General features: G+C 35.8%; 39 protein-coding genes (1 of these 39 cut by a window edge). 31 read left to right on the forward strand and 8 right to left on the reverse strand.

Annotated features, from left to right (window positions below; translation table 11 throughout):
* From iadA to ACTB0X_RS17545, 4 genes are all read right to left on the reverse strand, one after another.
* A protein-coding gene (gene iadA, locus ACTB0X_RS17530; protein WP_463026356.1) for a beta-aspartyl-peptidase crosses the window boundary here: on the reverse strand, window positions 1-827 show its 5' portion. Its footprint begins 310 nt before the window's first position; 827 of the gene's 1,137 nt are visible here — the first part of the coding sequence; the start codon lies at window positions 825-827; the stop codon falls past the left edge of the window.
* 1 nt (window position 828) lies between these two features.
* Window positions 829-2,184: a C4-dicarboxylate transporter DcuC gene (dcuC, locus tag ACTB0X_RS17535; protein WP_463026357.1), complete on the reverse strand. Its 1,356-nt coding sequence runs from the start codon at window positions 2,182-2,184 to the stop codon at window positions 829-831.
* Between the two features lie 14 nt (window positions 2,185-2,198).
* Window positions 2,199-3,131: a lamin tail domain-containing protein gene (locus ACTB0X_RS17540; protein ID WP_463026358.1), complete on the reverse strand. Its 933-nt coding sequence runs from the start codon at window positions 3,129-3,131 to the stop codon at window positions 2,199-2,201.
* Between the two features lie 64 nt (window positions 3,132-3,195).
* Complete coding sequence (locus tag ACTB0X_RS17545; protein ID WP_463026359.1) at window positions 3,196-4,284, reverse strand: lamin tail domain-containing protein; 1,089 nt, start codon at window positions 4,282-4,284, stop codon at window positions 3,196-3,198.
* A gap of 89 nt (window positions 4,285-4,373) precedes the next feature.
* Here ACTB0X_RS17545 and pdxR point away from each other — a divergent pair, with 89 nt between their 5' ends.
* From pdxR to ACTB0X_RS17655, 22 genes are all read left to right on the forward strand, one after another.
* The gene (gene pdxR, locus ACTB0X_RS17550) at window positions 4,374-5,855 is read left to right on the forward strand and encodes a MocR-like pyridoxine biosynthesis transcription factor PdxR (protein WP_463026360.1); all 1,482 of its coding nucleotides are present in this window, start codon (window positions 4,374-4,376) and stop codon (window positions 5,853-5,855) included.
* 87 nt (window positions 5,856-5,942) lie between these two features.
* Window positions 5,943-6,875, forward strand: coding sequence for a hypothetical protein (locus ACTB0X_RS17555; protein ID WP_463026361.1), 933 nt, complete (start codon window positions 5,943-5,945; stop codon window positions 6,873-6,875).
* 15 nt (window positions 6,876-6,890) lie between these two features.
* Window positions 6,891-8,345, forward strand: a complete 1,455-nt coding sequence (locus tag ACTB0X_RS17560) for an SLC13 family permease (RefSeq protein ID WP_463026362.1) — start codon at window positions 6,891-6,893, stop codon at window positions 8,343-8,345.
* Window positions 8,346-8,441: 96 nt separating this feature from the next.
* Window positions 8,442-9,392: a LamG-like jellyroll fold domain-containing protein gene (locus tag ACTB0X_RS17565; RefSeq protein ID WP_463026363.1), complete on the forward strand. Its 951-nt coding sequence runs from the start codon at window positions 8,442-8,444 to the stop codon at window positions 9,390-9,392.
* A gap of 766 nt (window positions 9,393-10,158) precedes the next feature.
* On the forward strand, window positions 10,159-10,620 hold the full coding sequence (locus ACTB0X_RS17570) for a hypothetical protein (protein WP_463026364.1): 462 nt from the start codon (window positions 10,159-10,161) through the stop codon (window positions 10,618-10,620).
* Window positions 10,621-10,822: 202 nt separating this feature from the next.
* Complete coding sequence (locus tag ACTB0X_RS17575; RefSeq protein WP_463026365.1) at window positions 10,823-11,656, forward strand: hypothetical protein; 834 nt, start codon at window positions 10,823-10,825, stop codon at window positions 11,654-11,656.
* A 105-nt stretch (window positions 11,657-11,761) separates the two neighbouring features.
* The gene (locus ACTB0X_RS17580; RefSeq protein ID WP_463026366.1) at window positions 11,762-12,286 is read left to right on the forward strand and encodes a hypothetical protein; all 525 of its coding nucleotides are present in this window, start codon (window positions 11,762-11,764) and stop codon (window positions 12,284-12,286) included.
* A 937-nt stretch (window positions 12,287-13,223) separates the two neighbouring features.
* Complete coding sequence (locus ACTB0X_RS17585; protein ID WP_463026367.1) at window positions 13,224-13,430, forward strand: (4Fe-4S)-binding protein; 207 nt, start codon at window positions 13,224-13,226, stop codon at window positions 13,428-13,430.
* A 130-nt stretch (window positions 13,431-13,560) separates the two neighbouring features.
* Window positions 13,561-13,938, forward strand: coding sequence for a hypothetical protein (locus ACTB0X_RS17590; protein ID WP_463026368.1), 378 nt, complete (start codon window positions 13,561-13,563; stop codon window positions 13,936-13,938).
* A 127-nt stretch (window positions 13,939-14,065) separates the two neighbouring features.
* Complete coding sequence (locus ACTB0X_RS17595) at window positions 14,066-14,716, forward strand: spermidine synthase (protein ID WP_463026369.1); 651 nt, start codon at window positions 14,066-14,068, stop codon at window positions 14,714-14,716.
* A 47-nt stretch (window positions 14,717-14,763) separates the two neighbouring features.
* Window positions 14,764-15,081 (forward strand): T9SS type A sorting domain-containing protein, encoded by a 318-nt coding sequence (locus ACTB0X_RS17600; protein ID WP_463026370.1) that lies wholly within the window; start codon window positions 14,764-14,766, stop codon window positions 15,079-15,081.
* Between the two features lie 272 nt (window positions 15,082-15,353).
* Window positions 15,354-16,112: a matrixin family metalloprotease gene (locus ACTB0X_RS17605; RefSeq protein WP_463026371.1), complete on the forward strand. Its 759-nt coding sequence runs from the start codon at window positions 15,354-15,356 to the stop codon at window positions 16,110-16,112.
* 349 nt (window positions 16,113-16,461) lie between these two features.
* The gene (locus tag ACTB0X_RS17610) at window positions 16,462-17,103 is read left to right on the forward strand and encodes a hypothetical protein (protein WP_463026372.1); all 642 of its coding nucleotides are present in this window, start codon (window positions 16,462-16,464) and stop codon (window positions 17,101-17,103) included.
* A 43-nt stretch (window positions 17,104-17,146) separates the two neighbouring features.
* Window positions 17,147-17,848 carry a hypothetical protein gene (locus ACTB0X_RS17615; RefSeq protein WP_463026373.1) on the forward strand — a complete coding sequence of 234 codons (702 nt, stop codon included), beginning with the start codon at window positions 17,147-17,149 and terminating at the stop codon, window positions 17,846-17,848.
* Between the two features lie 198 nt (window positions 17,849-18,046).
* The gene (locus tag ACTB0X_RS17620; RefSeq protein WP_463026374.1) at window positions 18,047-18,229 is read left to right on the forward strand and encodes a hypothetical protein; all 183 of its coding nucleotides are present in this window, start codon (window positions 18,047-18,049) and stop codon (window positions 18,227-18,229) included.
* A gap of 5 nt (window positions 18,230-18,234) precedes the next feature.
* On the forward strand, window positions 18,235-18,828 hold the full coding sequence (locus tag ACTB0X_RS17625; RefSeq protein ID WP_463026375.1) for an ABC-three component system protein: 594 nt from the start codon (window positions 18,235-18,237) through the stop codon (window positions 18,826-18,828).
* A gap of 61 nt (window positions 18,829-18,889) precedes the next feature.
* Entirely contained in the window at window positions 18,890-19,333 is a 444-nt protein-coding gene (locus ACTB0X_RS17630; protein ID WP_463026376.1) for an ABC-three component system middle component 5, read from the forward strand.
* Window positions 19,320-21,233, forward strand: a complete 1,914-nt coding sequence (locus ACTB0X_RS17635; RefSeq protein ID WP_463026377.1) for an AAA family ATPase — start codon at window positions 19,320-19,322, stop codon at window positions 21,231-21,233. The genes ACTB0X_RS17630 and ACTB0X_RS17635 overlap by 14 nt, the downstream gene beginning before the upstream one ends.
* Window positions 21,234-21,454: 221 nt before the next feature.
* Window positions 21,455-21,880, forward strand: a complete 426-nt coding sequence (locus ACTB0X_RS17640; protein WP_463026378.1) for a hypothetical protein — start codon at window positions 21,455-21,457, stop codon at window positions 21,878-21,880.
* Window positions 21,881-21,922: 42 nt separating this feature from the next.
* Window positions 21,923-22,780: a YiiX family permuted papain-like enzyme gene (locus ACTB0X_RS17645; RefSeq protein WP_463026379.1), complete on the forward strand. Its 858-nt coding sequence runs from the start codon at window positions 21,923-21,925 to the stop codon at window positions 22,778-22,780.
* Between the two features lie 234 nt (window positions 22,781-23,014).
* Window positions 23,015-23,401 carry a hypothetical protein gene (locus ACTB0X_RS17650; protein WP_463026380.1) on the forward strand — a complete coding sequence of 129 codons (387 nt, stop codon included), beginning with the start codon at window positions 23,015-23,017 and terminating at the stop codon, window positions 23,399-23,401.
* A gap of 162 nt (window positions 23,402-23,563) precedes the next feature.
* Window positions 23,564-24,901 (forward strand): N,N-dimethylformamidase beta subunit family domain-containing protein, encoded by a 1,338-nt coding sequence (locus ACTB0X_RS17655; protein ID WP_463026381.1) that lies wholly within the window; start codon window positions 23,564-23,566, stop codon window positions 24,899-24,901.
* Between the two features lie 14 nt (window positions 24,902-24,915).
* Here the strand turns inward: ACTB0X_RS17655 and ACTB0X_RS17660 are convergent, their stop codons facing one another.
* Window positions 24,916-33,024, reverse strand: coding sequence for a hypothetical protein (locus tag ACTB0X_RS17660; protein ID WP_463026382.1), 8,109 nt, complete (start codon window positions 33,022-33,024; stop codon window positions 24,916-24,918).
* 457 nt (window positions 33,025-33,481) lie between these two features.
* Between ACTB0X_RS17660 and ACTB0X_RS17665 the strand changes: the two genes are divergently transcribed.
* On the forward strand, window positions 33,482-33,928 hold the full coding sequence (locus ACTB0X_RS17665; protein WP_463026383.1) for a hypothetical protein: 447 nt from the start codon (window positions 33,482-33,484) through the stop codon (window positions 33,926-33,928).
* Between the two features lie 97 nt (window positions 33,929-34,025).
* Window positions 34,026-34,409 (forward strand): diacylglycerol kinase family protein, encoded by a 384-nt coding sequence (locus ACTB0X_RS17670; protein ID WP_463026384.1) that lies wholly within the window; start codon window positions 34,026-34,028, stop codon window positions 34,407-34,409.
* Window positions 34,410-34,470: 61 nt separating this feature from the next.
* Here the strand turns inward: ACTB0X_RS17670 and ACTB0X_RS17675 are convergent, their stop codons facing one another.
* Both ACTB0X_RS17675 and ACTB0X_RS17680 read right to left on the reverse strand, forming a co-directional pair.
* Window positions 34,471-35,211, reverse strand: a complete 741-nt coding sequence (locus ACTB0X_RS17675) for a hypothetical protein (RefSeq protein WP_463026385.1) — start codon at window positions 35,209-35,211, stop codon at window positions 34,471-34,473.
* 51 nt (window positions 35,212-35,262) lie between these two features.
* Window positions 35,263-35,910 (reverse strand): protein-L-isoaspartate(D-aspartate) O-methyltransferase, encoded by a 648-nt coding sequence (locus ACTB0X_RS17680; RefSeq protein WP_463026386.1) that lies wholly within the window; start codon window positions 35,908-35,910, stop codon window positions 35,263-35,265.
* Between the two features lie 171 nt (window positions 35,911-36,081).
* Here ACTB0X_RS17680 and ACTB0X_RS17685 point away from each other — a divergent pair, with 171 nt between their 5' ends.
* From ACTB0X_RS17685 to ACTB0X_RS17705, 5 genes are all read left to right on the forward strand, one after another.
* Entirely contained in the window at window positions 36,082-37,071 is a 990-nt protein-coding gene (locus ACTB0X_RS17685; protein WP_463026387.1) for a Gfo/Idh/MocA family protein, read from the forward strand.
* A gap of 73 nt (window positions 37,072-37,144) precedes the next feature.
* Window positions 37,145-37,999, forward strand: a complete 855-nt coding sequence (locus tag ACTB0X_RS17690; RefSeq protein ID WP_463026388.1) for a hypothetical protein — start codon at window positions 37,145-37,147, stop codon at window positions 37,997-37,999.
* Entirely contained in the window at window positions 37,999-39,411 is a 1,413-nt protein-coding gene (locus tag ACTB0X_RS17695) for a sugar transferase (RefSeq protein WP_463026389.1), read from the forward strand. The genes ACTB0X_RS17690 and ACTB0X_RS17695 overlap by 1 nt, the downstream gene beginning before the upstream one ends.
* Before the next feature lie 68 nt (window positions 39,412-39,479).
* Entirely contained in the window at window positions 39,480-40,370 is an 891-nt protein-coding gene (locus ACTB0X_RS17700; protein ID WP_463026390.1) for a 3-hydroxybutyryl-CoA dehydrogenase, read from the forward strand.
* Window positions 40,371-40,452: 82 nt separating this feature from the next.
* On the forward strand, window positions 40,453-41,625 hold the full coding sequence (locus ACTB0X_RS17705; protein WP_463026391.1) for a THUMP domain-containing class I SAM-dependent RNA methyltransferase: 1,173 nt from the start codon (window positions 40,453-40,455) through the stop codon (window positions 41,623-41,625).
* On the opposite strand, the gene ACTB0X_RS17710 is transcribed toward ACTB0X_RS17705, so the two are convergent.
* Window positions 41,615-42,247 carry a DUF4294 domain-containing protein gene (locus ACTB0X_RS17710; protein WP_463026392.1) on the reverse strand — a complete coding sequence of 211 codons (633 nt, stop codon included), beginning with the start codon at window positions 42,245-42,247 and terminating at the stop codon, window positions 41,615-41,617. The two genes, ACTB0X_RS17705 and ACTB0X_RS17710, sit on opposite strands and share 11 nt — an antisense overlap.
* Before the next feature lie 78 nt (window positions 42,248-42,325).
* Here ACTB0X_RS17710 and ACTB0X_RS17715 point away from each other — a divergent pair, with 78 nt between their 5' ends.
* Together ACTB0X_RS17715 and ACTB0X_RS17720 are read left to right on the forward strand one after the other, a co-directional pair.
* Window positions 42,326-42,892: an L-threonylcarbamoyladenylate synthase gene (locus ACTB0X_RS17715; RefSeq protein WP_463026393.1), complete on the forward strand. Its 567-nt coding sequence runs from the start codon at window positions 42,326-42,328 to the stop codon at window positions 42,890-42,892.
* 21 nt (window positions 42,893-42,913) lie between these two features.
* A partial coding sequence (locus ACTB0X_RS17720) for a CCA tRNA nucleotidyltransferase (RefSeq protein WP_463026394.1) occupies window positions 42,914-44,040 on the forward strand: 1,127 nt, incomplete at its 3' end.

Below are 44,040 nucleotides of genomic sequence, written 5' to 3' on the forward strand. Positions count from 1 at the left end.
TCGCTACTGAAGGTCATGTTCTCAATAGAAACGCCTTGCTCCAATGCATAGCTCACCGATTGATAAGGTTCTGTATACTTTGAGGCACCAGTAGTAATGTCAATCATTCCACCCATCTTGGCAAATCGAATGGCTTCATCAAACAATTCCTTGGTTCTTCCTACATGTGTTGGAGAAATATTGGCGATTGGAAAATGATGCTCTTCTACCAAACGGAAAAGGATGTCCATTTTTTCAGGTAAATTGCCCAAATGTAGGTGGAGAATTCCCTTCTTCTCTCCGACCATACCACCCACTCTAACTTGTCGCAACAAGCGCAGTAATTCCAAGTCAGTCGGATAAGAAGATCGGATATCAGTTATGGCTATTTTACAACCCAATACCTTATCGATAAATATCATTTCATCTTGTACATTCTCTAAAATGTGAGTGGGTTCCAATCCATAGTAGCCCGTATACATATAAGCCGTTACACCTTCTGTATCTAAAGACTTCACTTTCGCATACAAGGTTTTGATGCTTCTTGTTGACCCATCAGTTCCCAGCAAACCAACTACTGTAGTCGTTCCTGTAGAAACCAACTCAGTCATTTTAATTTCTGGTGTCATCGAAGAAAAGCCATGTTTCCCTCCTGCTCCAATCACATGCAAATGCTGATCGATGAATCCCGGCAATAGAATTTTACCTTGTGCATCCCATGTCTCTAAATTAGGGGCATTACAGGTCAAACCTTTTCCAATGGATAGAATTTTACCTCCACCAACTAGAATGTCATTCACTCCTAAATCTTCTGGACTGTATATGTGTGCGTTTTGAATTAAAAGCATATTAAATAAGGTGATAAATTAAAAGAAATACTAATGCGACTATTAAAGGGATAAAGTTTCGTTTTACGATATCCATGGTGCTCACTCCGGCTATTTCAGAGGTAGCAATAATGACTCCTGCAACTGGTGAAACAGTTCGACCCATTGACGCCGCTAAATTCATGGGTAAAATCATTGTGGTGGTTTTAATTCCAAACTTCAAGGCGATTTTAGGAACCAGTGGCGCAAAAGCAAAAAATGCTGCATTTCCGCTTCCCATAAGCATGGACGCCAAGAAAATCATGACTACCATAACGATAGTCACTCCTGTAGCTCCTAGTCCAATACTTTGGGAAGAGGCAATCAATCCGTCAATAAAACCTAAAGCAATTAATCCTTTGGCGAATATATCAGCAGCGATAATCAAGGTCACTACTGTTTTAAAAATATTTCCCATCCCATTCCAAAACACACTTAAGGACTTCAACACCTCTTTGATGTTTCGAGTCCGAATTAACTCAAAAAAAACGGCCACAAACAAACTGATGAGCATAGCTGTGGTGGTATTTAAGACAATGGGAACGGCAAAAAATTGAAAAATTTCTGAAAACACAATCAATAATATCAACGGCATTAACGGGATAATGGCATAAAAAGCAGGTGCTTTGGTTGCTGATTCATCCTCATCAACAGCTATGAATGTTTTGTCATCTAACTTCTTATCGTAATAACGATTGACGAAATAATACGTCACCATCAGCACCAAGCACAATGGAATCACGACTGGGATTTGTTCTTTTAAAAAGTAAGTGATGGAGTCCTCTTGTTCGATTTGTGTAGCGCTTGCTGTAATAGCAGAAGCTGGACCAATTCCGAAAGCAGTACAGGCTGTGATTACTGAAACAGCCGACAAACGACTGACTCCTAATTTGATTAAAATTGGGAAGATGGAAGCCATCAATAACAAACTCATTCCTGCTGCAGAAGGGATGCAAACGAAAAGCAATTGCCCGATTGGCAACACTGCTACAGTCGTTACATGTGGATATTTTTTCAATAAAGACAATGGTTTCATCGCTAGATTCACCAATGCATCAGAAGCTCCAATCTTGTCGATATACGCTACAAACCCACCAATGGCCATGATCATTAGACCGACTCCTGCATTGGTTTTTGCAAATGATTCTTCCATTAAGCGGAATAAATCAAACCCTGACCAACCAGTAACTTCGTCGAGCACTGGCAGTTTAAAGTTCAATGCTTCTGCTGCAATTAACATCAACAATCCTGCTATTAACAAGACTGCATGTGGGTAATACTTCTTTAACAGAAGACTAGCCACAATGACTATAAAAACTAAGGATAATATGGGTCCCATCAATGTCATAGTTATTAAAATGAGCTGCCGTCTATTTTAGTTCCTGGTGAAAACAACAATGGAGTATTATCGCCATGCTGCTCAAACTCACCTGTAATATCAGGATTTCGAGTATAGGATTCATTTGGATCATTAGATAACTCATCTGAATTAAATGTAATCACCCAATCTCCGTTAGGATCTTTTATGCCAATAACCTCACCTGAATTGTTAAAATTAAATCCTGAGTTTGCATTTAGCACCACTGCTGCGCCAAAGCTTCCTGTAGGATTACCTCCACCAAAAATTACTAGCGCTTTACCTGCAGGAATTACTGAATTAGCAGGGAAAGTATATTGATTGGTACCAGAAGTGGTATCGTCCCAAATTTCATAACCGACCAAATCAAATGGATTTGTACTCAAATTAATCAACTCAATAAAGGAATCGTCATCCTGATTGTAAACACCATCTCCATTTGCGTCTCCATCTAAACCAGAATTTGAAGGATCGTATAAAATCTCGTTAATAATCAATCGAGCAGTTGGAGCTACATCATCGTCTTCTATGGTAATAGATACAGCAGAGGTTGCACCTACTTCAGCACCTGTCACAGACAAAATACTAAGGTCAATGGTTTCTAGCCCTTCTTTCAATGTATCCTGTATAGCAGTCAAAGAAATGCTTGCAGATAAGCTTCCACTTGGAATAGTAATGCTCGATGCACTCAAAATATAATCTACCGTATTGGTAGCAGAACCAGCTGCAAACAAATCCACAACTACGTTAGTTGTTGCCGTATTCCTTAAGGTTGCAATCACAGTAGTGATCCCGTTATCTTCCGAAATATTAATTTGATTGGTGGAAATAGAAACCAATGGTGTTGGATTGACATCATCCGTTTCACAAGCATTTAATCCTAGCAAAAGTCCAGCTGCTAAGAAACCAAACGAAAATTTATTTTTCATACATTCTATTTTAGATAAAAAAAACTAGGGCGTTACAACCCTAGTTTTACTATTTTTTAAAATCTTACTTTTTGATTAAACGACTTGTGCTCACTTTTGAACCCACCATCACTCTCACTAAATATACTCCAGATTCTACCTCTTGAATATTGATGGTATTCGTTTTTGGTTGAACTGACTTCACCAATTGACCGCTCAAGGTATACACGTCAATTTGAGTTGCTCTTTCTTTCAAGTTGATGTTTAACTGATCAGTTGCTGGATTTGGATAAATACTGAACTCAAAATCATTCGCAAATTCATTGATTCTAGTTGATTGATTGGTGATTGAAATGACAGTAGAATCCGAAGTTCCTAATGGATCGTTTGAAGTCGCTATTACCGTCACATCGCCGTCTGCTACTGCAGTTAATAATCCTGTTGCACTTATCGTAGCGAAAGTACTTCCCGTAGAAAGCGACCAAGTTACTGTAGTGTCTGCTGCAGAAGTTGGCAATGCTGTTGCCATCATCTGTAAAGTTCCTGCTAAGGTATTGATGCTATCAACACCTGCCATTCCTTGCACCATTAATGAAGTTACCACAATATTCGTGTCAAATGGAGTACCATCTACTCGAGTACCTGGAGAGAACAATATAGCGGTGCTATCTCCATGCTGCGTTAATATTCCTGTAACATCAGGATATAAAGTGTAAGACTCATTTGGATTGTTAGACAATGTATCTGAATCAAAAGTTAATACAGTTACTCCATTGGCATCTTTCAACGCAATCACTTCGCCTGAGTTATTTAAACTGATCCCATTGGTGTCTACCAAAACAATTGCTCCACCGAAGTTTCCAACTGGAGTTCCTCCTCCGAAAAGCACCAAAACTCCTCCTGGAGGAATTAATGTTCCTGCTGGGAATATATACTCTGGAACCGTTGCAGCGGTATCGTCAAACAGCTCGTAATTACTAATGTCGAAATTGGTATTGCTGTTGTTGTAAATTTCTATAAACTCGTCTTCTCCTTGATCGTAGACCCCATCACCATTGGTGTCACCATCCAAGTTGTTATTGGAAGGATCGTAACAAACCTCATTGAAAAGGATTTGTCCAAACATTAGGGTTGAACTTAGGATAAGAATTGAAAGTGTGTATAATTTTTTCATAATTGAATGTTTTATTTATTGTACTCCCAAAGTAATCAGTAAAAGGGGTACTTTTAGCATACCAATTATTAATATATTAAAATACCAATTTGGAAACCATTATCAATCGCATCTATAAACGATACATCCAAAAGCTACAACAAAAGAACAGAAATGAGAACCGACTCTACTTCTTATTGTACGAAGCGATTAAGCATTCCATCATAGAAACAGAAATTCCACAAGGTGCCAATTTACCGCCTAGCAGAGCAATGGTAAAATCGATTGGAGTTTCTAGAAGCACCATTCTAAAAGCCTATGACTTATTAGTATTGGAAGGTTACATTGAATCTAGATTGGGATCTGGATACTACATCAAACCCTTGCAAACACCTGCAACAACGGAAGGTTCAATAGATCCAAACATCACTTACCCAGAACTCTCTGATTTAGGTAAGTCCTTTTTAGAAAACGTTGGTTTAATCAACAGCACAGACGACCAAAGTGTGGCTTTTCGACCAGGTGTGCCGCCATTGGATATTTTCCCTGTCAATCAATGGAAAAACCTCTCCAACCTTTATTGGCGACACATTAAATCCTCGGCCTTGACCTATTCTCCTTCATCGGGAAATGAGCAGCTAAAAAAGAACATTGCCAATTACCTCAACTTAAGCAGAGGGTTAAAATGCGACAGTCGCCAAATCATTATTGTCTCAGGCTCTCTACAATCTTTGTATTTGGCAGGTAGTGTGGTGCTCAATCCCAAAGATACAGTAGTGATGGAAAATCCTACTTTCCCAAATGTTCATTCTATTTTTAAAAGTCTCAGAGCAAAAATTGAAGGAATCACAATAGATGAAGAAGGAATCAAAGTGGACAAGATTCAATCTTCCACCGCTAAAATCATTCATACTACTCCTTCCGGTCACTACCCCACCGGAATCAGAATGAGTTTAAAACGACGATCAGAATTATTGGAATGGGCAAGTGAAAACAATTCATACCTCATTGAAAATGACTTCGAACATGAAATCAGTAATTACAAAGATGCTTTACCTTCTCTATTTAGCCTAGACCGAGAAGGACGAACCATTTACATGGGAACTTTCAATCGATTGCTGCATCCCTCCATTCGTATTGGGTACATGGTTTTGCCGTTTCCGTTAATCGATCCAGTTGAGGCGCTACTCAAGCATTCACACCGCTTTGTCCCTCCTTCTATTCAGGTGGTTTTGAATCAGTTTATAGAAAACAAATTATTATATAGCCATATAAAGAACTTGATTAAAACCGCTCAACTTCGGAAGCAACTCTTTGTCAACTTATTTGAAGAACAGTTCTCCGACTCCATGACATTGGTGAATAAGTCGAGCAATAGTTTACACTTATTGGCCGTATTTAAAAAAGGGAAAGAAAACGAGTCTATTATTAAGGAGTTCGCCAAAAAGAACATTATAGTTCATGCGTATAGCAAGTGCTTTGTGGGCCACCAAAAAGAAGCTGGTTTTATCTTGGGTTATTCCTCTGTTAGAGAAACATTGATCCAAAGAAGGCTTATGCAAATGGCTGAAATTTACAGGCAACATCCCTAATACTTAATTGGTATGTTAAATAGTATACTTTTGGTATGTTCGATATTATTTAATTTTAAAATAATTTTAAGGTCTTGTTAAAACACTATGAAACAAAATAAATCCTTCCGTTTTTTAATTGCAGTGCTGACCATTTTGCTGTTCAATGCTTGTGATAAAAACGAAGTTATCCCATCGGAAACATCCGATATCGTGGGCACTTTGAAGGGAACGGGCTCTTTTGTATACACTGATTTTGCACCGATGAGCGACAAACCCACCAATGTGTATTATCACATTCCTGCCAATACTACCGCACAATCGAAAATCCTAATTGTTTTTCATGGAGCAAGTAGAGATGCATTAGAGAATAGAAATACACTCATAGACAAAGCCAACCAATACAATACCATCGTTGTTGTGCCAGACTTCTCAGAAATAAATTTCCCAGGAGGAGATGGTTATAATTTAGGGAATGTCTTCATTGACGGAGATCATCCTTCACTGAGCACATTAAATCCAGAAGACCAATGGGCATTTTCACTGATCGAACCTTTGTTTGATTACATTAAAAAGTTGAGCGGAAATAAATCTGCTGCTTATGATGTGTTTGGCTTTTCAGCAGGGGGCCAATTTGCCCACCGTTTTGCGTTTTTTAAACCCAATGCTCGTTTTGATAAATTGGTTTCCTCCTCTTCTGGATGGTTCACCATGCCTGACAGCCAAGTGGACTTTCCATACGGAATCAAAGAAAGCCCTGTGAGTGCTTCGGCAATTGAAAACGCATTTGGAAGAAACATAACCGTAATGATTGGAGAAAACGATAACAATCCAAATGAAGGAGGCTTGCGGAGAAATGCAGAAGCCGATGCTCAAGGAACCAATCGATTGGCACGAGCAAAGTATTTTTACAATCAAAGTAATGCCATCGCAACCGGACAAAATACCCCATTCAATTGGCAATATCAATCCATTCCGAATGTAGCTCATGAATTTGCAGCTACTTCAACTTTTGCCTTTGACCGCATTTTTAGTAAATAAGATTAATAGCAGAATATGATGACCAAGAAGAACTTAGGATTAATATTAGGCCCACTTCTGTTTATATTGATTCAATTTTTCTTTCAAGCAGATGGATTATCACCTCAAGCCACTGCAGTATTAGCCACGACCGTTTGGGTGGCCCTTTGGTGGATAACGGAAGCCATTCCGATTGAAGTGACAGCATTACTCCCGATTATCTTATTTCCACTCTCTGGCGCTTTAGGGCTTACAGAAACGGGTTCAGCTTACGGTCATAAATTCATTTTCTTATTCGTAGGCGGTTTCATTTTGGCCATCGCCATCGAAAAATGGCAACTCCACAAACGCATTGCTTTGCACATCATCCAAATAGTAGGAACTAGTTTGGTCAATATTATGTTGGGTTTTATGCTCAGTACCGCCCTACTTTCTATGTGGATTTCCAATACGGCCACTACGGTAATGATGTTGCCTATTGGAATGGCAGTCATTGCTCAAATGCGAAACAGCGAGTCCTCAGAACTTAGCAGCAATTTTGGAAAAGCATTGATGTTGTCCATTGCCTATAGTGCCTCTATTGGTGGAATGGCCACATTGATTGGCACACCTCCCAACTTAATTTTTGCAGGAGTTATTACTGAATTGTATGGCATTGAAATTTCCTTTTTGCAATGGTTTTCTTTTGGATTGCCCATTTCGATTATCTTATTGGCCGTTTGCTGGGTTTACTTGGGGAAATTTGCTTTCAACTTAAAAGGCAAACAATTTCCTGGTGGTAAAGCATTAATCGACCAACAGCTGAAAGAATTAGGCCCGGTGGGGAGGGAAGAGAAATCAATTTTAGTCGTGTTCCTACTGACCGCTATGGCATGGATTTGCAGAGGATTTTTATTGAACAAAATCATGCCCGCCATGGACGATACGATCATTGCATTAATCGCTGCAGTGATTTTATTCTTGATTCCTTCGAGCAAGAAAGGAGAAAAACTGATGACCTGGAAAGATGCGGTAGAATTGCCTTGGGGCGTTTTATTGTTGTTTGGCGGTGGAATTGCCCTGGCCATAGGTTTTGAAAGCAGTGGCTTGGCTGAATGGATTGGCAGCCAACTGACCAGTTTGCAAGGGCTTTCCATCTTTTTACTGTTGTTGATTATTGTAGCTGCAGTCAATTTCTTAACCGAGATTACCTCCAACTTGGCAACTACAGCGATTCTATTGCCCATATTGGCCGCTTTAGCACTAGTATTGGACATTCACCCATTTTTGCTTTTGGTAGCAGCTACCGTAGCCGCTTCATGCGCTTTTATGCTGCCAGTAGCCACACCACCCAATGCATTAGTTTTTGGAACTGGATATGTAAAAATGAACGACATGATTAAAACAGGAATCTGGTTAAACCTCATTTCAATTGTGATTTTAACGCTAATCGTCTATTTCTGTTTGCCGTTGATTTGGGATTTCGATGTAACTCCGTTTCCAGCATTTTAGGAGGAACTAACTGTTAGTTCATTAAAAAAAAGAAAGGTTGACGATCAAAACTCTATATTTGCAACCAACTTCCTTATCAACTATGATTTAAAAACTATGAACCTAAAAATTACCATTCCAGCATTTCTATTGGCCTTTATTTCGTTCCATTCGTTTAGTCAAAATTTATCCAATGGTTTAAAAGCCCACTTTAATTTTGAAAACAATCTATTGGATGTCAGTGGAAACAATGAGCACCTTACCAATTTAAACGGAAATCCTATTTATAATTTAAGAGATAGTAATAATTACTCTCTTTTTTTGGATGGATTTTCAACCATAACATCCATCACCTCATTCAATAATTCTTCTTATACTCAATCCGCTGTTTCACTATGGGTTAAAACCGTCAATAGTACATCCATTTTCCAAATTTGTTTACAAGGTGCAGGCATGGGATTTGGAGCATACATAGAAGGAAACACTGGAAAGTTTATGGGATTTTTTGATGCGTCGTCTTCTGGTGCAGCAAAAAGTGTAAACCCTATAAATGATAATCAATGGCACCACATTGTAATGCAAAATAATGGAACAGTTACTTTGCTTTATGTTGATGCCATCCTAGAAGGAACTGTACCTGATAATTTATCGGTAGGAAGTGGAACAACCAACAATAAACTTTACATCGGAAAATCTAATCAGGGTCAATATGTTTTTAAAGGAGCATTGGATGAACTTCGAATTTACAATAGATTGTTAACCCAAATAGAGATTGACTCTTTATACAATAAACACAAATTGGTTTCAATCGGAGAAATCAATGAAACATTAGATTTACCAGTTTCAATCTATCCCAACCCAACAAAAGAGCAAATCACAATTGATTTTAAAAAGAAGTACTCCAAAATTGAAATAGAGGTCACCGATATTTTAGGTCAATCCATCCTAAACACGACGCAGCAAAATGATCAATTCTCTCAAATCAATCTTCCGGGTGAACCGGGAATCTATTTCGTTAGAATGGTACTAGATGGAAAGGTTCGTACTCAAAAAGTTATTAAAAAGTAAGCGTATTGTAGATCAGATTCTATTCGTATTTTTCTAACGAATTCAGAATAGCGCTTAAACTACTTCACTTTCTGGCTAATAAAATTAGGTCTAAAGTCAAATTTCAATTGTGATTTTTAGGCTAATCGTCTTTCTCTGTTTGCCGTTGATTTGGGATTTCGATGCAATCCCATTTCCAGCATTTTAGGAAAGCAATAACTTTAAGATTTTACTAGTTCTATTTGATTTTCAATCAAATCTGTTAATTTTATTGAACCTGATTGTGGAATTAGTTCTTTTTTTCACTTATCTTCGAGTTTGAAAAATTTGGTTGTAAAATTTAAATAAAATGAATTATCCGTTTTTAAATGACAACGACTTGTCCGCCGTGGCGGAAACGACTAATACGTTTACTGCCGTGGAGGAAACGACATTACTTGTCAGACTATTGGCTGAAACGACTAATAACCGTTTTTCTGATTAATTTTTAGCTTAATAAATTGTAATTAATATATATAAAGTACATTCTGACATAAGGTGAATAAACGTACCATTCGCTTTATTCGGATGTTACCTTTCATTTCCCACATCGCAACTTCAGAACCAAATTGGAACGGAAGTTATCTATATCTCCAGTTTTTATTAATTTTTTGCAAATGTAAAATGGATTGCGAAAATGAATTAAAATTATGATAGATTTGAATAAGATATAAACAACTGAGTATAAATGACTAATTGTTATTTATTCGAGAATTAATTGTTAAATATTATTTTTTACTGTATAATTATGAAACATAGATTTTTATATAGGGCGCTTAGAAAGCTTGAAATTGAATCCGACTATACCTTGATTCCAAAGGAATTTTCAAATGAAGAATTTACCTCAGAACCAAGATTTGGAATAGATACCACTTTCCCCTTTAAATTTGGTAGTGTTGATAATAAAGTGAGACAGCATCAATGGAAACAAGATGGTTTGCCAACTCGTGGCATATCAACTACTCCGTTTTTTGAAAGAGCAGAGTTTTATGGTCAACGAAATAGAATTATCGCAAAGATTGATAGTCAATTGTTTGAAAAATATGGAATAGAAACATTTGATGTTAATGAAATCTTAGGTTTCAGACCTTCAGATATTGCGGTTAAGGAAGATAATGAGATTATTTTGACTTATAATAAATCAGGAGCATTTCCCAAAGACCTTATTGTCGAATTGATAAATTTAGATGAGATTAAAAACGAAAGGTAACAATGCATAATAAAACATAAGGGCGACAGTGGTTTACGGAATATTTATGCGTTTAATAAAGCCCGCCAAATTTGCAATTTGACGAGTTGATTAAAAAGTTTAAATTTGTGTCTAATCGCAAGTTTGGCTACGTGCAATTATGAGAGTTTTGTGTTCCAAAATCCTTACGTTTCATATGCCAACGTTGGGCACAATATAAACGATGAAAGCAACTTCAGTATTCATAATCACATTGGTCGTTACAATTTCGACAGCATGTGGACAGTCTGTAGAAAACATTGTCCGAAAAATCGCTGACGTAAATGAAGTTCAATACAAACATGTTGGAATTGCAGGGCAACCAAGTGAGAATTACCAGAATTTTGAAAAACTCAAAGAAAAGGCGGACATTCAGACTCTTCTTGATCTGACTGAAAACAAAAATCCAGTAGTTGCTTGCTATGCAAGTTGGGCTTTAATTGACAAGGAATATTCAGACTTAGCTCCAATATTTTCAAAATATCTAAACTCTGATAAAAGTGTTGCAACGTTCAGTGGTTGTATAAAATCCGAAGACAACTTGTCAAGTGAATTTTATCATAGATTTTGGAATAAGACAAAGGATAAGAGAACAAACCCAACACTTATAAAACTAGACAGCCTTATTCTTTACCTTGACAATCCAGATTGGCTCTTACTAACCAGAGCTTTAGAAAACAGAGTTTACCCAAAATCTTACAACCAAAGAATTGCCACCTTGGCTTTTGAAAAAGGATATAAGGAAGCGTTTTTTTACCTGTCGAATTGGTACAAGGCTGAATATAACGACCAACTTAGAAAAGCTTTAGTCAAGTATCTGAAAAACACCAATTTTAAAGATGTGGGAACAACTCCGTATTATGAAACCGTTGCTGAACTTCTAAAATTTAATGATGATAATATCCAAAAAATTGTAATCGAGAAACTTAAGAACGACAGGCATTGGGAATATGATAAGGAGAAGTTTAAGTTTCTACTTGACCAATATTATATCTACCAAAGTGACTTAGAAAAATAAAAATACTGTGCCCAACAATGGCTAAAAATCATAGCTGCCCTGCGGGACAGCAACGCTTTTTAGCCGGGCCGTTATGCGTAATTCAATAAAAAAAGAATTTAAGAAATGAAAAAACTATCGAGTATTCTGTTGATTTTGGTCTCAATTGGAATTTTTGGAACACGTATTTCAAAAAAGGTTGTTTTTGAGCAAAATGTTAAAGGCTATTTAAAAAGAGCGGGTGATGCAAACACCATAGAGCTTGCGAATATTGAATTAACTAAAGCAATTGATTATTTAGAAGCCAATAATTTAACAAGTGGCTATACATCAATTCTATGGAAAACTCCAGATGAAGATGTTGATTTTTGGTTTCGAAATTTAAAAGCAAGCCAAAATGAACTTCAAACTTTGAATTCCGAAAGTCCTTTGGAAAGAACAAATGTTTTAATGAAACTCAGAGAGACATTATTGGATACAGGTGAAAGTACAAAAGTTACAGTACCAAGAGGGTTAGCGGTATTTCCAAATAATAAGTTATGGGCATTTTTAATGTCAATTGCAATCTTATTTGGATTCATAGGTATAATGATTCCTGTCGTTGAAGCTGATAAGAAATCAAAAAAGGAGAAAGCCACCAACAATGGCTAAAACGTCAATAGCTTCCATTCGGTCGCTACTACTTTAAGCCAAGTAGGTAATCAAAAATCTGGTACGTTAAAGGGACATCCTTTACACTATTTGGACTTATAGTCTGAAAGCCATTTGAAAAGCATATTGATTTTCTGAAAAACACCAACAATTACTTTTTGGAAAGAAGATGAATATCGCTAAGTACTAGTATAACAAACTCCTTCCATTTATTCCAATGAAAACTGCACTATAGCAGCTTTAAACAGCCACTTTGTTATAGTTAAATAAATGCAATAAAACTCACCTTTTAGAGGTAGAATTTTCCGTTCTAGAATATGTTGAATACCTTTGCCCAATTAAGCTCATCTATTCCTCCTGCAGCTTTCGGAATTCAGTCATACCTCATTCGTATTTCTCAGTAAAATAATAATAAGCAGGCAGATCTATTAACTATAATTTAATTATTCTCCAACTTGATAGAATACATTTTCCTATTTACCGTATTGCTTGTTTCCAATGTAATCCTAATCGGGATAATTCGTGGTGAAATTCGGCACAAATTTGTCGAAAGGAATTTATACGATTATTATGATAAACACCCGAACGATTTTACAACACGGCGTTGGCACAACTTTAAAAAGTCAGCTTTTCAAAAAACAGGGTTGATTATCGTGCTACTTTTAACCATTATTGAATTTTACCTGTTCAATTCTACCAGCTTCTAAGGTCCAACGGTCTATTTACGAGTTAAAATTAAGGAGTAAGATGAGGCTTAGGATTACATAATAAGAGTCACAAAATCAATAGAATAAACTAAGCCCAGTTTGTTCTAATAAGCATCTTCAGTACTTTTTTTAGAACTCTCTACTACTAATTTACTACCTAAATAAACGAGTATTTAAGTAAAATTCGGAACTTGTAAGGGTTAATTGACATTCCATTAAAACTCACAACTATGAAAACTAAAGAATACTCAAACGGAGAAATTACCATCAATTGGACACCTGAAAAATGCATTCATGCAGGGGTATGTGTCAAAACACTACCGAAAGTCTACCATCCCAAATCACAACCTTGGATTCAACCTGAGAATGCAACAACTGCAGAACTAATTGACCAAGTAGGCAAATGCCCCTCAGGAGCGTTGAGTATTAAAAAGTAAGTTTAACCAATTATTATTCAATAGACTGCAGAACTATTCCTTTTTTTCTCTTATTTTCGGAATTGGAGAACTTAAAGTATTGATATGACTTACTGAGTGTTTTGTATTCATTCGTTCTCAAAAAACTACCATGAAAAGATTCATTACATTATCCTTTGCATTATTAATTTTCAATTGCTGTTTCGCACAAAACACTGAGCTATTAACTGGTTTTTGGAAATTTTCGAATGTCTCTAGCACAAACCCAAACTGTAAAGACGTCAGCTATTTTCCTATACATTCCTTTCATTTTAAAAAGGATGGAAAAGCAGAATTTAAATCGGAAGAAGGAATTGCAAAGGCTGATTACAAGGTAGTAAATAGGGGAATACAATTAACCAATTTGATTGAAAATGGAGTGAAGCAAGCAGGAATGGCTGAATTTGAAATAAAGGATTTAACCGCCACCACCCTTACCTTGAAAGTCCAATATGAATGCGGTAGCATTGACATACTTTTCAAGAAGTAAAAATGAATTTAAAAATCATCGTAAAACCCTCTTCCCTCCTATTCTTATGGCTATCCACTTAGCTATTTTTCTCCTAGCTTATCTTTGAGAGTTTATAATAATTAACTTCACAGTACAAACACACCTCATGTTAAAGCAACTCATCAGTTACATCTACCCTTTTACCAAAGAAGTACAGTCGAAGTTTAGTGGAATATTAGAGGTGACCCTAATCAATGGCCGAAAAGTATTGGATACCTTGAATACCAATTATTCCTTTGGATCACTGCAACGCGTGTTGAAGTTTTCGTTGGATCAAATCAATCTGGAGCAAACTAAAAATGCTTTAATTTTAGGGTTAGGTGGCGGATCCGTTATACAAACGCTTAAAGAAGAAAAAGGGTTCATGGGTAAAATTACTGCTGTGGATATTGATCAAGTGATCATTGATATTGCGGCCAATGAATTCAACATTTCTTCTGACGACCAAGTTGCCATTATTTGTGATGACGCATTGAATTTTGTAGCAAATGATGCAAACAAATACGACCTTATCATTGTGGACCTCTTCCTTGACAATAAAATACCTAGTCAATTTTTGACGCTCGAATTTTGGAAGTACGTTTTGGACCTATTGGCAGAGGATGGAGATATCATTTTCAACACTTTGTGCCACCCAAAAACGGATTTAACTGTTCTGAAAGAAAAGCTTCACCGAAGACACATGAACTTCGAAGTTCACCGATATGTCGAAAAATCCAATAAAGTATTAATTGCACACAATAACCACGCAGCATAAACACCATATTTTGAGCAAACGGCCTATACTACAAGCGACAGTTATTGTTGCCCGCAGACAGTGCTCGGCTAGCGGCTACTTTAAATAACACAATCGTTTGGTACGATTTCTTTTCTAGTGCTATTCCGTTGCACATTGGTCCCACATTAAGCATTGCGGCCAATCCTACAAATGGAATGGTAACTCTAACCGGAGTGTTAAATCCAAAATCAGCAATCACCCTTTATAACACGCTTGGAAAAATGGTGCTAAAAGCTTACACTCCATCTTCAACAATCGACTTGAGCCATCTTCCAAAAGGAATTAACTTTCTAACCATTACAAACGGACTGGCCCACTTTTCTGAAAAAATAGTGTTGCAGTAAATGCTCCTCACCTAGCAGTTGCAAGGCTTTGCTAAAATAAATCCCTTTTACAACACTTTATTTTTCAACAGACTATAGCTTTATTGAAAAAAAGCCATTATATTAGCGACTGATTAAAAGGCTGTTGGTGATTATTGATTTAATTGACAGCTGGCTTTTTCTTATTAAGCATTGAAATACAAGTTAATATATGCTTAAAATAAGAATATGATGCACTGAGTGTGTTAAATCAATAGATGTGCTTCATATCGTAACAATTAAACCGAAATAAAATGAACAAAAATTATCAGGACGAAAATTTTTTCCTTTCCGAAAATGGAAGCGATCAATTTGAAAAAGAAACATCCGAGAAAACAAAACATTTATGTGTTACTGACGAAGCGGATGAAGTACAAAGAGTCGACGAGTCTCATTCTGTAAAAGATAAGCAGAAGCTTATCGAAATTGTCGTTGGACTTGGAGACCACATTCCATTATGGAATCAAAATGTTATTCTAAGGTGGCGATTGCATCCATCATTTAATAACTACAGTAATTCGGAAAATGTAAAAAGCTACGTCAGGGGCATATTTAACGATGCGGTGAATGCATGGGGAACTTCTTCTCCTGTATCATTTAAAGAGGATAATCGGTATATTGATTTCGAGATTATCATGAGACCAGACAACTGCAATACTCATGGTTGCACCCTTGCAAGTGCTTTTTTCCCTAATTCTAACATTAATGTTCTTACTCTTCACCCGAAGATGTTTCAACAGAATCGTATTGAGCAAATCGAAACTATGATTCATGAAATAGGCCATATTTTCGGGCTAAGACATTATTTTGCAAAAGAAAAGGAAGCCACTTGGCGTAGTGAAATATTTGGTCACCATTACCCATTAACTATTATGAATTATGGACATAACTCTACACTGACGGATCAAGATAAATTGGATTTAAAAAAATTATATTCAATGGTTTGGAGTGGTCAATTAACTCAAATTAATGGAATGCCGATCCGCTTGTATAAATCACGAACTCAATCTTGAAAATAGAATACAAAGCACAATCGAGTAGATGGCTCCGACTAATCCCGATAGCTATCGGAAAGGCAGTTCGTTAACCATCATGACAATTGCTCTTTACACTAATTATCGCTATCTCATACTTTCATAAAAGAACCCCCATTGACAACACTTTATTTTTCAATAGACTATAGTTTTATTAAAAAAAAGCAGTTACCTTGGCGACTGATTAAAAGACGGTTGGTGATTATTGTTTTAATTGACAGCTGGCTTTTAACCATTAAGTATTGAAATATTAATAGATAGAAATATAAAAAGTAGACAAACGTATCTTTCGATTTAATCGGGTGTTGTGTGTAATTAAAGAGAAAATATGCCATTCAAAGAAGAAATAAAAGAAGGAATAGAGGATTATATAAAAAATCACTTACCAGATGAATTTTGGTTTGATGACTACTTTGATTATGTTGATGATGAAAAATTAAAAAATAGATTGTCAGAAGAATTTAAAGCCATTCGTTACATATATAAGTTTATGGAAGGAATGCAAGCTGATGACTATTTGCAAAATGCTCAAATCAGAATTCAGATATTTTACTATGCGTCAATATACGAAGCGGTGATACACCATCTTCTTTTTGAGACTTTTAAAGACATACAAGATGTTAAAGATTTATTTAAAACTAAAATGTATAAGAAGATTTCTGTCAGCAAAGAATTAAATGAATTAGTTCACGATGGTAAGGATATTATAACAATGTACGAAACCATCGGGAAAAGAGAAATAAACACCATACGCTTTGAGCATAAAATTGAGGCTTCTACTAAATTAGGATTGATTGACGAAAAACTTGGAGAAGAATTAAAAGAAATATATAACCTAAGAAACGCTATTCATCTGCATGCAGAACTACGTAAAGGAATAGAATACGAAATGGAAATGTCCACTATTGCTTATAGAAGAATGAAGATATTTAGAGAGCAAATAACATCCGGATTGGATAAATTAAAATAAGAGTGATTTTTTCAAAAAAAATGAAAATCTTAGAACCATTATTATGATAGAAGAAACTCTTAAAAACATAGAAAGACTGCAAGGCCTAATGGTGGCTTATGTTACAAATGGAAGAAATCATGAACAACCAGCGGAATACAAGAAATTATTTATCGACACTCTAATCTCATTAGAGAAACTTAACTACGAGAATCCTAATCAATATCGCACTCTTGAAGAATTTTGGGGAGTATGTAAACTTCGCTTTGGAACTTATGCAGAAAGACGTGCATATGTAAGTGAAATATATGGTGATATAATGATCGATTTAGAAAGAAAGATAAGGCAAGTTCCTGACCCAAAACAATGGACAAATGCAAATGAAGAATTAAAAGATGAACTTTCTCCAATTAGAAAACAATGGTTAAAAGCTAAAAATTTTCTATTAGGATCAACGCCTGATTTTGAAAACTGCATTAAGGAAGCGACAAACTCAATTGAAAGTTCACTTCAAATACTTCTTAATCAACCTAGAGGAACTTTAGGGAAAATAATAAAGAATGCAGATTTAGATAGTGATATTCAAAAACTGATAAGCCAAATGTATGGTCTAATAAGTAATAAAGATTTTGTGCGACATGGTGGAACTGTAGAGCAAGACATTTCAAAAGAAGATGCCGAATTTTTCCTGAACTTTTCTGCAATATCAATTCAATATATCAAGAAGAAAATAAAAAACAACACACAACAAAGAACTGAGGTATAGTGCATAGAACCCTAAGGGATGCTAAGTTACCTTAAACAAAATGTTGTGTGTCAGTGAAATAATCAAAGAAAATGAAAATATTGAAAGACAGAAATAAGATGCCAACCCCACATAAAGTCACATTTGCTTGCGCCATCTCACGAGTTAAGACTTCACAAGCAAAAGATCCTATAATTTGCTAACAATAAAACTAATACAATGGAAATAATTAATTTAATAGGAAGTATTTGTTCAATTCTTGGGCTTTTAGTTGCAGTTTTTCTAACTACTCAATTAGTCTCAATTAAGAATAAAATGACAGACAATTCAAACAACAATGTCCAACAAGAAAAGAACAAGGTGAAAAACGGGGACATTGCAGGACGTGATGTAAATAAATAGACTGAATGGCGGACGAAGAAAATAAAAACGAAGTTACCCTATCAAACAATACTGTTGATAATGGAGATATTGCAGGGCGTGATGTTATTAAGCCAACTACAATCAACATTGGACGAGTTTCGTTTGGTGGCAAATCTCAATTGGAAATTCTCTATGAAAAACTGGAACAAGAAAAAGAGAACTCTATGGGCATTTCCGAAATGGTAGAAGAATTAATGCACTTTAAATCTTATGCTGCAAATACAGAAGTAATGGGACTTGAAAAGAAATTAGAAAACGGAAATAGGCTCAGGTATCTAAATTTTGCAGAAAATGCAAAAGAGAAGTTCACCAAAAAACTTTTAAAAAACGAACATTCAGAAACGGCACAACATATTTATGCATTTCTGCTCGCGAAGGTCTATTCACGTTTTGAGACTCAAATATATCCACGGCTCAATGAAGGACATCCAGAAGGATATATCAATCAACTTCTTGACGAGTTCATTATAAGACCATTGGAAGATTTATTAGGAGATAATTTGCTCCGAATTTATGAAGATGAAATTAATGGAATGATTTATTTCCTTATGGGTAACTGTCATATCAAATGGAACTAATATGTTAATCTATAGCCAAGCTTACGACTTGTATCACACCATGTTTAGGATACTCCAAATCATGGAAAAGACAGAGCAAAACTTGGAAGTTGATAAACTTCGAATTTTAGATTTTTATTTAGCATTCCCTGCTGAACTTCTAAAAATAAGAAGTTTTGTGGGCTTTAGGAAATATGAAAAATTTCTTAAAGCCGAAACGAATTCATATGAACGAGTAATTGATAGAAAAAGACTTTTTTTCAAAATGGAGAACATTCAAATTTCTGCTATGAAAGCTCTAATTTCTTATGACTTATTTGATGCTAACGAATTTAAAAATGGTAAAATCAAAAAAACAGATGTTCCGCTTTCTGAAAGCTTGTCATCAAGAATTCAAATAGCCAATAATGAAAATCAAAATTTGATTACACTAATTACAGGTCCATTAGCTTCTATGAAGCTATATGGTCATTTAGGGCTTAAAGAACGAACCAATCTAATAGAATTTAAGTATGACGCAATTTAATCCATTTTTAAAGTTAAATAGATTAACCATTTATACTAAAAATGGTAAAACTGCTTACGATCAAAATTTTCACGAAGGTGTTAATATTATTAGGGGGCATAATAGTGCAGGTAAATCTACGATTGGGAACTTTATTTTTTATGTTCTAGGTGGAGATTTTAAAAAATGGACAACAGCAGCTGCTCAATGTGGTGATGTATTCGCTGAAGTATTTATCAACTCTGAACCTATAACAATTAAAAGAACCGTCAGTGTTGCGGGTAATCAACCAATGTCAATTTTTTGGGGGACATATGAAGAAGCTTTAAAATCAGCCAGTGAAGGGTGGCAAACTTTCTCATACAGAAGAACAGAGAGCAAAAAAAGCTTTTCAAATGCTTTATTTCTTGCTTTAGGTTTTCCCGAATTAAGGGGTGATGTTGACAGTAATATTACAATGCATCAAATTTTAAGGATGCTTTATATTGACCAAAAGAGTTTAACTCTTGACTTATTGATGACCGAAAATTTTGATTCATCAATAACAAGAAAAACCATAGCTGATTTACTTTTCGGGGTTTATGACGATTCATTATACAGCGATAAAATTTCATTAAGAGAATCAGAAAAAGATTATGATATAAAGAAAAAGCAATTTGAAGGAATTGAGCAAATATTTAAAGCTAGCGACAATGAAACAAATGTAGGAACCATTAATGCGCTAATTGAAGAAAACAATAATCAAATCAAGAGTATAGACGAATATCTTGAAAAGTTAACTAAAGAACAGAATGAGGCAACTATTAAGTCAGATGAAGAAGAGCTCAAGGTTGTTACGATAAAAACAAATTTGTTGGCATCAAGAAATAGTCTATCGCTTTTACAATCGGAAATAAACAAATTTGAATTTGAACTTTTAGATTCTCAAGATTTTTTAAGAAGCCTAGAGAAAAGGGCTTTAGCATTATCTGACTCTTTACTGACCAGAGAAACTTTCGTTGATTTAAAAATGCACCATTGCCCTAATTGCCTATCTCAACTAGAGCCTGTAGAAGATGATACGCACTGTGAACTGTGTAAACAACAGCTACCCGAAGATAAGGGCTCTTCTCAGATAAAAAGAATGCAACAGGAGATTGACAACCAAATTAGAGAATCAAAAAAAATATACTTAGAAAAGGAACATAAGTTATTAGAATTTAAATCTAGCTATCCCACTCTTGAACAAAAGGTAAGAGCTTTTCAAAGAGAACTTGATGAAGCTTTATCAAATGTCAAAACTTTAAGAAACCAAGAGTTTGACGAATTGCTAATAAAAAAAGGTGAATTGCGATCTAAGAATGATTACCTAATTAAACAGCTTCGTGCATTGGAGCAAATTGAAGTATTAAGGAAAGAACTTGCAGGGCTTAAGATTAAAATTGATTCACTAAAGTCAAACATTTACTCTAAGGAAACTGAACAAAGAACTCGTTTACAAAATGCTTTTCACGTTATTCAGGCAATAACCTTGCGATTATTGCATAGTGACTTAGGAAGGCAATCGGAATTTAGCACAGGTAAAAAAGTGGAATTAGACTTTGAGAAAAACACATTTTCATTAGATGGTGAAAACAACTTTTCTGAAAGCTCTAATGTGTATTTAAAAAACAGCGTTCGTTTCTCAATCTTTTTTGCATCACTACAGAAAGACTTTTTTAGACTCCCAAGGTTCATACTTTGCGATAATATTGAAGACAAAGGAATGCAGCCAGATAGAAGTCAAAGTTTCCAAAAGGAGATTGTAAAACTCTCGTCTGAATCAGAAGTGAGTCATCAAATCATAATTACTACATCAATGATTTCACCTGAATTAGACAATACAGAATTATGCGTGGGAGATTTTTATTCTGAAACAAACCAAACATTAAAAATTGACTAAATTAATGGAGCCATTAACGATCACGCACATTGCCATGTCCCACAAGCCAACCAAAAAACCAAAACTTGGCAACGAGTGTTTCTGTTCAATTCAACAAATTTCAGACAATCAGGACAAACGAAAAAACCGAACGCACAACAATGGCTATAGCGCATTGTCGCCCTGCAGGACACGCCAACGACACCATAGCAATGATAGTTATCAAACATTAATTACATCTTATGAAGATTCCAATTTGGATAATAATTGCAGGAGGTATAGGGCAAATTTTTACTGCACTTGTTTACCCATATATTAGACATCGAGTTTTCGATTGGTACAATGACGTAAAACAATTGAAACCTCTAAACCAAGAAATCGCAAAAACATATGGTCGTTACATTCAAGGATTAAATTTTAGTTTTGGTCTAATTGCCATCTTAATTCCTGATCAACTGCAAAATAAATCCGACTTAGCAATTGCATTAACAGTTCTCATAGGGGCATATTGGACAGGAAAAGTTGCAACTCAAATTGCATATTACCCAATGTATGAAATACCAAAAGAGCCAATTATTAAATACGGTGGATATGGGATGAATATACTTTTTACCTTTTTCGCAGTGGTTTACATTCTGCTTGTTTTAGTAAATCTTGAAATATTATAAAAAGCGATTTGCCAACCAGAGCTATAAAACAGTTAACTATTTATGATTTTTAAAAAGATAATATCAAATACAATTTATTCTTTACTTACTATTTTAGTGTTGCTATTGTTAAGCTTGGTGGGCGTTTACTTCTTATTTTTCAGTATAACTTTATTATTTTTTGTAATAGCAATGTTACTTTTTATCTCATCTTTTGTTGTGATATTCAAGCAACAGAATATACCCAAATTGATAATTGTAACAATTAGTGGTTTAATTTTATTTGTTGGAACTTATCAACTAGCATATCAATATCTTGATTGGTTATCTATAAAAAAGTATGAAGGAATATCAAAAGTTAATTCAAAAGGTGCTTCATTAATCCAAAATGGAGATATTATATTCCAAACTTCACTATCTAACCAAAGTAAAGCCATTCAACTAGCAACTAATTCAAAGTACAGTCATATAGGTATTATTTATGAAAATGAAGATCAATTTTTCGTTTATGAGGCTGTACAACCTATCAAATTAACTCCTTTGAATAGTTGGATAAATCGAGGGAAAGATGGTCATTATGTGATTAAAAGATTGAAAAATGCCAAAGCAATATTAACTCCTGAAGTTCTAACTAAGATGAGAGAGGTTGGAGAGAAATACAATGGAAAGAATTATGATCTTTATTTTGAATGGTCAGATGAAAAAATCTATTGTTCTGAATTAGTATGGAAAATTTACAAAGAGGCTACAAATATTGAAATTGGAAAACTTGAAGAACTATCAGATTTTGACTTATCCAATGATATTGTTAAACAGAAAATGAAAGAAAGATATGGCTCTAATATTCCACTAAATGAAAAAGTTATTTCACCAGCGGCAATGTTTGATTCAGATAAATTAGTAACCATTATTGAAAAGTAAAAACAATTTAGCTAATGCAATTAAGGCTACTCTTCTTTTCCCTCGTTATCTTACTTTCTTCGGGGCTTAAAGCGCAAATTAAAGAGAAAAGTAAACATTGCTATAAGCGAATGATTTCATATGAGAGTCTTTTAAAAGAAGAAAATCAGTTAAATCTAAGCGAGCATTTATCAGATTGGGACAGTACTGTCTTTTGCAGCTATTGGCAGCCGTTGGACAAGAAACAATGGGTTAGTGGGTTTCGGTTACCAAAATGGAGAATTGTACCAATTAGAAGTTCTATTCAATCGAGAAATTAATCCTATTCCATTTTGGGCTATTGATGTATTAAGAATCAAAAAAAAGAAGATTAGATCTGGTTCCAAACAACAAGAGATCCAGCAAATGAACTTCGATACCTTATTTGCCTTAAACAAGGATTCTTTAAATTTAAAAACTAGAGGTACTATTTATAAAAGCACTTCTCATCAACCTTATACTATTTTAATAACCACTAAAAATGAAGTTTTCAACTTCATGTACTTTTATGATTCCAAATACTATCAATCGGAAGCTCCCACGAAAGAGCGTGAACTCCTTTTGAATAGCATAAATGGTTTATTGAGGATTTTAGAAGATTAATTGGTTATAATTGAACAATTAAGACTAAACCATTTCATATATCATCTTTTAGCTCCACACTATTTACAATTTCATTTTAACTGTTCGGTTCCCGTCTTTTCCCCTTTCTTTATTTAGTAGTTTTATAGCCTTAGAATTTCCATTTTTAGATTACCTGTTTCTATGAAAACCATTTTTAAGTGGACGTCCATTTTAATATTGACTTCCCTCCTTTTTCTAGGTGGTTACTACTTCCGCTATCGCTTTATTCCGCTTGTAAAAGTTGGAAATGCTACTGACATCCACTATAAAAACACAGAAGGGTATTCCGATCAACTCAGTTATCAATTGGGCGATACCGTCGCCTTAAAAATACGGGCATTGTCCAATGGAATTGGAATTGTCAATCGGTTGTTGAGTAACGGAGAAAAGTTGGCGTTAGATACCTTTGAAATCAAGCTGCAAGAACAACCCATTGATTCTACTCAATCGGAATTTGGCTGCGATTGGAAAACCACCAATCGGTTTCACCTCAACGAGTCCTTTCAATCTGGTTATTACCAAATAGATTTGAGCGATGGCATGGAAAGCAGCTCCATCAATTTTATCATAGAAGATCACACCCCATCAAAAGTGATCGTACTCGCTCCTATTTCTACTTGGGTGGCCTATAATGATTGGGGAGGCAAATCGTTTTACAACAACAACTACGAAGCGAAAACCGTTTATTATTCGAGTACCCAACGACCCAACAAACCTGAAAATTTAATCGTAGAGGCTCAAATCGCTAATTTCTTTGGCACCCATTATAACGCCGCATTGGCACCCGATTATTATTTAGAGAACAACCTCGATGAACTTCGAAAATACGATGTCATTGTATTGGCCTATCATGCTGAATATTTTACGGAGCAGATGTATACCAATTTGCTTCAACTCGTAAACGAAGATAAAAAATCATTGATTTCACTGGGTGGGAATCAAGTGTATTGGAAAACCAAATGGAACGCTGATTATACCATTTTAGAATGCCACAAAGACCTCACTTCTTTCGATGACAACATCTTGGATTATGGCGGCATGTGGCGGCATCACTTCGGTAAATCGGAGCACCATTTATTGGGAGTTCGTTACACCGAAAGCGGCATTCACACCTTTGCTCCATATGCTGTAACCGCAGCCGACCATTGGATGTATAATAACCTACCTGTTCAAAATGGAACCCTCTTTGGAAGCACAGGAATCACCAATCGAGGAATTTCAGGTGATGAAACCGACAAACTCGTTTCACTAAAAAGCAACATGACGGTATTGGCCAAAGGTCAAAACTGTGCTGAAAGCATAACCGGAAAGGACTTGGAAGATTGTATTCAGCAATCTGGAGCTGACTTCGTCATCACAGAAAATGAACAAAATATGATACTTTCTACAGGTTCTATAGAAAGTGGAGCCGGTTTAGAATCCGACTCCGTATTTACTACTATGATTCACAACTTTATGGAAAGGGTGTTGAATCCTTAATTCAATCTCCTTTTTTATTTGATCAAAATCGTTTGGGTTTCGATTCTATTGCCATTCTGAATCAACTCCAAGGTGTATCGTCCTTTCGCCAAATTAGAAGGAATTGCAAATGAAATGTTCATTTCTCCTTCTACTCCACTCACTTTTTCAAAACTCAACAATGCCCCATTCACATTGTATAAATAAAGTTCCAAAGGCGCAGCAGTTGCACTCAAAAACGCGACAGTTAAGGCTTCTCCTTGATTAACAGGATTCGGATATACTTTTGATTGAGTGATTGAATTAGAAACGCCATATTGCACTGATTGCGGTTCAAACACCTCCACTTTACCATTGAAGTCCGTTTGTCTTAGTCGGTAATAACTTACTCCTCTATAAGGATTCGGATCTATGGTAGAATATTGAATGGATTCCACACTATTTCCTGCTCCATCTACTCGAGTTAAGAATTCATAATGAATACCATCAGTTGATTTTTCTACTGTAAAATAGTCGTTGTTGATTTCACTTTGAGTTTCCCATTCTATGGATACATCTGAATTAAATAAAGTAACGTCAAAAGAATTCAACACAATTGGCAATGGGTTGTTTGTTGTAGTAGAAGCCAAAGTAAATGGACTGAAAGAAGTAATTGCAGCACCCGAAACTATAGAACCGGTTGCAAATCCTCCTGAAGTTCCCCCATTTCCTTCATTGGCCCAAACTCCACCGCTAAAATGACCTACTCTGAGTTCACTCAAATTATCCACTCCTCCACTATTAGCTCCCCAAGTTAAGGTTACAAAAACGTTATTGGTTCCAACTGTTCTTTCCAATAACCAATATTCACTCAAGCTTACATGTTCTATCCCGACACCCTTAGAGCTTCTTGAATATCCAGCTGTCTCAGGATTTACCTCGGCATATGCAGCTTTAAAAGCTGATGAAGTACTTGATGGAGCAGAAATAATAATTGGTCTATAAAATCCACTGTCTCCAACTGGAAATGTGAAGGCATCGTTTCCTATTTTCTCAATGGGTCCATATGCATATGAATTGTTGGATGCACCGGTAGCAGTCACATTGTCCAACAAAGTCATAAAATTGGTTGGTGTTGAAATTAAATTTCCTTGGTTGAATTGCAATTGCACGCTTCCAGTAATTGGTGTATTCAATGTTACCTCTTCAACCGCATTATTCAATGCAAATCGTCTAAAAACTGGAATGGCAGAAGCTCCTACTCTATTGATGCTTTGTGCAGTGGTTCCATTCATTTCCACCACTCCTGTGCTCACCCCTAAAGTGATCGGATTAATAGTATTAAATGTAATGTTTTGAGCATAGGTAGAAACTCCATTATAGGATGGTTCCAAAGTTCCAGTACTAGAGGTAGTGTAAGTCACATTTCCATTAAAATCATCAGGAAAATTATTAGAAAGTCGCATTCGATCGGTTCCATTGTGGTTAAAAGTCACCGCCTGATTGAAGACATTACTTCCATAGGAGTCATCATTTACATTAGAAGTTTTGGTAATTGTGGTTACTCCATTATAAATAGTCTCTCTGGTTGTAATTCGTGGACTTGAAATAGTGAAGTTTCCACCCCAATTGCTTGCATAAAGGGTCGTATTGGCAGTTCCAGTTAAAGTCAATGATTGCGCAGTTGCTCCCGTTTGAGTAAAGTTTCTAAAGTATAAATCTCCTGCAATAAAGCCTCCTGCACCAATGGTTATCGTTCTTGAAGCGGCAAGTATCCCTGCACCTGAAGCACTCCCAAAATAAACTCCATCACTATTGGCATTTGTGGAAGCTACAGTGATATTTCCATTGTAAACATTAATACTGTTGCCGCCATTGTTTAAATAAACTTCTGAATTGGTGGAAGAACTAGCGTTTGTAATGGCAAGATTTCCATTACAAACAACGTCTCCACTGTTCCCAAAATAAATGCGTTTTACTGAACCTCCACCAGCATTATTTAAAGTTACCGTACTATTAAAAGTAACAGCAGAACTAGTATTTTCAGCAACATATAGGTAGCCCACATTACCTGTAGGTTGGTTCAACAAATTGGCAGGTCCACTTAAAAACACTGAACCAGAAAGTCCTAAATAAGTTCTAACATCAGTTCCTGGGCCATTGTTGTTAATAGTAGTGTTTCCACCAATGCTAAGGGTAGATACACTATTCGTACTTATATAAATGTAACTTGTAGCTGTTCCATTGTTGGTGACTGTCAAATTTCCTGCAATAGAATTTCCTGCACTATTGTGCGCCAAATATATATGCCGTGAGCCAGTATTATTCAGAATAAGATTTGCAGCAAACTGATCAGACGATCCATTTCCCATTAAGAAATAACCACTTCCACTGTTGTTCAAAATTGTATTTCCTATAAAGGTATTTCCTCCTGAAGTAGCATCGTCAACTGCTCCATTTTTGGTTAAGGTAGTAGTCCCAGAGTATACCGTTTCTCTTGTCGACATTCGTGGTGCAGTAAAAATGGCGTTGCCTCCCCAATTGGAGCCGTAATTCGTAAAGTTGGCTGTACCAGTTAAAATCAATGTCTGCGCAGTTGTGCCTATTTGTGTGAAATTTCTAAAGAATAAATCGCCGGCAATAAAACCGCCTCCACCAATTGTAATGGTCTTTGTTGCTGCCAAAACGCCTGAACCGCCATTATTTCCAAAATAAACACCGTCATTATTGGCGTGTGTAGCTGAAACTACAATGTTCCCGTTGTAAACATTATTACCAGTACCATTCTGATTCAAATACACCTGTGAATTGGTAGCATTGCTGCTATTGACTATGGTCAAATCATCATTGAATGTAACGGCTCCATTATCGCCTAGATAAGCTCTTGTATTTTGCGCCGTTCCGGAGTTGGTGACTGTTGTAGTTCCACCAATGGTAATTACAGAAGATCCACCATCAGCCAAATAGATGTACCCATTGTTTCCAGTTGGGTTGTTTAGAATAGTTAGGTTGCCAGTCAAGTTTACTGAACCCGAACTCCCCAAATAAATATTTGAAACATTTCCTGTTCCAGAATTATTCAATGTAATGTTTCCTCCTACCGATAAAGTAGTAGAGGAAGTACTGCTGATATAATTATAATTATTACCATTCCCTGTGCAGTTCACTACCAAGTTGCCTGCGATAGAATTACCTGCACTATTGTAAGCCAGATACATATTGTCTGTGCTTGAGTTATTCAACGTTAAATTAGCACCAAATGTATCTGGATTTCCATTGGCCATCAATAAATAATCGGTACCAGTCACGTTCAAAATAGTATTCCCAACAAAGGTGTTTCCACCTGCTGACTGGTCATCAATTGCGCCAGTTTTTGTTAAAGTAGTGGTTCCAGAATAAGTTGTTTCCCTAGTCGACATTCTTGGAGCGGAAAAGATGACATTTCCTCCCCAATTGGAGCCGTAATTCGTAAAGTTGGTTACTCCTGTTGCAATCAATGATTGAGGCGTTGCTCCCACTTGCGTGAAATTTCTAAAGTACAAATCTCCTCCAATAAATCCTCCTCCAGAAATAGTAATGGTTTTGGTGGCCGCCAAAGTTCCTGCTCCCCCACTATTACCAAATAAGATTCCATCACCATCTATATGGGTTGATTCTAAAGTAATATTTCCATTATAGCTATTGGAACTATTGGATTGGTGGTTTAAATACACCTGAGAATTGGTGGCTGAACTCGTATTTGAAATGGTTAGGTCTCCGGTAAAAGTTACATCTCCTGATGAACCTGCATAAATTCGATTGGTAACAGTTGTTCCAGAATTGATTAAAGTAGTCGTTCCTCCGATGCTTAATGAAGAACCAGTTCCGTTTGCTAAAAAGATTTCACCCACATCACCAATTGGCGAATTGGTTGCCACTAAGTTTCCAGCAACGGTTACCTGCCCATTTTCCGCAAATTGTACATCACAATTTGGACCACTAGCATTGTTCGTTATTGTTACATTCCCTCCAACAGATAACGATGACGTTCCACCTGTATTGACGTAAACGTGACCCACATCAGAAGGAGAATTTGTTATGTCTAGGTTTCCCGCTACTGAATGTCCTAGTCCATTGTAGGCAAAGTACAAAAGACTGGTTCCAGTATTGTTCAGCGATACATTTCCTGAAAATACATCAAAAGTTGTATTCCCAAGTCGCCAATAGCCACTCCCACTATTAATGATGGAAACATCTCCTGCAAAAGTGTTACCTCCACTTGAGAATTCATTGCTTGCACCTGTTTTTTCGAAATCAGCAGTTCCTGCATAACTTGAGTTTTGGGTAGACATTCCTGGTGCCGTAAAATCTACATTTCCTCCCCAACTACTTCCATCGATGTCCAAATTTGATGTTCCTGTAAGAGTCAAGGTTTGAGCTGTTGGTCCTACTTGTGTGAAATTATCAAGTACCAAGCTACCTGCTATAAATCCTCCTGCACCAAAAGTAATTGTTTTAGTAGCAGCTAGTGTTCCAATTCCTGAAGCAGAACCGAAATAAACTCCATCACAGTCTGCATGAGTTGATTCAACTACAATATCTTCATTGTATTGATTTTCACTATCACTTGCATTGTTAAAATATATTTGAGAATTGTTTGCCGAACTCTCATTCAACACGGTTATTTTCCCATTAAAAGTCACATCTCCAGAATTCCCACAATAGATTTGTTTTGAATTTCCGGTTTCAGTATTCAGAATCGTTGTTTCTCCATTTACTATTATTGAAGCACTACTTGAATTAGCGAGATAAATATCTCCATTGGTTGCAGTCACTGAATTGATCACAATCAAACTATCATTCAGCTCAACATCTCCAGTACTGCCAAAGTAAATGTTACTACTCGTTCCTGTACCAGTATTTATTAACCTCGTTTTACCGTTAATAATTAAATCCGAACTAGTATTGTTGCTTAAATAAATGACATTATTTCCATTTCCGTTATTATTAACTACTAAGTCACCAGCAATCGTATTTCCTGCACTATTGTGTGCCAAATACATATTATCGGTTCCGGTGTTATTTAGAATTAAATCAGCAGAAAACACATCAGGACTTCCATTTCCCATTAAAAAATACCCAGTTCCTGAATTATTCAAAATGGTATTTCCTGTAAAGGTATTTCCACCAATTGAAGCATCATTTCCGCTCCCAGTTTTAGATAAAGTAGTAGTTCCAGAATACACAGTCCCTCTCGTATAAACAATGGCTGCTTGAAAATTTACATTCCCTCCCCAATTGCAATCATAGATATTAAAAGTACAGGCACTTCCTGTAGTCAATAGTGTTTGTGGTGATGCTCCTACCTGATTGAAGTTTCTAAAGTATAAGTTATTGCCTATAAATCCTGCACCTCCAATACTCACTGTTTTGGTATTCGCTAAGGTGCCCATACCTCCAGAAACACCGAAATAAATTCCATCCGTGGTCAAGTCGGTTGCAGTAATGATTATGTTATCGTTATAAATGTTTGCTGAAGTGGCAGTATGATTAAAATATACTTCAGAATTATTTGCTGTACTTGAGTTATTGACCTCAACAGTTCCAGTAAAGGTCACATTACCACCATTTCCAAAATAACCTCTAGTTGTAATTCCACTTCCTGATAAATTATACAACGTATTTCCTGAAATAGAAACTGCAGAACTATTGGCACTTGCAACATACAAATTAGAATTTGTAGCTGCCGTAGCTTGAGTAACAGTTAAATTTCCATTTAAAGTCACTAGTCCGTTATTTCCAATATAGATATCGCTGTTGGTGCTTAATGAGGTATTACTAACTGTTACATTCCCATTTATTACCGCTACAGAATTATTATTATTTGCAATGGAAACAATGCTACCGGTTCCAATAGCTGTATTGTTTATGATGACATCTCCATTCTGAGTAATAGTCCCTTGATCTCCAAAATAAACTCTTGAATTATCTCCTGTTCCATTGTTGTTAATGGTGGTAGCACCGCCAATGGTTAATGTTGACCCTACTAAATCTGAAATAAGGATACTACTTGTTCCTGAATTAGTGTTATTTACAGTAAGAGTTCCTCCAATGGAATTTCCTGCACTGTTGTATGCAAAATAGATATTCCCAGAACCAGTATTATTAATCGTCAAATTTCCATTGAGGATATCAGGACTCCCATTACCCATTAAGAAATAATTGAAAGCATCATTGTTAAAGATTGTATTTCCAACAAAAGTATTTCCACCTGCTGATCGGTCATCCCCAGTGCCTTTTTTTGTCAAAACGGTTGTTCCTGAAAAAGTCGTCCCTCTAATTGTAATTCGAGCTGCCTGAAAATTTACATTGCCTCCCCAGTTACAATCCACTATATCCAAACTAGTGTTGGTATTGGATGGATTTAATGTGTGAGCAGTAGCACCAGTCTGCGTAAAATTTCTAAAATAAAGCTGACTCCCAATAAATCCGCCACCACCTATGGTGATCGTTTTTGTACTAGCCAAAACTCCACTACCGCCAGCATTTCCAAAGAAAATTCCATCATTGACTAAATTAGTTGAAGTTACAGTAATGTTATCTTGAAAAAGATTATTTGAATTAGCAGAATGATTGATATAAACTTCTGAGTTAGTTGCTGTGCTGTTGTTATTCACGGTTAAGGTTCCCAAAAACTCCAAATCCCCATTGTTCCCGATATAAACTCGTTTTAGATTACCAACTCCGTTATTCGTAATTAGTGTATTTCCTGTTACCTGAATAGAAGAATTAGTGTTAGCAGCAAGTTGAATTTGTCCAACATTTCCGGTAGAAGCATTCAACACAGTTAAATTACCTCCAATCGTTATATCACCATCGTCAGCAAAATTTATCTGGCAATTATCTCCGGTACCAGTATTATTTAATACAACATTTCCTGTCACACTTAAAGAGCTCGCCACTTGATTGGCAATGTAAATGATCTCATTGGCACCGGTTGCTATATTATTGATGGTTAAATTACCCGCAATAGTATTTCCAATACTTCCATGAGCCAAATACATATTACTTGAACCACTATTGTTCAGCGTTACATTTGCATTGTAAACATCAGGAAATGAATTGCCAAAACCTAAATAACCAGATCCAGTGCAATTAAAAATGGCATTTCCAACGAATGTATTTCCTCCCGTTGTCATGTCATTACTAGTCCCATTTTTTGTCAAGGTAGTGGTACCAGAAAAAGTAGAATTTAGTAACTGAACACTTGGTGCAGTGAATAGTACATTTCCTCCCCAGCTTGCATTATTAAAATCGAGCGTTGAATTTCCTGTTAAAGTTAGAGTCTGGGCAGTAGCTCCAATTTGTGTGAAGTTTCTTAACCGCAAGAATGCATTCGTATATCCTGCCCCGCCAATAGAAATTGAATAGGTAGCTGCTAGGGTAGATGTCCCCCCATTATTACCAAAAAATATATTCCCACCTGTAGAATTTAAAATAATATTCCCATCAAATGTATTTCCTGCACTTGTTTGTGCCATATAGATGGATCCATTTCCTGAGTTGTTAATGGTTACTCTATTATTGAAATCATCACTTGTCGAATTTGCAAATACCCAGTTCCCTCCGGCTCCACTGTGAGTAAATACAGTTGTACCATTAAATACATTCCCCCCATTGTTTGAAACACTTCCTGCTCCATTTTTGTTAAAAGAAGCCCTAGCATTAAACACCGAGCCATTTAAATAAATATTAGCCGACTCCACATATGCCACGGCTCCCATAACAGTTCCATTAAACGTGGTATTTGAACTAGAATTTATTTTTAATGAATCTACTCCAGCGGTACCGTTTATAGTTCCACTAATTAAACTAGAAGTCCCAGTTACATTTAACACATTACCATTTAATGCGATTGTATTAGTATACCCGCTGATTGTTAAATCTGTAATAGACGGATTCACTACATTTATTGTGCAATTCCCTAAACCATTTGCATCAAAACGTGCATTCTGAACTGCTGTTGGTGGTCCTATACCATCGGCGGCTCCTCCAGAAGTACTCGACCAATTGTTACCACTCCAAGAAGCAGCCACGCCTGAAACCCAATATCTATTTTGAGCTATCGTATTCTGAGAAAAAATTAAAACAATGAATAATAAGAGGATTTTAACTAATCTGGTCATTTAAAATAAGTGTAGTATAAGTATTTTATTAGATGATAAATATAAAATAATAAATGTCATTATTCAATTGATTAAATCACCCGCTTAAGCAAGTTTTAATAAAAATAAGCAGCTAACAAACAATACATTAATCATAAAGTTGTGAATAAGATTGGTTCACTTTGCATCTAGAATACTACTCTAAATGGTATTATTCTATAAATTAATAGACATGTCACGCAATAATACGTGCATAACAATTCTATCAAAACATTCAAAAAACAATCTCAAAAAACAAAGAATATCCCCAAAGGTTTTTCAACTTCAAGGATTATATTATAATTCCAATTATAAAAAAGAATCGCTTCCAGTCCTCATATGACTAAATAAATAATAAATATGAGTAAGTTTGAAACGTTACGATTCTATAAAAAAGATGGTAAAAATTAGTAATTAACTGAAAACTAGAAATAAAAAAATGAAAATTTTAAAATTTACCCTTGCCACACTCTTTCTCTCAACCCTAGTTGCACTTAGTAGCTGTTCAGAACAATATGGTTGTACAGATCCAAAAAGTAGCCGTTTTAACCCTGATGCCGATTCAGATGATGGTTCTTGCAATTATCAAGGTGATGTTGTTTTCTGGTTTGATTCTTTAACCACAGATTCACTAGTTAAGGACAGAATTTCAACATTATCCTATTATTTAGACAGTACATTTTTAGGCACTTCTCCTGTTACACAATCTTACCTATCTCAACCAGAATGTAATACTGCAGGAACAATATTTACTAAAAAAGATTTGGGTTATATCCCTTCTGTTGCTTATGAATATAGAGTTATTGCTGACAATGACAGTACTTATTGGAGTGGCGCTGTTGTCGTATCTGGTAAATCTTGTACTGCAATTAAATTGGACTTCTAAAAACAACAAAATAGCATTAAAAAATTAATGTTTACAATATAAAAAAGGGCTATCAGTTTTAAAACTGCTAGCCCTTTTTTCATAAAAATAAATCGCCATGCAAGAATCGAGTAAATTTTCCATCCAATCAAGATTAAAGAGTTTCACATTTGCCTTTCAAGGGCTAAACACCTTTTTTATTCAAGAACACAATGCAAGGATTCATTTCTTGGCTGCTTTTCTCTCCATTGTACTTGGCTTGTTTCTTAGTTTATCAAAATTAGAATGGATTGGTATTTTATTCGCAATTGCATTTGTACTGTGCACTGAGATAATGAATACGGCTATAGAAGGTATTTCGAATTTCATCTCTCCAGAAAGACATTTAGCGATTAAGAACATAAAAGATTTGGGCGCTGCTGCGGTACTTGTTTCTGCCCTTTATGCTGCAATTGTTGGTGGAATAATATTTCTACCAAAAATCTATTCGTTGTTCATTTAGGTCAAAAAAAAAAGACGGTAAAACTACCGCCTTCATCTGTTTCATTAAAATTTAAATTTTCTTAAAAATAATAGGACAAAAGAATTCTAGCATTTCCTTCTGCTACAAATGAATTCGTATTTACTTGTCTTTTCCCCTTCTCTACTATTGAAGAAGGCGATCCACTGATTGGTTCCGATCGGGTCACCCGACTAAAATTTCCGCCATCTTTCAGGAAACTATAACCAAAAGAATATTCAGCACCTAATGCAAAATTCTTAGCTATAAAATAATTAAATCCAGCCGTAGCGATTAAACCCAAAGCAAAACCGCCATCTCTTTCATAAGTTATGGTTTCACGATCTGTACCCAATGAACTAATCTCACTTGTTTCTTGATCAATTTTAGTTTTTCCAATAAACCCCAGCCCAATCTGACCTGCGATATAGGGATCCAGTCTTTTAGTACCTGAAAAGTGTTTTTCTAGGCCCACTGCTAAATACATGGATGACTTTTTATAAGTAGAATCCATCACTCTTAAATTAGCTCCAATACTATCCTCTCTTGAGTTTTTGACAGTTTTTATGGATGGCCCAAAATCCACACGCAAAACCTTGGTATCGGACAAATAGTATTTCCCAGTTATTAAACTGGTATTTATTGGTGAAGTGGAATTTGACAATTTAATGTTATCAATCAGACCATTGATGTTTAACAAAATACCCCAATCCCCTTCAACAGGTTTAAAAGTTTCTTCTTCTTGAGCACGAAGCATTGAAATTGAAACCATTAATGCAAATAAAACGAAAGCTACTTTTTTCATATAATTATCTTTTAAAAAACTATTAAACCTATGATTTACAAATTTATTGTCCTAATTGGTGAAAGATTTGTCCTGCAATAATGGAACAAATTTAAAATCGCCATACTCTTCGTATTCATATTCCGTCTCACTTATTTTTCTCAACCGCTGCATGATCTGAGATTCCCCTTCTCCTACAGGGATAACCATCAATCCGCCCACCTTAAGTTGATTTTTTAAATCTTCAGGGATATAAGGAGCACCAGCAGTGATAATTATTTTATCAAATGGAGCAAAGGCAGGTTGTCCTTTATAGCCATCACCAAAAAACAATTTCGCAGAATATCCCATCTTAGGTAAGATTACCTTCGCCCGTTGAAACAATAACTTTTGTCGCTCTATGGAAAAAACCTTTGCTTTCATTTCTACCAAAACACACGTTTGATAAGCCGATCCTGTTCCAATTTCTAACACTTTATCACCCTTCTGCAATTCTAATAACTGTGTTTGAAAAGCAACAGTATAAGGTTGAGATATTGTTTGACCTGCACCAATTGGAAACGCCTTATCTTGATATGCAAAGTTGACAAATGCATTGTCTAAAAATAAATGTCTTGGAATAGAATTGATCGCCTCAAGCACATCTTCATCCGTAATCCCCTTCTCTCGAAGTTGTTCTACTAATTTTTTTCGTAATCCTTTGTGTCGATAAGTATCCATTAATTGTCAAAAAGTGTGGCCATTTAATTTTACCAAATTACATAAACTTACCCCGCAAAAAGGTCAACCCTCCTATTGTTATTATTAAATATTCATTGTTGAAAACCCAAAAGGTCATTCGATGAATGGTAGATAGACTAGGAGTATTTTTGTACAAAATAATAACAGGCTATGTTGAAGATTGGAGTATTAGGAACAGGACATCTGGGAAAAATTCATTTAAGATTATTAAAAGAGATAGATGCCTTTGAATTGGTAGGTTTTTATGATTTAAATAAAGAAGTGTCCCAAAAAGTTTCAGAAGAAATTGGTGTTCCATTTTTTGAAAACTTAGATGATTTAATAGACGCATGTGATGCAATTGACATAGTAACACCAACATTGTCTCATTATGACTGTGCAGTTAAAGCGTTAAAAAAATCGAAACACGTTTTTATTGAAAAACCGATCACTTCCACAGTAGAAGAAGCTAAAGACTTGATAGGCTTAGCCGAAGAAGCTAGAGTTCAAGTACAAGTTGGACATGTTGAACGCTTCAATCCTGCATTCACTGCAGCTCAGCCTTATTGCGACAAGCCCATGTTTATTGAGTGTCATCGCCTAGCACAGTTTAATCCTCGAGGTACTGATGTATCTGTTGTTTTGGATTTAATGATTCACGACATCGATATTATTTTAAGTTTAGTAAAAAGCAACATCAAAAAAATTAGTGCAAGCGGCGTAGCAGTAGTTAGTGATACGCCTGACATTACCAATACAAGAATTGAGTTCGACAATGGTTGTGTTGCCAATTTAACAGCAAGCAGAATTTCATTAAAAAACATGAGAAAAACACGAGTTTTTCAACGTGATGCCTACATTTCCATCGATTTCTTAGAAAAAGAAGCCGAAATTGTAAGATTGAGTAATGTTGTTGGAGAACCAGATCCATTGGCAGTAACCATAGACTTGGGTGAAGGAAAAGGAAGCAAACAAATCTATTTTGAAAAGCCTTCTGTAGAGCCTAACAATGCAATAAAAGATGAGTTAACGGCTTTTGCTCATGCCATCAATACCAACACAGTTCCACCAGTAAGTATCCACGATGGGTATTATGCATTGGATGTTGCCCACAAAATAATAGACAAATTAAAGATGACCAATGAGTCAATTGTAATTTGATGCAATAATTAGTCACTTATTGCGTTTGATTCAGTTACTTTTGCCTTTTTTAATCATTTTGTACGGACAACGAATGTTGAAACAGATCCTATTTTTATTTACAATTACCTCTCTTTTATTTAGTTGTAAAGACAAGGAGGCAGAGGTTCCTTCTTATATTGTAATTAACAACATTGATTTAAATATTACAGACGTTAACCAAGGCTCAGCGAGCCATGCAATTAGTGATGCTTATGTTTTTGTAAATGATAATTTAATTGGAATTTATGATCTGCCAGCAACTATTCCCATTTTAAATGAAGGTAAAGTTCAAGTAACAGTTGGTGGGGGGGTTAAGCAAAATGGAATTTATTCTACCCGATTAGAATATCCTTTCTATACCCGTTATGAAACAGAAGTTAACCTCGTTAGAGGTGAATTTGACACCATAAGTCCAGTACTTGAATACACAAAAGCTGCGAAATTTAACACTTTCGTAGAAAATTTTGATAACTCCATCTCATTCGAAAATGGAGATAATTCTGATTCCGACCTAATGAGAATTACAGACTCATTAATCACCTTTGAAGGCCCTTGCGGTGGAATAATATTAGATGGCGAAAGTCAAAGACGATTTGAATTTTATACGCCTTATATTTCTGATATTCCGAGATTCAATAGCTCTCCTATATATATGGAACTCGATTTTAAGGGAAATATTTTTGTAAATGTAGGCGCTTACTACGATGATAAATTTAATTTCGTCATTGATTATACACTTCCTCCTAAAGATGAGTGGACAAAAATATACATCAAATTAAGTGACATAACAGGAACCAAAGGCGGTGCAAAAAATTATAATTTCTTATTTGCCTACAATAAATCTTCAACTTCATTTAGTGGGAAGGCTCAATTTTATATCGATAATGTAAAAATAATACACTATTGATGAATAGACCTTTACAAATTTTTAAGTATTTAATTGCCGATTTTGTTGCCGCACTGCTTGCTTGGGGCCTCTTCTTTAGATTTCGTAAAATTTATCTCGAACCGCTAAAGTATGGTCAACAACCTTTTGATTACGACTCAAACTTTTTTCTTGGACTCCTTTTTATTCCGCTTTTTTGGCTGATTCTTTATGCCGCTACTGGTTATTATTTTGATGTATTCCGGAAAGCGCGTTTGAAAGATTTAATGCAAACTATTTTGATCTCTATCATAGGCTGCATCTTACTTTTCTTTGTATTTATTTTGGATGATGAAATAAATACCTATAAAGATTACTACTTATCGTTATTGTACTTTTTCTCTCTCCATACCTTTTTAACTTCTCTTTTTAGAACAATAATTACAACAAATATTGTTCATCGGATCCAAACCAGGAAGATGGGATTTAATACCATTATTATTGGTGCCAATACCAGAGCAATAAACCTCTACCATGAAATGGAAGGAAATAAAAAGTCCTATGGTAATAAATTCGTGGGATTTGTTCGAGTTAAGAAGAATGAAAAATACCTTCTCGAAGACCACCTCCCATTTTTAGGAAATTCAGAAAATTTAAAATCCATCATTGCTGAGCACAACATTGAAGAAGCCATTATAGCAATTGAGTCTTCTGAACACCAAGGACTAGAGAAAATTATTAGTGAATTAGAAGGCCAAAATGTTTTGGTGAAAGTGATTCCAGACATGTACGATATACTTTCTGGTTCAGTTAAAATGACTTCTATTTTTGGTGCTCCACTGATTATTATCAACCGAGAAATAATGCCGCCTTGGCAGCAGACTTTAAAGCGACTCATTGATATTTTTGTTTCTCTTTTTGTTTTAGTCTTATTTTCTCCGCTCTATTTTGTGGTGTCCCTGATTGTGATTTCTACATCAAAAGGACCCGCCTTTTTTAGACAGGAACGAATTGGACTGCATGGAAAACCATTCAACATCATTAAGTTTAGATCTATGTATACCGATGCGGAGAAAGCAGGTCCTGCTTTGTCAAGTACAAATGATCCACGGATTACGAAGTTTGGAATCTTTATGCGAAAAACTCGGATGGATGAAATCCCTCAATTTTATAATGTGCTAATCGGTGATATGAGTTTAGTGGGTCCTCGACCTGAACGTCAATTTTTCATAGATAAAATAGTCGAAAAAGCAACTCATTACAATCATCTATTGAAAGTACGACCAGGGATTACCTCATGGGGCCAAGTAAAATATGGCTATGCAGAAAATGTAGACCAAATGGTGGAACGATTAAAATTTGATATCATTTACATCGAAAATATGTCCTTGCTTGTTGATTTCAAGATTCTAATTTACACCGTAATGATTGTATTGAAAGGAAGTGGAAAATAATCGAACATCCACTTTTATTTCAGCACTCAACAGCGTATTTTTGTCCCTCATTAAAAACACATATTTTCATGAAAAAAGTTGCAGTAATTGGCGCAGGAACGATGGGTAATGGAATTGCTCACACGTTTGCTCAAAGCGGATACGAAGTTGCATTAATTGATCTTTCTCAAGATTCATTAGATAAAGTATTGGCTACCATCTCTAAAAATTTAGACCGAATGGTAGCTAAAGAGAGAATCACTGAAAATGATAAACAAACGACTTTAGGTAAAATTTCTACTTTTACGAAAATTGAAGAAGGCGTCAAAGGAGTTGATTTAGTAGTAGAAGCAGCAACTGAAAATGTTGATATCAAGCTACAAATTTTTAAAAACTTAAGCGAAATAACTGAAGACCATGTTATTTTAGCATCTAATACCTCTTCTATCTCCATTACTAAAATAGGTGCTTCAACGAATCGACCTGATAAAGTTATCGGGATGCACTTTATGAATCCGGTGCCGATTATGAAATTGGTAGAAATCATTAGAGGGTATGCTACTTCAAATGAAGTGACTAACTTGATCATGGATTTATCTAAAAAATTAGGTAAAATTCCTGTTGAAGTAAATGATTATCCCGGATTTGTTGCCAACCGAATTCTAATGCCAATGATCAACGAAGCCATTATCACCTTGCATGAAGGCGTAGCTGGAGTTGAAGAAATTGATACCGTGATGAAGTTGGGAATGGCTCACCCTATGGGTCCATTGCAATTGGCTGATTTTATTGGATTAGATGTGTGTTTGTCCATTCTTAATGTATTGTACGAAGGTTTTGGCAATCCAAAATATGCACCAAGTCCATTATTAGTAAACATGGTGATGGCCGGCAAAAAAGGAGCAAAATCTGGAGAAGGTTTTTACAATTATACCCATGGAACAAAAGAATTAGTTGTAGCTGATTCATTTAAAAAATAGTAGCATTTTCAAATGCCCTAAAAAAGGAAGTCTTTGGCTTCCTTTTTTTGTTGAAATTTGCACCACATAAAATAGCATTGCTTTGAAAGATCATTTTGAAATTGTTGTGACTACCTTGCTTGGTTTAGAGGAAGTTTTAGAAAAAGAACTATTGGATATTGGGGTTAGAACTCCTGAAAAATTAGGGCGTGCTGTTCGGTTTTATGGCAATCAAGAATACCTCTATCGCTGCAATTACGAATTAAGAACCGGATTAAGAGTGCTGAAACCAATTCGCTCATTTACTGTAAATTCAGAAGATCAATTGTACCGACAAATTCAAAAAATTGATTGGTCACAATACATCAGCAACAGTAAAACTTTTGCCGTAGACGCCACCACTTATGGTACCATTTTCACACACTCTAAATATGTCGCTTTAAAAACGAAAGATGCGATTGTAGATCAATTTAGAGAAAAAACAGGGCAACGACCATCCATTGATGTGGCTAAACCTTCTGTTAAAATTAATATCCACATCGCTCATAATGAATGTACCGTATCGTTAGACAGTTCGAGTACTCCATTGTCAAAAAGAGGCTATAAAACGGAACAAACTTTCGCTCCATTATCTGAAGTGTTGGCAGCAGGAATGATTCTAAATACCAATTGGGACAAGAATTCTACTTTTTACGATCCTATGTGTGGATCAGGTACGATTGCAATAGAAGCTGCTTTAATTGCGACCCAAACGCCGGCAGGTGGATACCGAAATTTTGGTTTTGAAACTTGGTTTGATTTCGATGCGGACTTATGGGAATCTGTAAAGTATAGAGCAGAATCAAGAGTCAAACGAATAGATTTTAGAATCAACGGAAGTGACATCGATGCAGAAGCGGTAGAAATAGCAAGAAGCAATGCTAGAAGGGCTAGAATCAGTAGAAATGTGCAGTTTTTTAAGGCAGACTTTCTAACATTCGATCCCAATATGCATGAAGGTGTCATCGTGATGAATCCGCCTTATGGAGAACGTATTGGGAACAACGAAGACATGGTTTCCTTGTATCAAGCCTTTGGTGATCAACTAAAAAAGGTTTACAACGGATGTGATGCCTGGATTTTGAGCGGGAATATTCAAGCCCTTAAATTAATCGGATTAAAGGCGGCGAAAAGAATGCGATTGAATAATGGGCCAATTGAATGTAAATACCATCACTTCCCATTGTACAAAGGAAGTAAAGAGGAACCTAAAGTAGAAGAAGAAATTAAGGAGTAACCTGAGCACTCCCTCGTGGAGCATAGGGAATAATCCCATTTTCTAGCATTATGACAATGTTCTCAATGTCTCTATCTTCTCCGTTTGGATCGTATTTTAGTTTTAAATTCTGTCCAAAAAGTCGGGCTAATGATTGCCATAAAAAAGCAGACATGGAACCCCTCAATTCCTTCACTAATTCATAAGAGGATTCACCTGTTTCGCGATCAATGAGTTTTACTAAGATAACGCCTTGCATGACCGTTAATTTCTTTAATTCCCCTTCGAATTGAGTCTTTAACTCCGCTTCCACTTTTTTCATGTAAGCTTTCCGCTTCACTTCATTTTTTATGGTTACCAAGGTATCGTTGTATGATTGCAATAAATCCCCAGCCAACTTCGCATAAGGATATACCTTAGTCACATATCGCTCCAACCGATCATATTTTCGTTGATCCGATTTGGATTTAAATACTTTCTTTTCAATTACAAATACGGCCCCCATATTAACCGTAGGCAGAGTATCTCCATTTGAAATGGTTACTGGCAATGCTTTTCGACCATCATCTGTTTGACCAAGAACTTGATTAGTCATCGGCAAAGCTAATATTCCAAAAAATATAAGGTGCAATATAGGTTTCATAAATAGCGTAGTACCAAAGTTAAACTTTTATATACACAACTAAAATCATGCCTGTAAAGTATTTTTTACCTTTGCATTATGGATCGAGAAGAAATAGAAAGGGCTTACCATGCATTAATAGAAGGAAAGACAATTTTATACCCCACCGACACGGTTTGGGGTTTAGGATGTGATGCGACCAATGAAACTGCAGTTAAACGAATTTTCGAAATTAAAGAGCGCCAAGAATCGAAGAGTTTGATCGTTTTGGTTTCTGACGAAACGATGCTCAATCGGTATTTAAAAGATGTTCCTGCCATTGCTTGGGATTTAATTGATGCAACAGAAACTCCATTAACTATTGTATACCCAGAAGCTAAAGGGCTTCCTTCTCTAGTAATTGCTGCAGATGGCAGTATAGCCATACGAATCGTAAAAGATGAATTCTGCATTGCGTTAATTCGGAAATTGAAAAAACCCATCATTAGCACTTCTGCAAATAAAAGCGGAGAACCAGCTCCTGAAAAATATGCTCAAATAAGCGAGTCAATCAAAAAGTCTGTGGATCATGAAGTGAACTTATCTAACTATCATCATTCCAAAAATAAACCATCTACTATTATAAAGTTATCAATGAATGGAGAATTTCAGATTTTAAGGAAGTAAACTCTTAAGAAAACAGTAATTTTGCAAAAAATTAGCACACTTTTGAAAACACCTTTAGAGCTCTCCCATCCTATTTTTAATATCATTTACCAAGCTGCAACTGAATTACAAATTGATGCTTATGTAATTGGTGGATTCGTTAGAGATCTAATTCTAAATCGCCCAAGTAAAGACATTGATGTTGTAGCTATTGGAAATGGAATCGATTTGGCGACAAAAGTTGCAGGGTTAATCGGTCCAAAAACAAAAGTGAGTGTTTTCAAAAATTTTGGAACTGCAATGCTTCATTATGAAGGGTACGAAATCGAATTTGTAGGGGCAAGAAAAGAAAGCTATAATCGGAACAGCCGAAAACCAATAGTAGAAGATGGCACTTTAGAAGACGATCAAAACAGAAGAGACTTTACCATCAACGCCCTTGCAATAAGTCTAAATAAAGCAACATATGGCGAACTTATTGATCCTTTTGGTGGATTAGAAGATATTGAAAATAAGCGACTAGCTACACCATTAGATCCAGATATCACCTATTCTGATGATCCCTTGCGAATGATGCGCGCCATCCGTTTTGCAAGTCAATTGAATTTTGAAATTGATCCGATATCATTTGCCTCCATCACAAAAAATAAGGAGCGCATAAAAATAGTTTCACAGGAACGCATTACAGATGAATTGAATAAAATTATTCTTTCTCCAGTGCCTTCTGTTGGATTTAAATTGTTGTTCGATTCTCAATTACTGCACCTTATTTTTCCCTTGATGGCAGAATTATATGGCGTAGATGTAATTGATGGAAAAGGACATAAAGATAATTTCTACCACACTTTACAAGTGCTGGATAATATTTGTGAGTTTACAGATGATTTGTGGTTGCGATGGGCCGCTATTTTACATGACATCGCTAAACCGCCTACTAAGCGTTTCGAAAAAACCATAGGTTGGACCTTTCATGGGCACGAAGACAGAGGAGCACAGATGGTGCCCGGAATTTTTAAGAAATTAAAATTGCCTTTGGATGCTAAAATGAAGTACGTCCAAAAGTTGGTGCGCCTGCATTTACGCCCTATTTCACTGGTAAAAGACATTGTTTCTGATTCCGCCGTTAGGCGATTACTTTTTGAAGCAGGTGATGACATTGATGATTTGAT

Source organism: Acidiluteibacter sp. (assembly GCF_055129545.1).

Bases quoted from the DNA above. Each gene is read 5' to 3' on its own strand.
- dcuC (WP_463026357.1), bottom strand. From the start codon at position 2,184: ATGGGACCCATATTATCCTTAGTTTTTATAGTCATTGTGGCTAGTCTT.
- ACTB0X_RS17540 (WP_463026358.1), bottom strand. From the start codon at position 3,131: ATGAAAAATAAATTTTCGTTTGGTTTCTTAGCAGCTGGACTTTTGCTA.
- ACTB0X_RS17545 (WP_463026359.1), bottom strand. From the start codon at position 4,284: ATGAAAAAATTATACACACTTTCAATTCTTATCCTAAGTTCAACCCTA.
- ACTB0X_RS17555 (WP_463026361.1), top strand. From the start codon at position 5,943: ATGAAACAAAATAAATCCTTCCGTTTTTTAATTGCAGTGCTGACCATT.
- ACTB0X_RS17560 (WP_463026362.1), top strand. From the start codon at position 6,891: ATGATGACCAAGAAGAACTTAGGATTAATATTAGGCCCACTTCTGTTT.
- ACTB0X_RS17565 (WP_463026363.1), top strand. From the start codon at position 8,442: ATGAACCTAAAAATTACCATTCCAGCATTTCTATTGGCCTTTATTTCG.
- ACTB0X_RS17570 (WP_463026364.1), top strand. From the start codon at position 10,159: ATGAAACATAGATTTTTATATAGGGCGCTTAGAAAGCTTGAAATTGAA.
- ACTB0X_RS17575 (WP_463026365.1), top strand. From the start codon at position 10,823: ATGAAAGCAACTTCAGTATTCATAATCACATTGGTCGTTACAATTTCG.
- ACTB0X_RS17580 (WP_463026366.1), top strand. From the start codon at position 11,762: ATGAAAAAACTATCGAGTATTCTGTTGATTTTGGTCTCAATTGGAATT.
- ACTB0X_RS17585 (WP_463026367.1), top strand. From the start codon at position 13,224: ATGAAAACTAAAGAATACTCAAACGGAGAAATTACCATCAATTGGACA.
- ACTB0X_RS17590 (WP_463026368.1), top strand. From the start codon at position 13,561: ATGAAAAGATTCATTACATTATCCTTTGCATTATTAATTTTCAATTGC.
- ACTB0X_RS17595 (WP_463026369.1), top strand. From the start codon at position 14,066: ATGTTAAAGCAACTCATCAGTTACATCTACCCTTTTACCAAAGAAGTA.
- ACTB0X_RS17605 (WP_463026371.1), top strand. From the start codon at position 15,354: ATGAACAAAAATTATCAGGACGAAAATTTTTTCCTTTCCGAAAATGGA.
- ACTB0X_RS17610 (WP_463026372.1), top strand. From the start codon at position 16,462: ATGCCATTCAAAGAAGAAATAAAAGAAGGAATAGAGGATTATATAAAA.
- ACTB0X_RS17615 (WP_463026373.1), top strand. From the start codon at position 17,147: ATGATAGAAGAAACTCTTAAAAACATAGAAAGACTGCAAGGCCTAATG.
- ACTB0X_RS17620 (WP_463026374.1), top strand. From the start codon at position 18,047: ATGGAAATAATTAATTTAATAGGAAGTATTTGTTCAATTCTTGGGCTT.
- ACTB0X_RS17625 (WP_463026375.1), top strand. From the start codon at position 18,235: ATGGCGGACGAAGAAAATAAAAACGAAGTTACCCTATCAAACAATACT.
- ACTB0X_RS17630 (WP_463026376.1), top strand. From the start codon at position 18,890: ATGGAAAAGACAGAGCAAAACTTGGAAGTTGATAAACTTCGAATTTTA.
- ACTB0X_RS17635 (WP_463026377.1), top strand. From the start codon at position 19,320: ATGACGCAATTTAATCCATTTTTAAAGTTAAATAGATTAACCATTTAT.
- ACTB0X_RS17640 (WP_463026378.1), top strand. From the start codon at position 21,455: ATGAAGATTCCAATTTGGATAATAATTGCAGGAGGTATAGGGCAAATT.
- ACTB0X_RS17645 (WP_463026379.1), top strand. From the start codon at position 21,923: ATGATTTTTAAAAAGATAATATCAAATACAATTTATTCTTTACTTACT.
- ACTB0X_RS17655 (WP_463026381.1), top strand. From the start codon at position 23,564: ATGAAAACCATTTTTAAGTGGACGTCCATTTTAATATTGACTTCCCTC.
- ACTB0X_RS17660 (WP_463026382.1), bottom strand. From the start codon at position 33,024: ATGACCAGATTAGTTAAAATCCTCTTATTATTCATTGTTTTAATTTTT.
- ACTB0X_RS17665 (WP_463026383.1), top strand. From the start codon at position 33,482: ATGAAAATTTTAAAATTTACCCTTGCCACACTCTTTCTCTCAACCCTA.
- ACTB0X_RS17670 (WP_463026384.1), top strand. From the start codon at position 34,026: ATGCAAGAATCGAGTAAATTTTCCATCCAATCAAGATTAAAGAGTTTC.
- ACTB0X_RS17675 (WP_463026385.1), bottom strand. From the start codon at position 35,211: ATGAAAAAAGTAGCTTTCGTTTTATTTGCATTAATGGTTTCAATTTCA.
- ACTB0X_RS17680 (WP_463026386.1), bottom strand. From the start codon at position 35,910: ATGGATACTTATCGACACAAAGGATTACGAAAAAAATTAGTAGAACAA.
- ACTB0X_RS17685 (WP_463026387.1), top strand. From the start codon at position 36,082: ATGTTGAAGATTGGAGTATTAGGAACAGGACATCTGGGAAAAATTCAT.
- ACTB0X_RS17690 (WP_463026388.1), top strand. From the start codon at position 37,145: ATGTTGAAACAGATCCTATTTTTATTTACAATTACCTCTCTTTTATTT.
- ACTB0X_RS17695 (WP_463026389.1), top strand. From the start codon at position 37,999: ATGAATAGACCTTTACAAATTTTTAAGTATTTAATTGCCGATTTTGTT.
- ACTB0X_RS17700 (WP_463026390.1), top strand. From the start codon at position 39,480: ATGAAAAAAGTTGCAGTAATTGGCGCAGGAACGATGGGTAATGGAATT.
- ACTB0X_RS17710 (WP_463026392.1), bottom strand. From the start codon at position 42,247: ATGAAACCTATATTGCACCTTATATTTTTTGGAATATTAGCTTTGCCG.
- ACTB0X_RS17715 (WP_463026393.1), top strand. From the start codon at position 42,326: ATGGATCGAGAAGAAATAGAAAGGGCTTACCATGCATTAATAGAAGGA.